At 41.3% G+C, this 57,671-nt stretch carries 29 protein-coding genes and 1 pseudogene (2 of these 30 cut by a window edge); 10 read left to right on the top strand and 20 right to left on the bottom strand.

Going from position 1 to position 57,671, the window contains the following annotated elements:
- Together V7K60_RS03250 and V7K60_RS03245 are read left to right on the top strand one after the other, a co-directional pair.
- A protein-coding gene (locus tag V7K60_RS03250) for a peptidase domain-containing ABC transporter (RefSeq protein ID WP_334922898.1) crosses the window boundary here: on the top strand, positions 1–2,109 show its 3' portion. Its footprint begins 834 nt before the window's first position; the window shows 2,109 of its 2,943 coding nt (coding positions 835–2,943); its start codon lies beyond the left edge, outside the window; it ends in the stop codon at positions 2,107–2,109.
- A 404-nt stretch (positions 2,110–2,513) separates the two neighbouring features.
- Positions 2,514–4,016, top strand: coding sequence for an HlyD family efflux transporter periplasmic adaptor subunit (locus V7K60_RS03245; RefSeq protein WP_334922896.1), 1,503 nt, complete (start codon positions 2,514–2,516; stop codon positions 4,014–4,016).
- Positions 4,017–4,082: 66 nt separating this feature from the next.
- Here the strand turns inward: V7K60_RS03245 and V7K60_RS03240 are convergent, their stop codons facing one another.
- Together V7K60_RS03240 and V7K60_RS03235 are read right to left on the bottom strand one after the other, a co-directional pair.
- The gene (locus tag V7K60_RS03240) at positions 4,083–4,679 is read right to left on the bottom strand and encodes a Uma2 family endonuclease (RefSeq protein ID WP_334922894.1); all 597 of its coding nucleotides are present in this window, start codon (positions 4,677–4,679) and stop codon (positions 4,083–4,085) included.
- Positions 4,680–4,900: 221 nt separating this feature from the next.
- Complete coding sequence (locus V7K60_RS03235) at positions 4,901–5,713, bottom strand: class I SAM-dependent methyltransferase (protein ID WP_334922891.1); 813 nt, start codon at positions 5,711–5,713, stop codon at positions 4,901–4,903.
- A gap of 671 nt (positions 5,714–6,384) precedes the next feature.
- Here V7K60_RS03235 and V7K60_RS03230 point away from each other — a divergent pair.
- Both V7K60_RS03230 and V7K60_RS03225 read left to right on the top strand, forming a co-directional pair.
- Positions 6,385–7,824 (top strand): AAA-like domain-containing protein, encoded by a 1,440-nt coding sequence (locus V7K60_RS03230; protein ID WP_334922890.1) that lies wholly within the window; start codon positions 6,385–6,387, stop codon positions 7,822–7,824.
- A gap of 5 nt (positions 7,825–7,829) precedes the next feature.
- Positions 7,830–9,404, top strand: coding sequence for an AAA-like domain-containing protein (locus V7K60_RS03225; RefSeq protein ID WP_334922888.1), 1,575 nt, complete (start codon positions 7,830–7,832; stop codon positions 9,402–9,404).
- Between the two features lie 225 nt (positions 9,405–9,629).
- Here V7K60_RS03225 and V7K60_RS03220 read toward each other — a convergent pair whose 3' ends face one another.
- From V7K60_RS03220 to V7K60_RS03190, 7 genes are all read right to left on the bottom strand, one after another.
- The gene (locus V7K60_RS03220) at positions 9,630–10,298 is read right to left on the bottom strand and encodes a sigma-70 family RNA polymerase sigma factor (protein WP_334923033.1); all 669 of its coding nucleotides are present in this window, start codon (positions 10,296–10,298) and stop codon (positions 9,630–9,632) included.
- A gap of 766 nt (positions 10,299–11,064) precedes the next feature.
- Positions 11,065–11,877, bottom strand: coding sequence for a response regulator (locus V7K60_RS03215; protein WP_334922886.1), 813 nt, complete (start codon positions 11,875–11,877; stop codon positions 11,065–11,067).
- Between the two features lie 255 nt (positions 11,878–12,132).
- Positions 12,133–14,625 (bottom strand): hybrid sensor histidine kinase/response regulator, encoded by a 2,493-nt coding sequence (locus V7K60_RS03210; protein ID WP_334922884.1) that lies wholly within the window; start codon positions 14,623–14,625, stop codon positions 12,133–12,135.
- A 94-nt stretch (positions 14,626–14,719) separates the two neighbouring features.
- On the bottom strand, positions 14,720–16,171 hold the full coding sequence (locus V7K60_RS03205) for an ABC transporter substrate-binding protein (protein WP_334922882.1): 1,452 nt from the start codon (positions 16,169–16,171) through the stop codon (positions 14,720–14,722).
- Positions 16,172–16,183: 12 nt separating this feature from the next.
- Positions 16,184–17,668, bottom strand: a complete 1,485-nt coding sequence (locus V7K60_RS03200) for an ABC transporter substrate-binding protein (protein ID WP_334922880.1) — start codon at positions 17,666–17,668, stop codon at positions 16,184–16,186.
- A gap of 273 nt (positions 17,669–17,941) precedes the next feature.
- On the bottom strand, positions 17,942–20,752 hold the full coding sequence (locus tag V7K60_RS03195) for a beta strand repeat-containing protein (protein ID WP_334922878.1): 2,811 nt from the start codon (positions 20,750–20,752) through the stop codon (positions 17,942–17,944).
- A 1,794-nt stretch (positions 20,753–22,546) separates the two neighbouring features.
- The gene (locus tag V7K60_RS03190; RefSeq protein ID WP_334922876.1) at positions 22,547–27,958 is read right to left on the bottom strand and encodes a trifunctional serine/threonine-protein kinase/ATP-binding protein/sensor histidine kinase; all 5,412 of its coding nucleotides are present in this window, start codon (positions 27,956–27,958) and stop codon (positions 22,547–22,549) included.
- A gap of 304 nt (positions 27,959–28,262) precedes the next feature.
- Between V7K60_RS03190 and V7K60_RS03185 the strand changes: the two genes are divergently transcribed.
- A complete protein-coding gene (locus tag V7K60_RS03185) occupies positions 28,263–29,678 on the top strand; it encodes a folate/biopterin family MFS transporter (RefSeq protein ID WP_334922874.1) in 1,416 nt (471 codons plus the stop codon).
- Positions 29,679–29,775: 97 nt separating this feature from the next.
- On the opposite strand, the gene V7K60_RS03180 is transcribed toward V7K60_RS03185, so the two are convergent.
- The 6 genes and pseudogenes from V7K60_RS03180 to V7K60_RS03155 form a co-directional block, all read right to left on the bottom strand.
- Complete coding sequence (locus V7K60_RS03180) at positions 29,776–30,960, bottom strand: universal stress protein (protein ID WP_334922872.1); 1,185 nt, start codon at positions 30,958–30,960, stop codon at positions 29,776–29,778.
- 109 nt (positions 30,961–31,069) lie between these two features.
- Positions 31,070–31,672: a K(+)-transporting ATPase subunit C gene (gene kdpC / locus V7K60_RS03175; protein WP_334922870.1), complete on the bottom strand. Its 603-nt coding sequence runs from the start codon at positions 31,670–31,672 to the stop codon at positions 31,070–31,072.
- 327 nt (positions 31,673–31,999) lie between these two features.
- Positions 32,000–34,105 (bottom strand): potassium-transporting ATPase subunit KdpB, encoded by a 2,106-nt coding sequence (kdpB, locus tag V7K60_RS03170; protein ID WP_334922868.1) that lies wholly within the window; start codon positions 34,103–34,105, stop codon positions 32,000–32,002.
- Between the two features lie 434 nt (positions 34,106–34,539).
- Positions 34,540–36,225: a potassium-transporting ATPase subunit KdpA gene (kdpA, locus tag V7K60_RS03165; protein ID WP_334922867.1), complete on the bottom strand. Its 1,686-nt coding sequence runs from the start codon at positions 36,223–36,225 to the stop codon at positions 34,540–34,542.
- A 207-nt stretch (positions 36,226–36,432) separates the two neighbouring features.
- Positions 36,433–36,624, bottom strand: a pseudogene (locus V7K60_RS03160) (tyrosine-type recombinase/integrase); the annotation flags it as partial.
- A 390-nt stretch (positions 36,625–37,014) separates the two neighbouring features.
- Entirely contained in the window at positions 37,015–41,715 is a 4,701-nt protein-coding gene (locus V7K60_RS03155; RefSeq protein ID WP_334922865.1) for a beta strand repeat-containing protein, read from the bottom strand.
- A 916-nt stretch (positions 41,716–42,631) separates the two neighbouring features.
- Between V7K60_RS03155 and V7K60_RS03150 the strand changes: the two genes are divergently transcribed.
- The gene (locus tag V7K60_RS03150; protein WP_334922863.1) at positions 42,632–43,708 is read left to right on the top strand and encodes a sensor histidine kinase; all 1,077 of its coding nucleotides are present in this window, start codon (positions 42,632–42,634) and stop codon (positions 43,706–43,708) included.
- Between the two features lie 77 nt (positions 43,709–43,785).
- Complete coding sequence (locus V7K60_RS03145) at positions 43,786–44,460, top strand: response regulator transcription factor (protein ID WP_334922861.1); 675 nt, start codon at positions 43,786–43,788, stop codon at positions 44,458–44,460.
- 2 nt (positions 44,461–44,462) lie between these two features.
- Here the strand turns inward: V7K60_RS03145 and V7K60_RS03140 are convergent, their stop codons facing one another.
- From V7K60_RS03140 to lepB, 5 genes are all read right to left on the bottom strand, one after another.
- On the bottom strand, positions 44,463–45,842 hold the full coding sequence (locus tag V7K60_RS03140) for a hybrid sensor histidine kinase/response regulator (protein ID WP_334922859.1): 1,380 nt from the start codon (positions 45,840–45,842) through the stop codon (positions 44,463–44,465).
- Positions 45,843–46,110: 268 nt separating this feature from the next.
- Positions 46,111–47,946 carry a GGDEF/EAL domain-containing response regulator gene (locus V7K60_RS03135; RefSeq protein ID WP_334922857.1) on the bottom strand — a complete coding sequence of 612 codons (1,836 nt, stop codon included), beginning with the start codon at positions 47,944–47,946 and terminating at the stop codon, positions 46,111–46,113.
- Positions 47,943–51,617 (bottom strand): response regulator, encoded by a 3,675-nt coding sequence (locus V7K60_RS03130; protein ID WP_334922856.1) that lies wholly within the window; start codon positions 51,615–51,617, stop codon positions 47,943–47,945. Before V7K60_RS03130 ends, V7K60_RS03135 begins: the two co-directional genes overlap by 4 nt.
- Positions 51,618–52,141: 524 nt before the next feature.
- Entirely contained in the window at positions 52,142–52,936 is a 795-nt protein-coding gene (locus V7K60_RS03125; protein WP_334923032.1) for an MOSC domain-containing protein, read from the bottom strand.
- Between the two features lie 166 nt (positions 52,937–53,102).
- Complete coding sequence (gene lepB / locus V7K60_RS03120; protein ID WP_334922854.1) at positions 53,103–53,744, bottom strand: signal peptidase I; 642 nt, start codon at positions 53,742–53,744, stop codon at positions 53,103–53,105.
- Between the two features lie 382 nt (positions 53,745–54,126).
- Between lepB and V7K60_RS03115 the strand changes: the two genes are divergently transcribed.
- The 3 genes from V7K60_RS03115 to V7K60_RS03105 form a co-directional block, all read left to right on the top strand.
- Positions 54,127–55,446: a dihydroorotase gene (locus V7K60_RS03115; RefSeq protein WP_334922852.1), complete on the top strand. Its 1,320-nt coding sequence runs from the start codon at positions 54,127–54,129 to the stop codon at positions 55,444–55,446.
- Between the two features lie 526 nt (positions 55,447–55,972).
- The gene (locus tag V7K60_RS03110; RefSeq protein ID WP_334922850.1) at positions 55,973–57,148 is read left to right on the top strand and encodes a patatin-like phospholipase family protein; all 1,176 of its coding nucleotides are present in this window, start codon (positions 55,973–55,975) and stop codon (positions 57,146–57,148) included.
- A gap of 436 nt (positions 57,149–57,584) precedes the next feature.
- On the top strand, positions 57,585–57,671 hold the 5' end (the start) of the coding sequence (locus V7K60_RS03105) for a nitrate transporter (RefSeq protein WP_334815703.1). It continues 474 nt past the right edge of the window; the window shows 87 of its 561 coding nt (coding positions 1–87); the start codon lies at positions 57,585–57,587; the stop codon falls past the right edge of the window.

The raw sequence follows: 57,671 nt of genomic DNA, 5'->3' as shown, positions 1-57,671 counted from the left end.
GCAACACTAGCTTGCTTCCAGATGTTGAGCCAATACTTTAACATCTCCTGGCGTCGAGATACGTTACTGCGGGTGTTGACAAAGCAGCACGAACAGAAAGGCATGATATCTCTGCAATTTTGCGCTGCTGCTGCTGAGTTGATGGGGTTGACAACACAGATGGTAAAAGTTCCCGCTACCGCAGTCGGACGCTTGCAACTACCAGTAATGATTTCTTGGCAAGATAGTTTTGCAATTATTTACAAAAATAGCAATCAAGAGTTACTCATTGCCGTTCCAGAGATGGGACTACTACGCTACAAATTACGAGACTTTGCTGAAAACTGGGGGGCTGAAGGAGAAGTCTTGCTGCTACAAACCACCAAAAATACTCCCAAAGCGCGGTTTAGTTTGAGTTGGTTTGTACCCTCACTGCGGCGCTATCGCAAGGTGTTAATTGAAGTACTAATCGCTTCCATTGTTATTCAACTGTTTGGGCTGGTAAATCCTCTCGCCACACAGGTGATTATTGACAAAGTACTGGTTGGCAATAGTCCTGATACTTTGGAAGTTTTCGGCATCTTTTTGCTGGTAGTAGCAGTCATCGAAGCAATACTCACCAGTGTCCGCACTCATTTATTTACAGATACCACTAACCGAATTGACCTCGCCCTTGGTTCTGAGGTGATTAATCATCTGTTGCGTTTGCCATTATCTTACTTTGAACGCCGTCCTGTGGGAGAATTGGCAACGCGAATTCACGAGTTGGAAAACATTCGTTCTTTCTTGACTGGTACAGCCTTGACTGTGGTGATGGATGCTGTGTTTTCGGTGGTCTACATTTTAGTGATGGCGATTTACAGCCCAGTGTTGACATTAGTTGCTTTGGCAATAGTGCCGTTGTTTGGTTTGCTCAACTTGTTGGTATCACCTGTGATGCGGCGACAATTGCAAGAAAAAGCTGAGTGCAATGCCGAAACGCAATCTTATTTAGTGGAAGTGATGGGGGGAATGCAGACAGTCAAGGCGCAAAATTTAGAAATGCGATCGCGTTGGCAATGGCAAGAACGCTACGCTCGTTATATTAGCGCAGGTTTCAAAACAGTCTCTACCCAAACTACCGCCAGTTCTGTTAGCAACTTTCTCAATAAGTTTTCCAGTATGTTAGTGCTGTGGGTGGGAGCTTTTCTAGTCCTCAATCAGCACCTAACCTTGGGACAACTCATCGCTTTCCGCATCTTGGCTGGTTATGTCACTAGTCCTTTGTTACGCCTAATGCAACTTTGGCAGAACTTTCAAGAAACTGCTCTATCTCTGCAACGCCTTGCTGATATTTTAGACACTCCCCAAGAAGTAGAAATCGGTAACTGTCAAAATATCCTCATGCCCAGTATTCAAGGTAGTGTCCGCTTTGAAAATCTCAGCTTCAGTTTCTCGGAACATGGGCCATTGCAACTGTCCAATATTAACTTAGATTTTCCTGCTGGCTCCTTTGTGGGAATTGTTGGGCAGAGTGGTTCCGGTAAAAGCACACTGCTAAAATTATTACCCAGACTTTACGAACCCAAGTCCGGCAAAATCTTGATTGATGGCTATGATATCAGCAAAGTAGAACTTTATTCTTTACGCCGTCAAATTGGTATGGTGTTACAAGATACCTTATTATTCAATGGCACAATCCGCGAAAACATTGCCTTGGGATATCCTGATGCTAGCGATGAAGAAATTATTACTGCTGCCAAGGTAGCTTATGCTCACGACTTTATTATGTCTTTGGCCAGTGGTTATAACACCCGTGTGGGCGAACGAGGTTCGGGATTGTCTGGAGGACAACGCCAACGAGTAGCGATCGCTCGTACTGTCCTGCAAAACCCGCAATTACTGATTTTGGATGAAGCTACCAGCGCCTTAGATTACAATGCCGAAGCCCAAGTTTGCCGTAATTTAGCGACAGCTTTCCAAGATAAAACAGTGTTTTTCATTACTCACCGCCTCAGCACAATTCGCAATGCTGATGTCATTCTAATGATGGATCAAGGTGCTGTAGTAGAACAGGGAACTCATAAAGAATTGATGGCGCTCAAAGGTTATTACTACTGTCTTTACCAGCAACAAGAAGCGAAAGTGTAGTCATTAATCATTTGTCATTAGTCATTTGTCATTTGTCAGCAGTAAATACTATTGCTTCAACTTTAAATAATGAAACTTCAAGCTTAAAACTCGACACTTCAGCCCCAGAACTCGGAAATTGAACTTTATTGCTCGAACGTTGAGCCTTTGAACTTGGAAGTTGCACCTTTTTGCTCGACACTTCAGCCCCAAAACTCGGAAGTTGAGCTTTATTGCTCGAACGTTGAGCCTTTGAACTCGAAAGTTGCACCTTTTTGCTCGAACGTTGAGCTTTTGAACTCGAAAGTTGCACCTTTTTGCTTGAACGTTAAGCTTTTGAACTCGGAACTTTAACTTTAACACTCCTAATTCAGCACTCAACAGTCAACACTCCCCAATGCCCCATTCCCCATTCCTCATTTATTATGAATATTCAATATAAATTCGATCAACCAGTACTTTTACAACAGACCCCTACTTGGTCACGAGCGATCGCCTGGACTATTGTTGGAGTTAGCACCTTCACAGTAATTTGGGCCTCAGTCTTCCAAATTGATGAATCAATTCATGCCACTGGCAAGTTAGAACCACAGGGTGCAGTCAAAGAAATTCAGGCTCCGATTCATGGTGTTGTCAACGAGATTCTAGTCAAAGATGGTCAGCGAGTCAAAAAAGGTGAAACACTCGTTACCCTAGAAAAAACTACTTCTGAGGCGGAGTTAACTTCATTAAAGCAAAGTCGGGTTGCTCAATTGCTGGCGAAACAGGCGCTAGAGCAAGAAAATGATTTTTATCGCCGTCAGCTTCAAGGGAGCATATCACTACAGGAAGTAGCACAGCAAACTGCTCTGTTGAAAATTAAACCAGAATTAGCCTTTTTGACCAAAAGCCGAGCCGCGATTATTGCCGAAAACCAGTTGTACCGGACACAGTTAAATGGTGCGACTACTGGAAATATTCTCACAAGAGAGCAACAGTTACGTTTGCGAAATCGCCAAATAGAATTAGAATCACGGTTAGCCACAGCTAATTTAGAAACAGGACAGACGCAACAGCAATTTTTCCAGACTCAGGCGGAGTTAACAAGCGCTAAAGAGTTACTGACAATTAATCAACAAATTCTCCACAAGTTTGAACCTCTAGCGCAGCAGGGGGCGATCTCCCAGGTGCAATACTTGAAACAGCAGCAGGATGTCAGCAGCAAACAATCTGAAGTAATCCGATTGAATAGAGAACAGCAGCGATTACAATTAGCGATCGCACAGTCAAATCAAAAATTTCGCAATACTGCGGCTGTGTCTCAAGAAGACTTACTCGCCAAAATTACAGATAACGACAAAAACATTGCCGAAATTGACAGCCAATTAACCAAGGTAATTGTAGATAATCAAAAACGCATCTATGAAATTAATAGTCAGATTGGAGAGATTGATAGTAAGTGGGTTCAGGCAGAACAAACCCTGAAATATCAGAAAATTACAGCACCCGTTGATGGAACTGTCTTTGAACTCAAAGCCAAAACAGCAGGATTTGTAGTTAATTCCAGCGAACCCCTGCTGAAACTCGTTCCTAGTGATAACTTGATTGCTAACGTATACATTACCAACCGCGATATCGGCTTTGTCCAAGAAGGGCAACAAGTAGATGTGAGAATTGATTCCTTTCCCTTCCAAGAGTATGGTGATATCAAAGGCGAACTAATTGAGATTGGCTCTGATGCCTTACCTCCAGACCAAGTTTATAATTTCTGGCGTTTTTCCGCAAAAGTCCGCCTACATGGGCAGAAGTTACTAATTAATCAGCGTCAAATTCCATTGCAATCGGGGATGTCCATTAATGCTAATGTGAAATTGCGTCAGCGCACGATTATGAGTATCTTCACTGATTTCTTAGTGCAAAAGACTGAGAGCTTAAAGTCTCTGCGCTGAACAAAATCGTTTTTCACAGGAGTTTTCAAGCGTGAAACCCAGCATCCCATAAGTATGTGCGATCGCTTATTTCTGAAGGGCCTGTTGAAAAGTCTTGATCGCCTCTACATGATTCACCATATTCATGCAACGTAACAACAAATCTAGATCGATTCCTTTCACCTCTTCACTACTAGAAACCTTTTCATAGTGAAGTGTATTCCCTTCTCCCCGCAGATGATAGACTTCTAACACACCATCTTCCCAAAACCACACTTCCTTGATTTTCAACCGCTTGTATGCGTCCAGTTTGTTGATGCCGCCACTGGAAAACACCACCTCGATCGCCAGATCGGGTAGCATCCGACCAGGAGAAAGTTTATAAGATTTATCTGCCTCTCGCTTGACGGCGACTGTTTCACTTTCTAGAGTCATTGAGCCAGTTGGAGTAAAGTCGAACCCTGTCATAAGCAGATAAAGCTCTAACAAAGCACCGATCCTTTCTTTAACGGTTTCGTGGGGTTCTCCAGGCATTCGTCGTATTTCCAGAATTCCATTCAGAAAAGAAAGCCGATATCCTGGACGGTCTAACAATTGTTCAACTGCTTTAAACTCTCTCCAGGTCATTCCCTCAAACAGAAGGGGTGATTCTTTTTTTGGTGTTGCTATCGTTGCTGGGGTCATTTGAGTCTCCAGTTTGTTTCCAGATTAGAAATAAATAATCAGGTTTGGAGGGCGATCGTTTGATTATTCTACTTGCATTGAGATATATGATCGCGATCAAAAGTGCTTGTTTTGATCGCCGTAGTCACATAGGTTAGCACAATGTTGATCGCTTAAAGCCTTGACAAAACTGGGTTTTTACTCAGCACTCAGCACTCAGCACTCAGCACTTTGCTATATCCTCACATTTCTAGCTTCCGGCCAACCATATACCACAAACCCACGGCATAGCGGATGTAATTGAGTTCTGTAAAACCTGCTTTCGCAAACTCGTACTCGAAGTTGAAATGAATAAAGTCATCCAACCACGGTTCTTGAAAAGAAGCGCTCAGGGCGTATTCACCCCGATAGGTGTCAGCGTATAGTACCCAACCTCCAGGTTTGGTAATCCGGTACATCTCTTTAAGAATCTTAGGCGTCCACTCTTTAGGCGTCTCGTGGAAGAGTAGTGATGACGTGACAAGATCAAAGAAGTTGTCAGGGTAGCCAGTGTTACGGGCGTCCACCTGCTCAAAAGAAGCTCGCTCACTAAATCCAGCCTTGTTAAACTTGTGCTGACTAATCACCAGCATGTAAGGTGAAACATCAGTAACGCGAAAAGTAGCCTGTGGAAACCGCTGTGCCAAGGCTAATGCTCCACCCGCCGTACCTGCACCAAGCTCTAGCACCGTCTCAATTTGAGCCTCTTGAGGAATTAGTTCAGCCATTTTCTCGCGCAACTGCTGACAACTAACATTGTGGCTCATGGGAATAATGGCATCCATAGCAGCATCCCAACCTAAGCACAACTGAGGGTTGGTATAGGAATCAGTTGACCCATGAATGGGAGCGTGGATGTAGTCAGGGTAATATTCATGCTCAGTATGGTAGCCTTTGAGTTCCTCCGCCCAATTAATTGAGGCATATTCCTGCATTACTGAGGGCATGGCTGCGGTAATGCGTTGAATTACCTCGGTTCGATACGCTTGTTTTTTTTCTGCGTTCCATCTCGGCATAAATCATCTCCTGCTTACATTCGTTACTTGGTGTTCCTAGACTCCAATCTGGGAACGAGAAATAAACTGCAAATACAATAGAGCAATACTCCAGACAGTTTTTAATTCAGCCAATCCACAAGAAAGCTATCGATCCTTTAGGGTGATGATTAGAACAAACAAGCACCGGAACGATAGCTATATGTAAATTGTACAGAGTGTGCTAGAAAAAATGGGCGGTTTGGGCAAACCACAGATGAAGGCGTTAACAAAAGAATATTGTCATCTTTAGCAATGTACCAACGCGCCAAGACAGTTTACTCTATGCAAGGTATCAGGAATTGAATAACACTAGGTTTGTAAGCCACTCTAGCTAGGGAGTGAACGGTGCTACTAGTGTATTTACTTTATAAATCAACTCTCATGCCCATTAGTCTGCCTAAGTAATGGGGATTGTGACATTCCCTAATATTTAAGAGTGGCAGGTGTAAATAAAGCCAATACGAATTTGGGAAAAGAATACAACAGATACCTTACTAGGGGTACGCAGATAGCTGTGCGCCCTTACAAGTAATCCATCTGTCGCAAAGATTATTTAAATTGGTATAACTGTTTAAATTTAAGTAAATACTGAAAAAAGTCTGAAAAATTCCGCTAAAGTCTTATTTAAAACAAACTTTATTTTTTTACAAATGAATATTGAAGAAGCATTAGTAATTTTAGATACATTTCTTGAACATAGCTTAAGTGATGTTCAGGAAATAGTATTTCGTCAAGCTTGGGAAGGACAAACTTATCCAGATATCGCCGAAAGCTGTGGTTATGATGCCAATTATATAAAAGATGTTGGTTCTAAGTTATGGAAGCTACTTTCACAAGCTTTCGGGGAAGAGGTGACAAAAAGTAATTTTCGCTCAGTATTGAGACGGCGATGCCCCCGGCAGGCTTTGCCTACGCAAAATAGCGTTTTGTCAGAAAAACTACAACCTGTGCCAGCAGTCTTGAGACAGTCTCAGCCAACAAGCAGAGCCAAAGATGGAATATCAACGTCTTCGGTAATCGAAAAGCAAGACGAGAGAAAAACCCCAGTCTCTAATCCCGACTTTTTAGAAAATCCTGGTGGCTCAGTGCCCCTAAATTCCTTTTTTTACATAGAACGTCCGCCAATTGAAGAACGCACATATACTGAAATCAACAAACCTGGAAGCCTAATCAGAATTAAAGCCCCCAGCAAAATGGGAAAAACATCCCTAATGCACAGAATTCTTAATCATGCCAAACAAACTGGGGTACACACTGTACAAATCGGTTTACAGAGGGCAGATAGTCAAGTTTTCACTAGCTTAGAAAAATTCTTACGCTGGTTTTGTGCTAACGTCAGTCGGCAGTTGAACCTAGAGATCAGATTAGATGATTATTGGGATGAGGATATTGGTAGCAAAGTTAGCTGCACATTGTATTTACAGGAGTATTTGCTGGAGAAAATTGATGCTCCGGTAGTCTTAGCTTTGGATGAAGTGAATCGAATTTTCGAGTATCCAGAAATCTCTAGGGATTTTCTGCCGCTACTGCGTTCTTGGTATGAAGATGCTTCCGAATTAGAAATCTGGCAAAAACTCCGACTAATAGTAGTTCATGCTACTGAAGCTTATATCCCGTTAGATATTAATCAATCTCCTTTCAATGTGGGGCTACCGATTAAGTTATCAGAATTTAGTTTAGAGCAGATACAAGAATTGGCAGTGCGTCATGGACTGGATTGGACCAAAGGTGAGAAAGGATTGCAAAAGCTGGCTCCTCTACGAGCAATGATTGGTGGTCATCCCTATTTAGCTCGTCTGGCTCTTTATAACCTGGGACATCAAACAGTGACCCTAGAGCAGCTACTAAAAGAGGCTCCCACAATTGCTGGCATCTATAGCAACTATTTACGGCATCATCTAGCAAATCTCCAAGAACATCCAGAACTCGCGATCGCACTCAAACGGGTAGTTACCTCTCCAACAAGTGTGCAATTAGAAGCGATCGCTGCTTATAAATTAGAAAGTATGGGTCTGGTAAAACTTGAAGGAAATCAGGCAATGCCTAGCTGTGAGTTGTATCAGCTATATTTCCGAGAGCAATTAACTTAAACGCTATGAATAAATACGAATATCAAATTGGTGGCAGTCTCAAAGTCGATGCTCCTAGCTATGTAGAACGGCAGGCTGACTTTGAACTTTATAATGCTTTAATTCAAGGCGAATTTTGTTATGTATTTAGTTCCCGACAAATGGGGAAATCTAGCTTGCGGTTACAAACAAGGCATAGATTAGAACAAGCAGGCTACAGTTGTGCTTCTATCGATATGACTCGCATCGGCAACGGCAATATTACTCCTGCTCAATGGTATAAGGGCATAGTGGTTGACTTATTAAGGAGCTTTAATCTCTTTAGCAAAGTTAATATAAAAGCCTGGTGGTCGGAGCGTGAAGATTTACCTGCATTACAGCGATTGAGCCAGTTTGTTGAAGACATTTTATTAGTTGAACTAAAAACTGAAAAAATATTTATTTTTATTGATGAAATTGATAGTGTTTTAGGTTTAAATTTCCCTGTAGTCGATTTTTTTACCCTAATTCGCTCATGCTACAATCAACGAGCCGAAAATCCAGAATATAACCGCCTAACTTGGGCACTATTTGGAGTTGCAACACCTTCAGATTTGATTGCCGATCGCAACTGTACCCCATTTAATATTGGTAAATCTATTGAACTGCACGGCTTTAACTTATCGGAAATTCAGCCATTAGCAGCAGGTTTAGAAAGTAAAGTAGCTAATCCGATAGCAGTTCTCAAAGAAATTGTAGCTTGGACAAATGGTCAGCCATTTCTGACTCAAAAGCTCTGTCAGATAGTAGTGCAAGAGAGAACCAGTGGAAGCAAAAATGTTGAAGAACAGAGAAGCTTAGAAGTTGATGAGCGTTATAAATTAGATAACCATTTACCGATTATTAATCAACATTTGATAAGCTTCTATTATCAATTTCCCTTGTTAATTTTAGAAAAACTAGTGCAAACCCATATTATTGAGAAATGGGAAGCAAAAGACGATCCAGAGCATTTGAAAACAATCCGCGATCGCCTGCTGATAAATGAGCAGCGTGCTGGAGGTTTGCTAGGACTGTATCAGCAAATTTTACAAGGAATTCAGATAGCTTGTGATGATGGAGAAGAACAAATAGAACTCCTGTTGTCGGGGTTAGTAACCAAGCAGCAAGGGCAACTAATAGTAAAGAACCGGATTTATCAAGAGGTTTTTAACCAAACTTGGGTAGAAAAACAATTAGCAAAATTACGACCCTACTCCCAAGCATTCAACGCTTGGGTAGCCTCAGATCGCTGTGATAATTCCCGACTATTACGCGGGACAGCCTTACATGAAGCTCTAGCTTGGTCGCAAGGCAAAAGCTTGAGCGATTTGGATTATCAGTTTTTAGCAGCTAGCCAAGAATGCGATCGGCGAGAAGTTGAGACATGGTTAGAAGCAGAACGAACTAAAGAAGTTAAAGCTCGACTAGTTCAAGAGCAAAAAGCAGCTAGATTTCAAAGATTATTTTTTCTAGGTGCGTTCGGTTGGGCATTAATAGTTGTTTTAGGATTGGCGATGGTGACTTTTGAGTATAAAAAGCACTGTTCAGTGACCTCAAAGCAATTACTACATTACCCATGAGTAGGACAACGATTGTATCTGCAACTAAAAGAAAATTACAAATTTTTAGTTATCAGAAATAATGCACTATTTACTCAGCACACATTGTTCAGAGGTGTTTCGGGAAATAGGTAAAACCTAAATCGATATTTCTCCTAGACTGCACTCTAAGCTATCTGCTGAAATATTGCTTTGCTGCCAGTAGCTGGAATTTTGTGAGCCACCTTCCTGTAGTGAAAGTCTAGTTTAAAATAAATCCTCTATCTCAGCATATTTCCGCAAGCGTGGTAGACACTGACGTTGATAGAAACTACTTAATGTCGCAATTGACACCCCAAAGTCTTTAGATAATTCTTTCCAGCTAACTTCCGGGGGTAAGCGTTTGAGAATTAATACCTGACAATTTACGTCTGGACGCCCTTTAATGTGAGTACTACGTAGTTCCATATCCGAGTCTGTCTCCACCCATATCTCCAGGTTTTCCAAAATGGGAGGCGCTTGGGGAGTAGCTGGTATATTATCTATCGGGTCAATAGTTTCACCAATCTCACCCGACTTAGACTGATGAACCCTAAAGGTTACTGTTGTAGCTTTTTCCCGGTTTTGGTTGAGATAAAAATCTTGTAGTCTGCGTTTTAGGTAAGCATCTAACCAATTAATCACACTACCTTGAGTGGAGTCATAAACTTGACCTGTCAGACCATCACAAACATTGCGGCAGAAATACAACCAAGTTTGTTGCAGTGCGTCTTGATAGTAGGGAGTATTTTCCTTCCAGAGTTTACCTTGTGTCAAACGAATGATTTGTGTGAGCAGCTTCTGACGTTGAGGGCTTCTAGGTGGATGTCTACGGGCTTGGGCAACTAAGGATGCTAGCTGTTCATTTAGATCCTCCTTAACTGAGGTGCTAAACAACAGATGCCTGACTTCCTGGTTTACTGGTAGTGAATGACTCTGAATGTCTAAATCAGTAGTAACATCTTCTACAGTCAAAGAGTTGTTGCTCACTTCATCAGTTTTAACAGCAATGCTATCCATATTTCCTTGCTCAGATACCTGAATACAGCGATGAATTGCTTCTTCAGGCGGGATAAAATCTTGGTTTATAGTATTTTTTCGCATTTTATTTTCTTTCCTGAAGTTTCTTTTTTGGGCATACTTTGCAGGCTTGATGTAGTAGCCAAGCATCTCTTTGCTTGATTTTTGATGCTGTCATTATCTGTCAGATATTAGAGGTAATAACAGCATGGTTGCAATGGGCAATACCCTTTTGCTCACCGACTCAATTCAATCCACATCCTCAATTCAGTAGGAGGACATAATAAAATGTAAAATGCAAATCAGAAGAACCTGTTACTGTTGGGATTTTCCCTTCTGCTTCTACTTATTAGACGTTCTTGAGGTTTTGGATTGAAGTTTACTTTGACCATACCTTTAATTTAAGTGAATCACTCACTTTTAACAGCATGAAAAAGTCATAAATTGTCAGGAATTTTGCCGTCAAACTTTTATTAATTTATGTAAAAAATGTCACTAACGTCAGAAAAAATCTCTTTTAACACCTGTGTTAGCAGTTTTGGATTAGAAGTCTTGACTAAAGGTATTTTCCAGCAATCTCAGACTACCTATTCATTTACAGAATTTTTGATCTAAAACACTTTAGCGGCTTGCTGGAATGGTGTTAGTAGGAGGTGATATCGCGGACACTAGCACAATGGTATTCCTGTCCGTTTAACTCCAGATAATTGACAGTTATTTCCACAGCTATGTCCTGACCATCTTGGGTTCGTTGAGTAGACTCAAAAGTGAGAGAGGCTTTGTGTCTAACTTCTTCCCAATGCGATCGCCAAGCAACCGTCGAAAAATTCGGATCTATATCATAAACAGTCATGGTCAACAATTGTGCGCGGGAGTAGCCAAGATGACGACAGGCGGCTTCATTCACGTAAACTAGCTGGGCATCCGAATTTACAAAAAAGATAGAATCCTTAAATTTATCTAGATAAAACTGACTGAGGCGCAGTGCTGACTCGGCTTTTTGGCGATCGCTAATTTCCTGTTGCAAAAGTATATTTTGCTCGGTCAGTTGTTTTTGCAACCTTCGGATAGTCAAGTTATTTTCTACACGGGCAAAAACTTCTTCTTCACTAAAAGGTTTGGTAATATAATCTACTCCCCCGACTGCAAAAGCTTTAACTTTGTCAAAAACTTCATCCAAGGCGCTAATAAAAATCACCGGAATGTCGCGGGTTTTTTCCGAGGCTTTCAAGTGTTGACAGACTTCATAGCCATTCATTTCTGGCATCATAATATCAAGCAGTATTAAATCGGGCGGTGCAGCTTGTGCTGTTTTCAAAGCTGTTTGTCCGTTAATCACTCTCCGAATTTCATACCCAACCTGAGTTAACATAGCGGATAAAAGTCGCAGATTGTCGGGTGTATCATCAACAACAAGAATATTTGCTTTTGGTAGCTGAACTTGATGGTTATCCATATTTATTAGAATTAATTTTTTAAAAAAGAATTCAGGAGTCAGAAATCAGAATGGGCTAAACGCCCCGCTACCGCTAACAGAATTTAATTGGAGTCAGACTGGTAAATGAATCAGTTTAAGATCCCCACTAAATCTTCTAGTGCATTCGCTACACAAAGATTTAGTAGTCTTTAATTAGTGGCAGGTTTCAATCCCCTACTTCCTTGTTCTGACTCCTGAATTCTGACTTCTGAATTCTGATTCAAAAATCATTTCTTACACTTGTGTTAAATCAATAACTTTATCAATGCGAAAGTTATTAACCCAATCAGACAGAGTGTTTGTCAAAAGAGCAGATTCTTCAGGAATTTGCTCAAGCAAGCTAAAAATCAGCTTTTCATCAGTACACAGTGCCGCTTGGTGTAACTGTGTCACCCACTCAGTTGGCATCTGAGCCAGCATCTGAGCCAGCATCTCTTCTAATGATAAAAGTTTAAGGTCGGAATTTTCTGTAAGTTCGTCTTTTTGAAGGGGTTTCTCTTCATATATATAACGCACCCCTAAATATTTAGACATCATATTCAAGATTACTTCCTCTCGGAACGGCTTACGCACAAAATCGTTGCAGCCAGCCGATAAAACCACAAAGCGCTCCTCATCAAAAGCACTAGCAGTTAGGGCAATAATGACAGTAGCTTGACCCTTTAAAGTAGCTCTAATTTGTTTAGTAGCTTCATACCCATCCATTACAGGCATCCGCATATCCATCCAAATCAGTTGTGGTTCCCAAATTTCCCAAAGAGTTACCCCTTCTTGACCATTTTCAGCGTGACGTACCTCGAATCCAAGGGATACTAGCATCTTGACTAGGAGTTCACGATTTTCCCATTTATCTTCAACTACTAAGATTCGGTATTTTGGTTGATTAGGCTCTAAACCAATTACTCGTCGTTTTAGCTGTCGAATTGGAGCTTCAGCTACTTCTGCTAGACTAATTTGGAGATCAAAAGAAAAAATCGTTCCTTGGCCCAAAGTACTGCTAACAGTAATACTTCCTCCCATTAGATGCACAAATTGTTGGCTAATAGTTAAACCCAAACCTGTTCCTTGCTGAGATTTTTGACCTGCTTCTGTTTGAACAAAGGGCTTAAATAACTTTTCAATTTCAGCAGGTGGAATCCCTGGTCCAGTGTCTTCGACTTCAAAATAAAGCCAGAAGAATGAGGGATGGGAGTTTTTTCTTACTTGTGCCCCTTCTTGTTGCTGTAGTTTACTTTCTTCCTTGATCCTAACTCGCAAACTAACACCACCTTCTTGAGTAAATTTGATAGCATTACCAAGGAGATTAATCAATATTTGACGCAATTTACTTTCATCTGTATGCACATATCTAGGAACTTCAAGTCTACGTTCAAACATCAACTGTAAACTTTTGGATTCCGCTTTAATTTGAAACATCTCTTCAAGTGAATCAAGTAGAGTGTACAAGTCAAAGCTATTGTTATTCAGTGTCGTTAAACCCGCCTCAATTTTGGACATTGACAACACATCATTAATCAAGGTAAGTAAATGTTCTCCACTGCGACTGATAATTTCTAAATGTTCTAACTGAGAAGTATTGATAGAAGAATCGCGGGTCATTAGCTGAGTAAAGCCAAGGATGCTGTTAAGAGGAGTACGAAGTTCGTGACTCATGTTTGCGAGAAATTCGCTTTTGGCACGGTTAGCAGTTTCGGCTTCTTTGGCTTTTAGTTCTAATCTATGGCTGTAATTCTCTAATTGTTCGCCAGAGATTTTTAACTGCCGCGTTAGCCAAGATACTCCAATCAATAGAAATCCCATTGATAAGAATCCCACTAGCATCATCGTCCCTGCTAATCGACGAGCCGGCGCAAAGGCTTCTTCCTGGTTCATCTCCACCATTAAGGCTAGGTCTTGGTCATTGAGCCAGTGATATACCCCAATTACTAACACTCCGGCATAGTTTGGATAAAGTCCTTGACCACTAATTCCACCCATTGCTGCATCAATACCTTGGCTGCTAACTCCTTGAGAAAAGTCCGGTGTTTTATCTTTATCTTTAGAAATAAAAGCGTTTTTAGTTACTAAAGAACCAACCAAATAAGTTTCTCCACTCTTACCTAAGCCTGTACGTTCCCGCACAATCTGATCTATTCTGTCTAAATTCAAATCAGCTAAAAGAACACCTTGACGTACCTTGGCTGCATCACGTAGAGGGGTTGCAAAAGTAACTGATGGCTTACCAGTAATAGGTGAGGCATAGAAGATGGGGGCAAAAGAGTCTCCTGGCTGAATCTGTTCAATATAGGTGATGTTAGCTGAAATTTCATATTGACCTTCACGCTGCTTGTTAGTAGATAAAATAATCCGATTGCTCCGGTCAAGAATAGAAATTTCTCCAAGACTTGGCTTAATTTTCGCCATATTTGCGAGGTAATCTGAGAGAACTTTGTAAGCTTGACGATAATTTGCATCGGCGGCTTTGGAATTTAAAAGGATTTGAAAATTATTTTGGACGTCTGGAAACTGAGTTACTAAAAGAAAGTCTCGTTCTTGGTCTTCAAACCAACGGGTAATTTCTTCCTCTTTCAGGCTGGCAGCAGCACTGAGTCGTTCAAAAGCAGCTTGCTTCAAAGCTTCCCTCGCATTGAGAAAAGCGAATCCTCCTACTACACCTACAGTCACCAAGGATAGAAATAAGAAGGAACTGGCAACTTTTATAGTTAGGTGCTGATTCCAAAAGTTCATATATTTACAAGTTGTTTCTTATTTTAAAGATACTTATCTTTTTTCTTATTCATGTAGATAGGTTATTCCTTTAGTTAATATAGATAATTATTGATTACCATTGAGTAAAAATTTGTTTAATCTGCTTAATTGCCTCATCAGTTGCTTGCTCTGAAGAAATTTTATCTACAATTATTCGATTAAGAGTTTTTCCCCAGATATTCTTCTCTAACACTACGCTGTATGCCGGGTTTTGGACATAATAAAATAACCGCGTTGAACCTTCCGTCACCGTCTTGACCGCAGTTGAAACGTGTGGGTCAGCTGGGTTTTTCCAAAATTGGTCTTGCCAAAGTGTCTTGATGACAGGTAAATTACAGCCTCCAGCAGCTTTCAAATACTTACCTATCACCTGTGATTGGGTGAGATATGCAAGAAAATCCAAAGCTTTTTTCTGTTGCTGGGAATCAGCGAACAAAACTGCTTGCCGAAGTGTGAGTAGATAGCGCATTGGCTTGCCGTTGGGTTTGTTGGGAAATTTTAAGATGCCAAGCTTATGACGATAGGTGTCGGGATCTTGGCGCACAGAGCAAGGAATTGAGAGGGTGTTGTTAGGAGTCATCATAACCACACGGTTGAGCAAGCTGCGATTATTATCTGGATTTAACCAATTGAGTGCATCTGGTGGCACATAACCTTGTTGGTAAAATTTGGTATACCAATCTAATGCCTGGACAATTTTTTGTCTGACCTTTGGATCATCGATCAGGAGTTTACCTTCTGAGTCGAGAATTTGCACATCGTATGCTTCTAAAATATGCTCAAAAAAGATGTAGGTATCTGAAGCTCCAGTAGAAAAAGGAAAACCTAACCCATAAATATCCTGTTTTTGCTGTTTTGCCCGCACATGGTTTTGTACTTGTTTCCAAAACTCCCAAAAACCATCCCAATCTTTGGGGATATCCCTTTCGCTACGACCTATTTGCTCTAGCAAGTCTCGCCAGTAGAAAATATGAACCGTTGCCTGATTGATTGGAACTGCATAGTAGCTTCGCTTTTTTGCAGCATTATTATAATAATTAACAGCTTGCAGGGCATATTCAGGATAAAGATTTTTGACTGGTTCAATTACATCCGTTACATCCGCCAGCTTACCTTCCCAAGCCAAATGCGGATTCAACGCTCTCTCAGCGCCGTAACTCATCATGATATCGGGTGGATTACCCGCGTGAATGGCCCTACGCGCTTTCTGCGGTAACTCATCGCCGATATAGAAGGAAAGCTTGACTTGATTACCAGTTTGTTTTTCCCAGTTGCTCACCAACTGCTGGATTGCTTCATCCTCATCGACAGTAAAACCTTTATCCCACCAAATCTTTAAAACTGTGTTGTCAGTAGGCGAATGCGTGACTGAAGATTGTTTTAATTGAGAAGTATTAGTGTTAGTACAAGCAATAATTATCAAACTGAGTGTCAATACGATGAACACATATCTGCGATAATGGTGATATTGTGCCCGATTCTGAGAGTCTCTAGCAATTTGACTAGCTTTTCTTTTAAATGTCATCTTTGTAAAAGCTTACTGCCATTGGTCAAAAATTTGCTTAATCCGAGCGATCGCTTCATCAGCTGCTTGCTCTGAAGAAATTTTATCTACAACAATTCGATTGAGAGCCTTACCCCAAACATTATCTTTCAAAACCAAGCTATAAGCTGGGTTTTGGACAAAATAAAATGGGCGAGTTTCTCTGTTGAGAAATATATTAATGGCAGTCGAAAGATAAGGATCTTTTGGATCTTTCCAAAAAGGATCTTGCCACGCCGATGTTAAGACTGGTAAATGACGACCTCCAGAAGCCTTGAGATAATTTTCCATCACTTTTGGTTGTATTAAGTATGCAAGAAACTCCTTAGCTAGTTTCTGTTTCTTAGACTCGGCAAATAAAAACACTTGTTTAACCGTAATTAAGTAGCGCATTGGCAAGCCATTGGGTTTATTTGGAAACTCTAAGATACCAAGCTTTTGATAATACGTATCAGGGTTTTGCCGTACAGCAGCAGGAATTGAAAGCGAGTTGTTAGGAGTCATAACCACGCTTTGATTAAGTAGATTACGATTATTGTCTGGATTCAACCAATTTACAGCATCTGGTGGTACGTAGCCTTGCTGATAAAAATTTGTGTACCATTTTAAGCTGTTAATAATACCTTGACGCACTTTCGGATCGTCAAGAAGGAGTTGATCCATAGAATCTAAAATTTGCACATCGTATGCTTCTAAAATCTGCTCAAAAAAGTAGTATGTATCAGCAGAACTAATGCCGAAAGTAAACCCTAACCCATAAATATTCTGCTTTTTATCTGGTATTTGTTTTGTCCGCAAGTCATTCTGTATTTGTTTCCAAAACTCCCAAAAAGCATCCCAATCTTTTGGTATATCGCTTTCTTTACGACCTATTTGCTTTAGCAAATGTCGCCAGTAGAAAATATGAATAGTTGCTTGGCTCATTGGCAAGGCATAGTAGCTTCGCTTTTGAGTAATATTGTTATAAAACTGAACAGTTTTGAGGACTTTTTCCGGATATAAACTTTTAAGTGGCTCAATTACATCTGATACATCTGCTAGTTTGTCTTCCCAACTTAAACGGGGAATAATTTCTCGATCGGCAGTATAACTGGTAACAATATCAGGTAGGTTGCCAGCCTGAATTTCTCTTTGAATCTTCCGTGTTAGCTCATCTGTGGAATATAAAGAAAGCTTGATTTTGTTGCCAGTTTGTTTTTCCCACTCGCTAACTAGTTGCTTGAGAGCTTCATCCTCTTCCTGAGTAAAACCTTTATCCCACCAAATCCTTAAATCTGTAGTTTCACTGGATAACTTATTAAGTGGGAAAGGGGAGGATTGATATGTGTTAGTGCAAGCAACAATTATCAAGCAGAGGATTAATGCTATGAGTGCGTAGCGACGGTTGATTAGTCTTGGTACTACGCTAAAAGCTTCCTTAGCTCTCTGCTGATTCTTCAGGACTTGAGTAATCTGACTGGCTTTTTTTCTGGATACCACACTTCTAGAGCTTATATTTGAACTAAATAGATATATTTAATTTAAGGCTTTTTGTTGGTCTCTCAATAATTTACAAGCGATCGCTCTTAAAACAGATGGGCAATTGCTTGCTCTTTGTGGGGAACGAAGCACATTATATCGCCTCGCTATTTGCACTGATTGGAGTAATTATTCTACCGCGTGGTTTAATGATTCCATTAATGAATCGAATGCGAGATGCCTAATACAGCACCTCGCATTCTGAAGATTTTTATTTGACTGTGGCGTTGAGAATTAAACAACTAGAAAGTTGTTTTGGCTTAGTGACACTCCACCAGATAGTTGTGCAAATTGTACCTGAGTAAATCCACCCGCACTGCCATCTTGGTCAAAATATAGCGCACCTGTAGTGTTGTTATAGATAAATCGCTGATTGCTTGTTGTTGCAGATGTTCCAAGGGTAAAAGAGTTAGCTGAGAGTAAACCTGATGATAACGCGCCACCAAAACCAGCAGCCGATACCCGAATCAGTTCATTAATCGCGTTGAAGTTATAAATACTATCAACGCCTTCATTGAAACTATTGAAAACAAAGGTATCATTACCAGCTCCTCCATAAAGGTTATCATTACCTTTGCCACCTTTGAAGGTGTTTTTACCAGAGGCACCAGAGGCTGTGAGAGTATCATTACCATCGCCTCCATCCAGTAGATTATTGCCTGATGAATAGTCAACAATCAAGCGATCGTCATTAGCACCACCATTGAGCGTGTTATTGCCAGAGACAGTATAAGCTCCGTATGAGGAATATAAGGAGGCTGAACCAGCAGCTGTGAGAGTATCATTGCCATCGTCCCCATTCAGTAGGTTATTGCCTGATGAGTAGTTAGTAACTAAGTTATCATCACCAGCGCCACCATTGAGGGTGTTTTTACCAGAGATAGCATCAAGAGAAAAATCGCCTCGGTAGTCGTCGTAGGAGCCAGAGACGTTAAGAGAATCATTATCATCACCACCAGAGAGCGAATTATTACCATTTGAATAGTCAGCACTCAAGTAATCCTTACCCGCACCGCCGAGAATTGTGTTATTTCCAAGTCCCCCAGCGAGGGTATCATTGCCATTGCTCCCCACAATCAAATCATCGTAGTTTGTACCTGAGATATTTAATTGTTCGATATTCTTATAGCTAACCTGATTCGGGCCTGCTGTAATCGAACCAGTGTTAGTAGCAGCATTGAATGTCGTTGTGATTCCCTGGGCGATAGAATAGTTATAGAAGGACAACAAATCGTCACCTTTGCCTCCATCTATGGTATCTTTGCCGCGATCGCCTCCGGTGAGTGTATCGTTGCCATTGCCCCCCACAATCAAATCATTGTAGGCTGTACCTGAGATATTTAATCGTTCAATATTTTTGTAGCTAACCTGATTCGCGCCTGATGTAATGGAGCCAGTGTTAGTAACAGCATTGAATGTCGAAGTGATTCCCTCACCTCCGCTAGAATTACTGTAATAATTGGCTTCCAATAAATCATCACCTCTTCCCCCATCGATAGTATCATTGCCACTACTACTTCCATAGAGCGAGATGGTATCGTTGCCATTACTCCCCACAATCAAGTCATTGTAGGCTGTACCAGAGATATGTAATTTTTCGATATTCTTGTAGTTAATCAGATCCGTGCCCGCCCTAATCGAGCCAGTGTTAGTAGCAGCATTGAATGTTGAAGTGATTCCCCCACTAGGATAGGTATACGAAACGCTCAACAAATTGCCACCGATTCCCCCATCTACTGTTTGAGTCGTTAAGGAAGGTGGGGAACTATATAAGACGAAAGAGAAGGAATCATTACCATTCCCTCCATTGAAAATGTTATTACCAAATGTGCCATAGGCTTTTTTGTTGTCGTAGTAGCCAGAGGCAAAGAAAGAATCATTGCCATCTTCTCCATTGAGGATGTTATCGCCTGTTGAATAGTTAACACTCAATTCATCGTCACCAGCACCACCATTGAGAGTATTATTACCGGAGGTAAAAGAGGCGGAATAATCGTAGTCGCGAGAGGCACTAAGAGTATCATTGCCATCTCCTCCATTAAGGATGTTATCGCCTGTTGAATAGTTAGCATTTAATTGATCGTCACCAGCACCACCGTTGAGGGTGTTATTGCCATCCGTTTTAGAGGCACTAAGATTATCATTGCCATCTTCTCCATTGAGGATGTTATCCCCTGTTGAAGAGGTAGCACTGAATTGATCGTTACCAACACCACCGTTAAGGATGTTATCGCTTGTTGAATAATCAACATTCAAATGATCGTTACCTTCTCCACCAAAAATCGTATCATTGCCATAATTTAAATCATTGCCACTACTGCCTCCAAAGAGTAAATCGTTGCCATTGCTCCCGACAATAAAGTCAGCGTAGGTTGTACCTCTAATTTCTAATTGTTCGATATTGTTGTAGTTAATCTGATTTGTGCCAGCCTTAATTGAGCCAGTGTTAGTAGCAGCATCGAAACTCGAAGTGATTCCTTTAGTAGCACTGGTGTAATATACAGACAAGTAATCCTCACCAGTTTCTCCATTTACGCTTTGAGTTGTTAAGGAAGAAGGGGCTGTTTTGGAGGCGGACAAATAGAAGGTGTCATTACCAGCGCCTCCATTTAGAGTGTTTCTACCCTGGACTTCATTTGCGTAAAGGGAATCATCGCCGTCTTTGCCTAAAACCGTATTGTTGCCAACAGAATAGCTAATATCAAGGTAGTCATCCCCTGCATCTCCACTGAGGATGTTATTTCCAGAAGAATAGGAAGCATCAAGGGTATCATTTCCCTCATCACCCCGCAGCAGGTTACTACCAGTACCACCACGGAGGGAGTCGTTATCTGTACCACCACGAAGGAAGTCGTTATCTGTACCACCAAAGAGAGTATCATTCCCTGCACCACCAATGAGGGTATCATTTCCGGCATCACCGCTTAGAAGGTCGTTGCCATTTTTGCCATCGATGATATCATCACCTACTTTAGCGTTAATTGTATCTGCGCCCTGACTACCCAGTAGAGTATCTTTACCGTTGGTTCCAATGATATTTACCATAACTTTTATCTTCCTGAATCGATTTTTTAAGTAACTTCAGCTATTAACTTGTTGTTAATGTTGTTTAAAGACACACAGAAATCGCCGAGAATTAATGCTTTCGACATACTTTTATGTCACCCTTGAGGGCTAGCAATTTTCTCGAAGATTTACCCTATTGATAAGCTTATAAGTAGGACTTATTTGACTGACTTAAAAAAGGCAGGAGGTGAGGCAGCCCCCGTCTTGGCGGTTCCCGTCGATAGCACAGCGTTAGCGAGTCTTCTCCCAAGGGGAGACGCTAAGAGCGAACGAGCGTCTGGGGGACTGCCGAACCCGTTCGCGTAGCGTCTCCGACAGGAGAAGGGCAGGAGGTTCAAAGTTAAATTCTTTACCTATTCCCTATTCCCTTTTTCATCCGTTATTTATGTACGCGTTAATAATGCTAGTTACGACTATCTAAGTCTTAAGCACTGTACATATTTATGAGCGTGTATTTAGGAAAACACATGGTTTCACGCTTTTTTATCATCCTTGATCCGCAGATCAACCCAGCCATCACTGACAAAGTGTCAAAAAATCAAGCTTGAATGCCTAAAACCCACACTTCATATTTTTTATCAAAGCGTAAGCCCTACTGTCGTAAATATAGAGAATAATTCACTTCCGATAGGGAAATAATTTTTATGCAGTCGTTGTGGGCTATTGCCCGTGGGTGTGTAGCTTAAAAATAGGGAACATCTAAATAACACTTTGATAACCATATCTGAATATTTACTGACATGTCCACACTTAAAGACATATCTTTGCATACTCTTCATATTATTTGCTAACCAGTATAATGTCAGTAGTTATCTTTATGTATTCTTCATATCTTAATAGCCACTAACGAGTCAAATGCAGCAGCTAAACAGCAGCTAGACAGTTGTTTGATCTGCTCGTGTAGCGTGTCGTCCCCCTAATAGACAAGCAAGCTGTAAAAGTTTTTCAAACCTGGGGTTATAGTGCGAGGTTCTGACGACGAGTTACAGGAGTTGAAAGCGATGCCTACGGCAACCCGTTCGCGTAGCGTCTCCGACAGGAGAAGCGGGAATGCACTGGAGCATTGGCACGTTATTAAGAGCTACTTAGGGATAACTATCTCCTCAAAACATACTCCCGTGGCGTAAGTTTAGCCCGTCGTAGACATCGCCCAGAAACTACTGAGGACAGTGTATCTGAAACTGGATTATATTGGTAGATTTTGAACAAAAATAGATTTTTATTCAAAAAAATAGTCGCCAGGGAATGAAGGCGTATTAAATAATGGATTTCTTTGACCATGCCAATTTGAAAAAAGAATGCAATATCAATATATAGATAAAACTCCTCCTCAAGATATCAGGGAGAGTGCACGTTATGGTTAGCAAAATTTTTTTAAATTGGCATCAGTATAGTATTCATAGAGGTGGTAGTAGAGGTCAACTAGTAATTGTAGATATGGAAATTTATTGTCCTTCACTTAATTAATTCTTCATGATGTGGTAGAACCGATCCGTCGTTCACGGCTGGGTGCATTGCGAATCCCCATTGTCAAAGGTAGTGGTGGATCTCTGCACGCGATCTGTTGAAGATCGTTATTGGCGTAATACACGAACTCTGATTATTTCAAGGCTCGTGCGATCGCAAGCTAAGAGCTCGACTGCACATCACTGCCAATGCAAGGATTCTTCTAGGTTAACCACCTTGTATGGTAATTTCTGAGATTGCTAAATAGAAGCAGTAGCGAATTCTATTCGCCCAATACTTTTAAAACATCCTCTTAGCTAGGTAGAGTTAAAATACTGGAATCTCAATCACAAATTCTGTTCCTTCGCCAAGTACAGAACTGCAACTCAAGCTTCCATCATGGGTTTCCTCAACAATTTGACGAGCGATCGCTAATCCTAATCCTGTTCCTTTGCCAACCTCTTTCGTTGTAAACAAGTGGTCAAAGATCCGCGATCTAATCTCCTCTGGCATCCCCTGACCGTTATCTTTAATGCGAATTATTACCGTTTGTTCGTCAATGGATACTTCAGTTTTAATCAGTATTTGCTGATGTTCTGCTTGCACTTGGGCAAAAGAACGCCCCTCAATGGATGCATCTAAGGTATCAATTGCATTTGCAAGGATATTCATAAATACTTGATTTAGCTGTCCTAAAAAGCACTTGACATCTGGTAATTTTTCGTATTCAGTGATGACTTCGATTGCTGGACGTTTTTCGTTAGCTTTGAGGCGATACTTCAAAATTAACAGGGTACTCTCAATCCCTTCATGGAGGTTACAAGCAACTTTTTCAGCTGTATCGGCTCTGGAGAAGGTGCGGAGACTGATACTAATATCTTTAATCCGTTCTGAAGCCACCTTCATCGAACTTACTAGCTTTGGTAAATCTTCAATCAAGAATTCTAGGTCAATTTCTTTGCCATGCTCAATGACTGCGATCGCAGGAGTGGGATAATGTTGTTTAAACAATTGGATATGGGCGAGTAAGTCTTGAGTATACTCTTCGGCATTGTAGAGGCTACCTTCAAGAAATCCAATGGGATTATTGATTTCATGTGCCACACCTGCAACCAAATTGCCCAAGGTTGCCATTTTTTCGTTTTGCACCATTTGTAATTGGGCTTGCTCAAGTTCTTGCAGCGATCGCTCTAGTTGATGAGCATAATTTTGGTATTCTTGATAAAGATGGGCATTCTCTAGAGAGATGGCGGCTTGAGCGCATAGCAGTTGGATAACTTCGGTGCGATCGCGAGTAAATGCAGCAATTGTCAGCAGATTTTCTAGATATAGCAGCCCGATGATTTTCCCCTGATTTAATATTGGCGTACACAACACACTCTTAGGTTTTTGCTGCATGAAATATGGGTCAGCGATAAAATCAGTTTGTGCTGTTGCATCATCCAGTACAACAGTTTTTAAGCTGTGTTTGACAAAGTTCACCAGTGTAATCGGAATGTCTTCACTGGTTGACAATGGTACAGATAATAGGGTGACTCCTTCATTAATAGTGGCTATGGCTTCAACCACTAAATTTTCCTGTTGGAGCATCAGCAGTGCCACTTTTTGTGCCCCAGCATTTTCCATCACCACTTGCAACAGAGTAGTGAGTAATTGCTCTAATTTAATTTCACTGGAGAGAGCTTGTGAAGCTTTCAAAATAGTGGACAAATCGAGGGCTTCCGAAATACTGCTGCTAGAAAGGTTTGTGTGGATGGTTTTATTTGGGAATGATAATGTATCGATAGTTGAACTCAGTTTAAAGTGATTAAGTTGCCCTTGTAAAATGGGAGTAAGCAGTTGAGGATAGCGTTTTTCTAAGTCTTCAGTTTTGGCTTTAGCGCCCCAACGGGCATAACAGTAATAAGCTTCTTGCATATAAACTTGGGCAATTTTTTCTTTGCCCCAGTCGAGGTAGAACTTGGCAGCTAATTCATTGCTCAAGGCTTCTTCTTGAATATATTCATTTTCTTTAGCAAGAGAAATGGCGCGATCGTAGAATTCCATTGCTTTGTTTTTTTGCAGCAAAATCCGCTGCCGTTCTGCTTCGACTAAATAAAATTTGTGTTGATGATTCATTGGGGCATGATGCGCCCATTTTTTCAGCTTTTTCTGATGGGATGTGACTTTTTTAAGAATCTGTTTTTGCTCGTTAGCCGTTGCTGTTGAATAGAGAATCAGTTGGGTTAGCGCCTGATAAAAATAAACTATTGGTACAACTGCTGCCGATGTTACCCCATCTAAATAGGTTATTGCATTAATTGCTGCCTCAGCTGCTCTGGCATAATTTTCAAACAGATAGCAAAGTATCAGTTCATTGGCATAGCTAAAGTTTAATCCAGTGCGATCACCTGCTTGCTTTTGTAATGGACGAATAGTTTGGGCATCATAAACAGCACCTGATAAGTAACTGGGATCAGTAGATTGTCCTAACAAATTCAAGATGGTTTGACGAAATGAATTAATATATGTCTGAGGTTTTTCTTGTCTAAAATTGCTGTAAACTTCAGCATAGTCACCCATCTGTTTTTCTAACTCAGCCAATTCCTGCCCGATAAAGTATCCATGAAAACTACGGACATAGCTAGCCCAAGCCGCATATTCAATATCTCCAGTTTCTAAACCCACTTGATAAGCTTCGATTAACGGTGCAATTGTGTCTTTAAGGGGTTGATGCCAGTGATTAATAAATGTTTGAACAATGAAGAAAGTTCTAGCTTTGAATTCTTTACTATGGAATTTTTCGAGAACTTGTAATGCTAATTGGCCAAATTTATAACCTGTCTGAATATTTCCCAGAATGCCACACTCAATCAATCCATACCAAGCATAGCCAAATGCAGATGCTGCTGCATTGCCGTACTGCATCGATAAATTGACTTCGCTCAAGATTATTGGTGGCAGTAAATCTGGACGAGCAATATAAGCCGTTGAATTCGTACTAGCCAAAATTCGGATTGCTGCTAGTTGTTTGTCCCCCGTCATATTAGGTGAATCAATCAAACTTAAAGGGGATTTACCTAAAAATCGTAATTTTGTTTGGGCTAGACTGAGTAATGTTTGTGTTTTATTCGCTTGGTGAGATAGTTTAACACCTAAGAGATTTAGCAGTGCGATCGCAGTCCGAATCGAATCATCAAAACGACTCTGAGCTAAATAAGATTGGATTTGAATCTCAATCGATTTCACCCGATCTATTAAGACTTTAGCATTTTGTTGTACTTGCTCAACAAACTCTTCTACCCAGTCAAACTGACCCATAAGATAAGCAGCTGAAGCAGCTTCTTCATACAAGGCTAATGTGAGTGAATACTGTTGTTGCCAGCTATCTGCTCTCAATAGCTGAATACCGCAACTGATATATTCTATTGCATTCGTATAGGCAGTGGATAGTTTGGCTTTTTGCCCAGCCAGCAAATTTAACTCTGCTAATTGATCTCGGTCAGATTGTCGATTGATTAGCTTTACACCAATATTTAACTGATTAACAATCTCAAAAATTCTCTCTTCCTGCTTTTTAATTGGTATTTTACCTAATAGCAATTGGCCAATTTGCAGATGGATGGATTGTTTTTTTGACTCTGGGATCAACGTATAAGCTGCTTGTTGAATGCGATCGTGTAAAAATTTATAGTTTACAGTTAGCGCATTTTGTACTAAATCCTGTGTTTCCCGCCCAACATAGAATTTGTAAACTTCACTTTGAGGCAAGATTAATCCCTCTTGTAATGCTTTCCAGAGAAATGTTGCTGTTTCGGTTTCAGAATTTTCAGAAACAATTGCCAATGTTGCCAAATCAAATTGATTACCAATACAAGCTGCTAATTTCAAAACATTTTGCGTTGATTCTGGTAATTTTCGCAACTGTAACACCATAAAATCAACCACATCATCTGTCAGTGCTAACGCCTTGATTTGGGCAATATTACACTGCCAGCTTCCGCTATTTAAATCAAATTTAATTAGCTGGTCTTGATGCAGTGCTTTGAAAAATTGCGTGCTAAAAAATGGATTACCTTTGGTTTTATGATATACTAACTGTGTTAATATTTCTGTAGTTTCTAGCGAACAGTTTAGAGTATCGGCAACCAGTTGATTTAAACTGGCTTCACTCAGCGTTGCTAATGTAATTTTGTTAATAGTAGCATTAACTTTGGCAATTTCATCTAATGTCAACATCAATGGATGGGCAGCAGAAACTTCATTATCCCGATAAGCTCCAATTAATAATAAATATCTTGAGTTTGACTCATTCATTAGTAACTGGATTAACTTCATTGATGCTGAATCTGCCCACTGCATGTCATCTAAAAAAATGACTAGGGGATGTTCTTTGGTAGTGAATACTTGAATAAACCTTTGTAATAATAAATTAAACCGATTCTGGGCTGCGTTTGGTGAAAGTTCTGTTGCAGGTGGTTGTTGACCAATAATTTGTTCTAATTCGGGAATTACCTCAAGAATGACTTGCCCCTGATCCCCCAGCACTTGTAAAATTTTATTTTTCCAAGTTGACAAATGGACATCACTTTCACTCAGCAATTGCCTCATTAAGTCTCGAAACGCCTGTACAAAAGCAAAGAAGGGAATATTACGATTAAATTGGTCAAATTTGCCTTTAATGAAGTAGCCCCGTTGCCGGACAATGGGTTTGTGAATCTCGTTAACAATTGCTGTTTTACCAATACCAGAAAAACCAGCTACCAGCATTAGTTCTGTCTGATTGTTGCTAACGCGTTCAAATGCTTTGAGCAGAGTTTCAACTTCATGTTCACGACCATAGAGTTTTTCTGGGATAATAAAGCGATCGCACACATCCCGTTGAGCAATTGGGAAACTTACAATTTTCCCCGTTGACTTCAGTTGAGCCAAACAATTTTCTAAATCATATTTTAGCCCGAATGCACTCTGATAGCGGTCTTCAGCATTTTTTGCCATCAGTTTCATCACGATGTCACACAGAACTTGAGGAGTCTGTCCCCTGTCCCCCAAAAGTGGTGGAAGTTTGGCAATATGACAATGTACCAATTCCATCGGATCGTGCGACTGAAACGGTAATTCTCCTGATAGCAACTCATAAAAAGTTACACCCAAAGAATAAAAATCAGTACGGTAATCAATCCCCCGATTCATTCGTCCAGTTTGCTCTGGAGACAAATAGCCAAGTGTCCCTTCTAATACATTAGGACTCATCAGGATTTGAGTTTCCCGTGGCAGCAGAGATGCAATACTAAAGTCAATTAACTTAACTTCTTTAGTTTCTGGATTAATTAAAACATTGGCGGGTTTAATATCTTTGTGAATGATCCGATGATGAATTAGAATATCTAATGCATCACACAGAGCGATCACTATTTGTAAAAACTCTTGTAAAGACCTGACATCTAGCGTCTGGTAAGAAGCAAAATAATCTTTGAGACAAATCCCACCAAAATCTTCCATCACCAACGCATAACCATTTTGATACGCCTCCAGACTGTAGGTTTGGACGATCGCAGATGAGTTAAGATTTTTGGCAATTGTGTACTGATTGCGAAACTGCAACAGATCGCTGAAACTGGGATATGAATTTTTTAGCAGTTTAATTACTACAGGTAATGAGTCAGTTTCTCGATACCCCCGATAAACTAGAGTTCTGGAACCATTGTAGATTTCTTTAGTTATGTCGTATCCGGGAATACTGACCATGCTGCTGACCATACTGCTAAACCCTGGTGATTTCTGAATTTATTGTTCCCAAATCAGTAACGCCAGTTTATGTGTGTCTTTTGAGACAACTCACAGGGGCAGATCATCGCAGCAGATATAACTGTATTTGATGTCCCAAATTCAAAGGCGAATAGCCGTTCAGAAACGAGAACATCTTGCTAGAAGAAAGAAAAGTTGTTAGAAAAGCCTTAAATAATACTCAAAGAAGAAACAAAAGGAAAAAGGTGAGAAAAAACCCACCTCCTCAGAATCGATATGATAGAAAAGTAAACAAAATTTAAAAAATATTTATCGAATGGTAGATCAATCATTTGGCTTGTCCAAGGTCAAAGACTCAATAACACAAAAACTCTTCTTGGGTAATGAACCAAATGCGGAGTTAATTGCAATTCTCACCGTTTACTTTGTCCAAGGAATTTTAGGGCTATCGCGTCTAGCCGTTAGCTTTTTTCTCAAAGATGAACTACTCCTGAGTCCAGTCCAGGTATCGGCGCTATTGGGAATTGTCTTCCTACCTTGGATGATCAAGCCTGTGTTTGGTTTTATCTCTGATGGCTTGCCTATATTTGGCTATCGTCGCCGTCCTTACTTGATTTTATCCGGGATATTGGGAACTGCTTCTTGGATCAGTCTGGCCACAATAGTTCATACTAGCTGGGCAGCTACATTAACGATTGCTCTAGGTTCTCTCTCCGTCGCCATGAGTGATGTCATCGTTGACTCGCTGGTTGTGGAACGAGCCAGAGGCGAATCGCAAGCAAAAGCCGGTTCACTACAATCTCTGTGCTGGGGTGCTTCTGCGATCGGAGGTTTAATAACAGCTTACTGTAGCGGTTTGCTGCTCCAATACTTTACTACCCGTACCGTCTTTGGAATTACCGCTTTATTTCCTCTGATCGTTTCAGGGGTAGCTTGGTTAATTGCTGAGTCCCCCGTTAGCCAAGATGCTCAAGATAGTAATCAGACTAACCCTTTACCAATCAAACATCAACTGGGGCAGCTACGCCAAGCCATTAGCCAAAAAACAATTTGGCTACCAACGGTGTTTATCTTCATTTGGCAAGCTACCCCAAATGCTGACTCAGCCTTTTTCTACTTCGCTACCAACGAACTCCACTTTGAACCAGAATTTTTGGGGCGAGTCAACTTGGTGGGAAGTTTCGCTTCTTTGGCAGGTGTTTGGATTTTTCAACGTTTCCTCAAAAGCATCCCTTTTCGCGTGATTTTTGCTTGGAGTACTGTCCTTTCGTCAATTTTGGGGATGACGATGCTGTTGTTGGTGACTCACACAAACAGGCTATTAGGTATAGATGACCACTGGTTTAGTTTGGGTGATAGCCTGATTCTGACTGTGATGGGGAAAATTGCTTTTATGCAAGTGATGGTGCTAACAGCAAGGCTTTGTCCTTCTGGTGTGGAAGCGACATTATTTGCCTTGTTAATGTCAATCTATAATTCAGCCGGAACGGTTTCCCATGCATTCGGGGCATTAATCACGTATTGGCTGGGGATCACCGCAACAAACTTTGAGTCACTTTGGATCTTGGTGGTAATTACTAACCTCAGTACGCTGTTACCCTTACCATTTATCAACTGGCTACCTGCTGCTGATGAGCAAACTGAAACACCCAAAAATGAGGAACAATCATTTTCGCCTGATTTGATGTCTGAGTTGGTACTGAGAGAACCAAAGTCGGAAATATTAGAATAGTGTAATACAGCAGTTTTCAAGTAGATGAGGTACAAAGTGCAGGACTCATGCATCAGACACAAAGAGTTTCACTTCTTTCCTCCTGCCTCCTGCCTCCCTATTTGGATAAAACTATTTTTTCACTGGCAATAATATGCAAATCGATGTTTTTGAGCAAGCGTACCAATTTTTGCGTCAAAGATCCTTTGAGGAGCATTTGCCAGCGCGATCGCTGACTCTCACCAATTACAATTTGGGTAATCCGATGTTTCTCAGCAATTTCAGCGATCGCATTGGCGATATTACTGTTGGTAACACGAAGAAAAGTACCTTCAAATTCTTTACAAAGTTTCTCACAAGTGTGGATGTGTAAGCTTTCCTCTTTGGTGAGGAAGCGTTCTGGATCGGCAACGAACAAGGTATAAAGCGGCGCGTTCATATAGTTAGCCAACCTCGCACCCCGGCGTAACAATTGCACTGAGTTGGGATAAGTGGAAACACATACCAAAACCCGCTCGTGAATATTACAGAATTGTCCGTTGGGAGTAGAGGCGATCGCATTTTCTTCCACGTTGTCTGCCACTTCCCGCAAAGCCAACTCCCGCAAAGCAATCAGGTTACGGCGTTGGAAAAAATTATCGAGGGATTGTTGGATTTTGGGCTGTGCATAAATCTTGCCTTCTAATAACCGTTCTTGCAGCGTTTCCGGTGTGACATCTACTACCACTATTTCATCTGCTTCATCCATAATCCTGTCAGGAACCCGCTCACGGACTACCACACCTGTAATTCTGGCTACTAGATCGTTGAGACTTTCCAAATGTTGCACATTCATTGTGGAGTAGACATCAATCCCGGCTGCCAAAATTACTTCTACATCTTCGTAGCGCTTTTCGCGTGGAGAACCAGGGACATTGGTATGGGCAAGTTCATCGATTAAAACTAATTGGGGCGTAGACGCAAAGCGGCTTGTCGCCAGACATCGCTTTAAAATAGCATCTGTATCCATATCCGTCAGCGTCAACTCACCGCGAGGATATTGCTTACGGGGTATAATTTCCAGTCCCTCTGCCTTTTGGGCTGTCTCCTTACGTCCGTGGGTTTCCAAAAGCCCAACGACAACATCAATTCCTTCCTGTTTGAATGCGTGTCCCTCTTCCAGCATTCGGTAGGTTTTGCCTACTCCAGGAGCCATGCCAATAAAGATTTTATGTTTACCCCGTCGTCGTGCTGGATAAAGCGAGTAACTTGCAGAATCTAAAGGCGCATTCCCAGCCGAACCAATATTAGTATTATCTGACATTTATAGCACTCCTATTGCATAGGAAAACCATCATTGCCAATGCCCCATACTTCGACTTACCTCGGCTCCGCTCGGCACGAGTCGCTCAGTACAAGTGCTCCATGCCCATTTACTGATTTTGCTGACGATTAATATCTTGCAAATCAAGAGCATAATTCAATCGGAGAACATTGACTCCCGGTTCGCCAAAAATCCATAAAAATCTGCCATCAGTATACTTATTAATTAAACGTAGGATATCCTCTTCTTTTACTCCCCGCGCACCAGCAACCCGTGTCAATTGCTGCCGTGCTGCTTTAAAGGAAATATGCGGGTCTAAACCAGAACCAGAGGTATAAATTATATCAGCTATCGGTTTAAGATTTTCCTCTTGTAATTTATCTGCCTCTTCTAAAATCCGCTTCAGTAGTTCTGGATTGCTGGCAGCGAGATTACTAGCTCCAGATATGCCAGTTGGCTTGGCTTTTTTCCCTTGGCTATATCTAACAGTACTAGGACGAGAATGGAAATATCGCTCAGATGTAAACACCTGACCGATTAAAGCAGAACCAATTGGTTCATTATTTAGATTCCGCATGATACTGCCATTAGCTTGATAGGGCAAAAAAACTTGGCCCACTACAAGAATTACCAGCGGATAGATGATTGCAGTCAACAACCAAAGCATTAGAGTTATAAAAATTGCTCTGATGGTTTCTCGAATAATAGCCATAAAAAGTTTTCCAATTGCGCCTAGAATTTAATTTTTAATTTTTAATTCTTTTGCCCACTTAGCAGGAAATTACAACATGCTTTAGCAACAGCATAAATAACTAAGGCAGTTACCACATTCAAGCACAGCAGAATAAAAATAGCGAGTGGTAGATACTGTTTATGCCATTGCGACTAAACAAAGGATATCGCCAAAGCAGTGCTGAGTGAAAACGATGTTTATTCATATTCTTCTTGTTCCCCCTGTCAACAGGTAAAAGTAAAAATGTTTATTATTTTACTTTGGTCAAGATGCACTCGTTTGCCAGCGTCTCTACTTTTGCTATCCTTAAGCCAAGCCCACAAGTGTAATCAGTACATCGATCAATTTAATTGCAATAAACGGCGCAATCACCCCACCTAATCCGTAAATTAAGATATTGCGTTGGAGTAACTGATTAGCTGTGAGCGGTCTAAACCGCACTCCCTTTAATGCCAAGGGAATCAAAGCGGGAATAATCAAAGCATTATAGATCAGCGCTGAGAGTACAGCAGATTTAGGGCTAGTCAAATTCATAATATTCATGCTTTGCAGATTAGCAGCGACAAATATCACTGGGATAATTGCAAAGTATTTAGCAATATCATTAGCGATGGAAAATGTCGTCAATGCCCCGCGAGTAATCAACAATTGTTTACCAATACCAATGATATCGAGCAGCTTTGTGGGATCGGAGTCCAAATCGACCATGTTAGCGGCTTCTTTTGCCGCTTGCGTTCCTGTATTCATCGCCACACCGACGTTAGCTTGGGCTAATGCTGGAGCATCGTTAGTTCCATCTCCCGTCATGGCCACCAGTTTACCTGCAGCTTGTTCCTGTTTAATGACACTGATTTTGTCTTCTGGTGTGGCTTCGGCAATAAAGTCATCAACCCCAGCTTCTTTGGCAATCACAGAAGCGGTAATTCGGTTGTCTCCAGTTAGCATGATGGTACGCACTCCCATCCTTCGTAGTTGCTCAAAGCGATCGCGGATACCAGGTTTAACTATATCTTTGAGATAAATAATCCCATAGATTTCGTTATCTAGGCTAACTGCTAGGGGTGTACCTCCCAGGCGAGAAACTCGTTCGTAGGCAGCATCCACTTCTGGTGTATCGCGTCCGTTGCGAGAACGGACAAATCCTTTAATGGCTTCTACCGCTCCCTTTCTGGCCTCATACCCGCCAGGTAAGTTCGTGCCACTCATCCGGGTTTTGGCGGAAAAACTGACTCCTTCTGCCTGACTGGAGTCAAAATCAAACTGCGCGCCCAACTTTTCTGCCAGTCGGACAATGGATTTACCTTCTGGTGTATTGTCAAAGACACTAGCTGCCCAGGCAACATTGGCAATTTCCGACATTGAATGACCGTTGAGGGGAATAAACTCTTCCGCCAGACGGTTGCCGAGGGTAATTGTACCTGTTTTGTCGAGAAGTAAAGTGTTGATATCACCACAGGCTTCAACTGCTCGTCCTGATGTGGCAATTACGTTAAATTGGGCAACTCGATCCATACCAGCAATACCGATAGTACTTAGTAAGCCGCCAATGGTGGTAGGAATTAACGCTACTAATAAGGCAATTAAAATTGGGACGCTAACTGGACTGTTGACATAGTAAGCAAGTGCAGGTAAGGTTACTACGACTAACAAAAATACTAAGCTGAGAACTGCTAACAATACCGTAAGGGCAATTTCATTGGGTGTTTTGCTGCGTTCTGCCCCTTCTACCAAGGCAATCATTCGGTCAATAAAGCCTTTGCCTGGGTCAGTAGTGATACGGATAATTAGTTCATCTGAGATAATCCGCGTCCCACCAGTGACGGAACTGGCAACATCGGAGCCTGATTCTTTTAATATTGGTGCGGATTCCCCAGTAATTGCCGATTCATCCACTGAGGCAACACCCATGATTACTTCGCCATCGGCGGGGATGATATCGCCAGCAACGACGTAGATGGTATCGCCCTGTTTAAGGCTGGTGGATGAAACTTCACTAATTGTGCCATCGGCAGCAAGTTTTTTAGCGATCGCCTCTAACTTTGTTAACCGCAAGGCATCGGCTTGGGCTTTACCCCGTCCTTCTGCCACTGCTTCAGCAAAATTGGCAAACCAAACTGTAAAGAATAAAATCCCCGACAACAAGGCGTTGAAAATTTGCGGGTTCTTTTGCAGGGCTGGGCCAAATAGGTTGGGATCAATCGTTAGCAATAGGATGATGATTGTCCCTACCCAAACTACAAAGATTACTGGATTTTTAATTGCATACTTAGGGTTTAGTTTGACAAAAGCATCTCTAATTGCTCTTAGGTACAGCCACTTATTATTTGCCCTGGTCTTTTTACGTTTTTGGCGGCGATCGCCAGAACGAGAACTTGGGCGTCTAGCTTTAAAGTTAGTTGCCACTTGATTCATAAATAAAGTTAGCAGTGAGAAGTTAGGAGTTATAGGAACTTCTAATAAAAAAATATCCAACCTGTAGGATGCGTTAGTAACGCATCCTACGAAACCGGATAATTTATAAAATAACGGCAGGAGCCAGAAAAAAATAAGTATGAATAAAAACTTTATTTCTAAGTAATTACCCAGGTAAAAATAAGATAATAGTACGAGACACGTAGTGCAAGATATAGCTGAGTGCTGTTAGGGGGGCGTTGAGCCAGTGCTGAGTATAAACCTAGTTGCTTCAAAACTTTGAGCAATCAACACTGTCCTAACATATCTGATTACAGCTATATAACCTTTCTTGCTTGAATCTCACCCTTTTAAGTCTGGGTTACTCCTTCCTCCTGCCTCCTGAATTACTTTTTGATATTTTCTTAATTTCAAACTTATAACTCATAACTTTTCTAACTGCCAGATGCTAGTTTTAAACCCTCAGCTATGGGGCCTAAAGCTAGAACGGGAAAGAAAGTTAATACTCCCAAAACCAGTGTTACTCCAGCCGTGATCCCAGTAAATACCAGAGAATCAGTTCTCAGGGTAGCAGGGGTTTCTTGTACTGGTTGTTTGCGAGACATCCCGTCAGCTAGCAGCAGGATGGCAATCATCGGAATGTAGCGTCCTCCGATTAGGCTAACTAAAGTACTCAAGTTCCACCACAGGGTGTTATCCCTCAAGCCCTCTAAGCCCGAACCATTATTTGCTGCTGCTGAGGCATATTCATAAACTACTTGAGAAATACCGTGATAGCCAGAGTTGCTGATTCCAGATAGGGAGATGGGATAAGCCAAAGCGATCGCACTGGGAATCAAAACTAGAATTGGGTGAATCAACAGCACTACACTAGCGAGGACGATTTCCCTTTTTTCAATTTTGCGTCCTAAAAACTCTGGGGTACGTCCTGCCATTAGTCCAGTTAGGAAGACTGTGAGAATTAAGTAAATAAATAAGTAAGCTGTTCCAGTTCCCTGACCACCCCAGATAACCTGGATAAATAAGTTGAAGAGAGTCGAAAATATTCCTTGCGGCATCAAAGAATCGTGCATCCCGTTCACAGCACCAGACATAGTAGCGGTAGTCATCACTGCCCAAAATGCTGTTTGTGCCCAACCAAATCGAACTTCTTTGCCCTCTAAATTGGGCTGTTCAAATCCAAAGGCGGTATTAACCAGGGGATTACCTTGTAGTTCTCCCACGGCTGTAACTCCCACCAGAATCACAAAAATCACAAACACCATCCAAAAAAGTAGCCAAGCTTGTTTGATGTTATTGGCAAATATACCGTAGGTGTAAATCAAAGCTGCTGGGATAGAAATCATGGCGAGCATTTCTATCAAATTAGAAGCGCCATTGGGATTTTCAAAGGGATGTGCTGAGTTGACGCCAAAAAAGCCACCGCCATTCTCGCCCAAAAGTTTGATCGTTTCAAAGGCTGCCACCGGGCCTCTGGCCAGATATTGCGTCCCGCCTTCTAAGGTTCTCACATCCATAGTCCCAGCTAATGTTTGTGGTACACCTGCTACAAGCAAAGCGATCGCGCCAATAATCGAAATCGGCAACAATATTCGCGTAATTCCACGCACGAGATCGACGTAAAAGTTTCCCAGTCTTTTACCCGTCAACCCGCGAATAAAGGCAATTCCCACGGCTAAACCGGTGGCTGCGGAGGTGAACATCAAAAAGCCTAAAGCCGCTACCTGGCTAAAATAGCTTAAGGTTGTCTCACCAGCATAGTGTTGTTGGTCAGTATTCGTTACAAAGGAAATCGTTGTATGCAGCAATACATCCCAACTGATAGCACCGAAGCCGTTTGGATTCCAGGGTAAGAGTCTCTGAAAATATATCAGAAAATACACTGAAATAGCCATAATCGTGTTGCAAAAGATTACGGACCGGATATACTGCCAACCCGTCATGTCATCTTTTCTGCGAACACCCGCAAGTACGAACATACTTCGCTCTATGGGGTTCATTAAAAAATCAAGCAGTGTTTTTTCTCCCAAAAAGACACGCGCTATGTATTTTCCGAATAATGGAGTGATTGCTATGACAATACACAGCGTTAAGCCAATTTGCAAAAAACCTTGTCCCATATATTTCGCGCTAAATTAAATTTAAGTCCTAGCAAGCTAATTTTTAGAAATAACAGATTTTGAGGAATTTACTATTTTCAGTTATCACTATTTTCCAGATACTTGTTCAAGTTTTTGTTAAGAATATTTAATTTTTACTTTTAATTCATCTGTTTAAACTAATTAGGATTATTTGTTTATACAATACATTTTCCAAGTTTGCAGAACTTACGCACTCAGATCCTCCATTGCATTGCTCCCTGACAACATCGACAACGCCGCTACCGCCCCCAATACCTGATGATCACGCACTTCTAAGTATCTCTCTAACTGCTCTAAATTCCGATGCCCTGAGATTTCCTGAATTACCCACAGTGAGATACCAGCGTTACTCATCTGAGTTAAGGCAGTACGTAGAAAGCCTGCGATCTACAGACTAGAACGATTTGACCCCGATTAGTCAGAATTGCTTGAGTGAGATTAGCGTAGCTTGCCGCCGTAGGCATCGCTCCTATATATCTCGAATCACGGCATTAGGGGCGATCGTGGCATTTTGAGAAAATTGTACCTTAACCGCAAAGGCAATGGTCGCAAAATTGATTTAGAAATTGATTTGATTTTGCTGGTACCGAGTGGGTTAGAAATTAATTAAAAATTCTCTTTCGTATTGACAAGTATACAGTTCATTATATCTCTGCAAGAATGGCGATCGCCGCTCAAAATGACTTGCATTGAGCAATCGAATGCGAGGTGCTGAAAATAACACCTCGCAACACACACTGCTTAGTAATGGTAAAACGCTAATGACGATTAAACAACCACAAAATTGTTTTGGGTTAGTGACAATCCAGCAGTAACTAAAGCAAATTTTACCTGAGTATAATCAGATGCACTACCGTCAAGGTCAAAGAATAATGCACCTGTAATATCGTTGTAGATAAATCGCTGTTCACTAGTGGTTGCAGATGTTCCGATGGTAAACTGACTAGCCAAGAGTGAAGGTGTTGACAACCCGCCACCAAAATTATCAGCTGATACCTGAATCAGGTCATCAGTAGCGTTGAAGTCATAAAGACTATCAACACCTTCGTTGTCACTATTGAAAGCAAAGGTATCATTACCATCTCCTCCATAGAGGGTATCATTCCCATCATTACCTGTCAGGATATCATTGCCAAAACCACCATAAAGGATGTTATTACCATCATAATAGCTACCACTTAACGAGTCGTCACCTGTCCCCCCATCTATGGTATCATTGCCATAACTGCCCCCAGAGAGCGTATCATTGCCATTGCTCCCCACAATCGAGTCATCTTGGGATGTACCAGAAATATCTAATCGTTCGATATTCTTGTAGGTAACCAGATTCGCGCCTGTCGTAATTGATCCAATGTTGGTAGTAGGATCGTAAGTTAAAGTGATTCCCTGGCTATCAGCGTCTAAGCTAAAGACCAACGAATCGTCACCTGTTCCTCCATCTACGGCTTGAGTCACTAAGTTAGAAGAGGCAGTAGATCCGATAGACAACTTCAAGGAATCATTGCCATCGCCCCCAAAAAGCAGGTTATCGCCTGATGAACCGTTAGCACTCAAGGTATCGTCACCAGCACCACCGTTGAGGGTGTTTTTGCCATTGGAGCTAGAGACGTCAAAAGAATCATTGCCATCGCCCCCAGAGAGCAGGTTATCGCCTGATGAACCGTTGGCACTCAAGGTATCATCACCAGCACCACCGTTGAGGGTGTTTTTGCCATTGGAGCTAGAGACGTCAAAAGAATCATTGCCATCGCCCCCAGAAAGCAGGTTATCGCCTGATGAACCGTTAGCACTCAAGGTATCATCATCAGCGCCACCGTTGAGGGTGTTATTCCCTGCACCACCACGTAGATAATCGTTGCCACTCAAGCCCTCAATAATGTCATCACCCCCCTGACCATTGATCACATCATCTGAGTTGTCAAAGCCGTTAACATTATTGTTGAGGTCGTTAAGGAAGGTGACTGTGTTCTTGTTGAAAATAGTGCTTTGAGTGGAGTTGGCATCGAAGACATCAAAACTGTCTGTGATGCTAGTTTGCCCATCAAATAGGATATTGCCCAAGTCTACAGTGGCTCCTGTAGATAAGCTTAGGTTATGTAGGTTTTCCAGGGCAAAGTTTTGCAGGATGACTGTGGGACTATACTGCGCTTCAAAGCTGATTTCCAGATTGTTGCCATTCTGGGTCAGCAGCAGATTTTGGGCAGTCAAGCCATCGCCCGAAAATGTTAGAGTGTCCACTTCAGTAATGACTGCTGCTGTGGGGTTTGTTCCTTTACCTACTCCACCGAAATCGGTGATAGTATCACTGCTGAAGTAGCTGTAGACAAATTTATCCTTGCCACCGCCACCTGTGAGGATATCATCGCCATCACCACCTATGAAGTAGTCATCGCCATTACCACCGTTGAGGGTGTTTTTGCCAGATGAGTTAGAGACGTCAAGAGAATCATTGCCATCACCCCCAGAGAGCAGATTATCGCCTGATGAATCGCTAGCAGTCAAGGTATCATCACCAGCGCCACCGTTGAGGGTGTTATCGCCATCATTAGAGTCAGAGAGGTCAAGAGAATCATTGCCATTGTCCCCAGAGAGCAGATTATCGCCTGATGAATTCCTAGCACTCAAGGTATCATCACCAGCGCCACCGTTAAGGGTGTTTTTGCCTTCTGAGCCAGAGACGTTAAGAGAATCATTGCCATCGCCCCCAGACAGCAGGTTATCGCCTTTTGAACCACTAGCACTCAAGGTATCGTCACCAGTGTTACCGTTGAGGGTGTTTTTGCCAGATGAGTCAGAGATGTCAAAAGAATCATTGCCATCGCCCCCAAAAAGCAGGTTATTGCCTGATGAACTACTAGCATTCAAGGTATCGTCACCAGCACCACCGTTGAGGGTGTTATTTCCTGCACCACCACGTAGCAAGTCGTTGCCACTTTTGCCGTCAATGATGTCATCACCCCCCTGACCATTGATCACATCATCTGAGTTGTCAAAACCGTTAACATTATTGTTGAGGTCGTTAAGGAAGGTGACTGTGTTCTTCTTGAAGATAGTGCTTTGAGTGGAGTTGGCATCGAAGACATCAAAGCTGTCTGTGATGCTAGTTTGCCCATCAAACTCGATATTGCCCAAGTCTACAGTGGCTCCTGTAGATAAGCTTAGGTTATCTAGGTTTTCCAAGGCAAAGTTTTGCAGGATAAGTGGGGCACCATCTACCCCTTCAAAGCCGATTTCCAGATTGTTGTCATTCTGGGTCAGCAGCAGATTTCGGGCAGTCAAGCCATCGCCTGAAAATGTTAGAGTGTCCACTTCGGCAATGACTGCTGCTGTGGGGTTTGTTCCTTTACCTATTCCACCGAAATCGGTGATAGTATCACTGCTGTAGTCGGTGACAAATTTATCCTTGCCACCGCCCCCAGAGAGTAGGTTATTGCCTGATGAACCGCTAGTATTCAAGGTATCGTTACCTGCACCACCGTTGAGGGTATTATTGCCCTCTGACCTAGTGGAAAAGGCTGAGCCGGACTCTTGATCAAAAGAGGAGCTGCCAGAAATGTCTAGATAATCATTGCCATCGCCCCCAAAGAGCAGATTATTGCCTGATGAACCGCTAGCATCCAAGGTATCGTCACCAGTACCACCATCGAGGGTATTATTGCCCTTTGACATCTCGTCATGAGAAGAGCCTGTGTACAGGAAGCTGCCAGAGATGTCTAGAGAATCATTGCCATCTCCCCCAGAGAGCAGATTATTGCCTACTGAAGACTCAGCATTCAAGTTATCGTCACCAGCACCACCATTGAGGGTATTATTGCCCATACGATCAATGAGAGTATCATTCCCCGTACCACCCCTCAAAAAGTCGTTGCCATCTTCCCCAGAGAGCAGATTATTGCCTGATGAAGAGTCAACATTCAAGTTATCGTCACCAACGCCACCATTGAGGGTATTATTGCCCATACCACCAATGAGAGTATCATTCCCTGTACCACCTCTCAAAATGTCGTTGCCACTTAAGCCGTCAATGATGTCATCACCCCCCTGACCATTTATGACATCATCTGAGTTGTCAAAGCCGTTAACATTATTGTTGAGGTCATTAAGGAAGGTGACTGTGTTTTTGTTGAAGATAGTGCTTTGGGTGGAGTTGGCATTGAAGACATCAAAGCTGTCTGTGATGCTAGTTTGCCCATCAAACTCGATATTGCCTAAGTCTACAGTGGCTCCTGTAGACAAACTTAGGTTATGTAGGTTTTCCAAGGCAAAGTTTTGCAGGATAACTGGGGCATAATCTACCCCTTGAAAGCTGATTTCCAGATTGTTGCCATTCTGGTTCAGCAGCAGATTTTGGGCAGTCAAGCCATCACCCGAAAATGTTAGGGTGTCCACTTCGGCAATGACTGCTGCTGTGGGGTTTGTTCCTTCACCTACTCCACCGAAATCAGTGATAGTATCACCCTTGTAGCGATAGTCAAAGTAGTAAACAAATTTATCCTTGCCACTGCCACCTGTGAGGATATTGTCATTACCACTTGTGAGGATATCGTCACCAGCACCACCGTTGAGGGTGTTTTTGCCATCGGAACTAGAGACGTCAAGAGAATCATTGCCATCGCCCCCAGAGAGTAGATTATCGCCTGATGAATTCCTAGCACTCAAGCTATCGTCACCAGCGCCACCGTTGAGGGTGTTTTTGCCATCGGAACTAGAGACGTCAAGAGAATCATTGCCATCGCCCCCAGAGAGTAGATTGTCGCCTGATGAATTCCTAGCACTCAAGCTATCGTCACCAGCGCCACCGTTGAGGGTGTTATTCCCTGCACCACCACGTAGATAATCATTGCCACTTAAGCCGTCAATGATGTCATCACCCCCCTGACCATTTATGACATCATCTGAGTTGTCAAAGCCGTTAACATTATTGTTGAGGTCATTAAGGAAGGTGACTGTGTTTTTGTTGAAGATAGTGCTTTGGGTGGAGTTGGCATTGAAGACATCAAAGCTGTCTGTGATGCTAGTTTGCCCATAAAACTCGATATTGCCCAAGTCTACAGTGGCTCCTGTAGACAAACTTAGGTTATCTAGGTTTTCCAAGGCAAAGTTTTGCAGGATAACTGGGGCACCATCTACCCCTTCAAAGCCGATTTCCAGATTGTTGTCATTCTGGGTCAGCTGTAGATTTCGGGCAGTAAAGCGATCATCGCCTGAAAATGTTAGGGTGTCCACTTCGGCAATGACTGCTGCTGTGGGGTTTGTTCCTTTACCTACTCCACCGAAATCGGTGATATCACTGCTGCCGTAGTAATCTAAGGAGTTGTAAACAAATTTATCCTTGCCGTCTCCACCAGTCAAGGTATCGTAGCCAGAGGGATTTGTGATGGTATCGTTGCCTGCTTTACCATTAATAGTATCGTAGTCGTCGCTGCCGACTAGAGAATCATTACCGTTGGTTCCAATGATATCTGCCATAATTTTTATCTACCTAAATCGATTTTTTCAGAAACTTCAGTTGTCAATTTGCAATTTGTGTTGTTTTACAGCTATTTTCAGGTAAATAGACCACGCGGTAGGGGCGCAAGGCCTTGCGCCCCTACGACAGATGTGCTTCAAATACATGAAAACTGCTGTAAGGCACAAATAACTTGATTCAAAATTGATATTTTCGGCAAACTTCATTCGTTACCCTTAAGGAAGAGTAATATTTCTCGAAGATTCACCTTTGGACTGATTTGTGCGTAGCACAGAATTTAACTTGTTAATATTTCTGTGATTCGATTACAAAAAGTGCAACCACAAGGTTAAGTGCTGCATATTACAGTCAGACATTACCATTTACTGTGTTCGTGCAAGAACGCCTTTACGACAAATTTATATTTCCTTCATCGGAATGAAATATTTTGATGCAACTCAACAGAGTTCAAATTAATCTCATTAATCCCTATTTATTGATTAGTAGGCGCGATCGCGCTGACGGCAGTATGCCCCAAATATATTTCAGGACTAGCCCTTTCAAGGTGGTGAAATTTAGAACGAAGGTTGGTTATTTCAACTTTCAAAAAGCCCAAAATCTGAGCGGAGGATTCAAGATGGTTGCGCTGAAATAACGTATGTTCATTTGTCACCTTGAAAGGGCTAGTACCGCAAGGCGGAAGTCAAAAGTCAAAAGTCAAAAGATTTTAATTTTGGGCTTTCTGGCTGTTTTGAATGGTATGTTTATTTCCGCCGACCTGTACTAATACAGCACGGCGCAAGTAAACCACCCATTCCAAATCAATAAAATGCTTATACTGTATTAATTTTGAATTTTGAATTCCGCTTTGCGGTACCAATCCTATAGTTATGCATTTAGTAAATCATAAATGACATATTAAATCGATTATTGATTATGAAAGAAGCGATAAATGAGTGTGGAAAGACCTATGGGCTAATAGCGATCGCCTTTGCGATCGTGATAATACTAGAATATTTGACACCCCCTGAATACGTATTTGGCTATCTCTACACAGGGACGATTTTATTAGCAGATTCACGATTGAATCGGGGTGCTGTATTGGGGATCACTGTTGCAGCAACAGGATTAACATTATTGAATTTGTTTATTCCTGGAGGAGAAATGATTAATTCTCCAACGTTGGCAAATAGGTTGATTGCAGTATTGGCGTTGCTGGTAACGGGTTGGTTAAGTGACCGCAACCACCGTAATGAAGAAGCGATCGCTTATACTCAAGCACAATTACGCTCCCAAGAACAACTAGCTATCATGCGTGAAGATTTTGTTTCCACCCTAACGCATGATTTGAAAACACCCCTATTAGGAGCAATTGAAACACTGAAATATTTTCAAAATGAGCAATTTGGTGAAATCACGCCCATGCAAGCAAAAGTCTTACAAACAATGGCTCGTAGTCATGGCAGTACACTGCAACTAGTCCAAACACTTTTAGATGTGTACCGCAATGATACTGAAGGACTGAAACTACACATATCACCAGTTAACTTGGTGACAGTAGCGGAGGAGATCGTCGCTACACTGACTGAACTAGCAAAAACACGTCAGGTTTATATTTCTCTGCACTATGGCGAATCAGATTTTCGGAGCTTTCTCTGGGTAAATGGCGATTCTTTACAACTTGGGCGAGTTTTTAGCAATCTCCTGAGTAATGGCATTAACCATACCCCTCGTGGCGGTAAAGTGGAAGTAGTATTTGAAGGTTATTCTAGCGATCAAGTGGTAAAAATACTCGATACTGGTTCCGGCATTACCGAAAAAGAGTTACCTCACTTATTTGAGAGATTTTATCAAGGAAATAGCGATCGCCACGTCTCCGGTTCTGGGCTAGGACTTTATTTGACCAGGCAAATTATTACTGCTCATGGGGGTACAATTTGGGCAGAGAATCGCTCACCACGCGGCGCACTGTTTGGTTTCCGACTCCCAGCTTGCCCATCACCGGGGAGATGAGAAGCAGGGGAGCAGGGAGCAGGGAGCAGGGGAGGATAATTAATGACAAATGACCAATGACCAATGACAAATGACAAATGACAAAAATCTTACTAGTTGAAGATGATGAATTATTTCGGCTTGGTCTGCGGATGCGGTTGCAACAAGAAACCAGTTTGGAGATTGTTGCAGAAGCAGAAGATGGGGAACAAGCTGTAGAATTAGCAAATCACTATCCTCTGGATTTGGTCTTGCTGGATATAGGTTTACCGGGAATTGGTGGGATTGAGGCTTGTCGCCAAATCAAGCAGAAGCACCCAAATTTACCAATTCTTGTTTTAACGTCTCGTTCTGAAAAACCCCTGATTTCGCGGTTAATTGCTGCGGGGGCGCAAGGTTACTGCCTTAAAGGTATTCCGGCTGAGTCTTTGATATTGGCAGTGCGATCGGTTGCAGCGGGCGCTTCTTGGTGGGATCAAACAGCAACAACTGAAATTAGAGCCGCTTTTGAGGGCAATTCGATGGCGGTGCAGGGAGCAAAAACTGAGGAATCTTTAGAAAATCCTTTAACAAAGCGGGAGCAAGAAATTTTGGCACTAGTAGCAGCTGGCAAAAGCAATCAAGAAATTGCTGAAATTCTCTACATTGCCCCTGGTACAGTGCGGGTTCATGTCCATGCTATTTTACAGAAACTAGAAGTACGCGATCGCACTCAAGCCGCAGTCTTAGCTATCCAAAAAGGATTGGTAGCACCAGAATTGTTGATTAATTAGATTCATGATTTTGAAAATTGTGATGAGATATCAGGCTGCTTTATAGGAATTTCGATCACAAACTCTGCTCCTTTGCCAACAGATGAGTTACAGCTAATATTTCCTCGGTGTTTTTGGACGATAATCTGATAGCTAATAGATAATCCTAGCCCACTACCTTTACCCACAGGTTTTGTGGTAAAAAATGGGTCAAATAAGCGCGATCGCAACGACTCTTCAATACCAAGACCATTATCAGCGATCGCAATTTTGACTATGTTCAAGTCTGTCACTTCTGTATGAATCCGAATTTGGGGAGTAGGGAGTAGAGAGTAGGAAGTAGAAGATTGATTTGTCACTCCCCATTGCCCCCGATCCCCAGAGTAAGGCCCAAGTTCCCCACTCTCCACTCCCTCTTCTATTGCATCAATAGCATTATTCAACAAATGCATAAATACTTGATTTAGTTCACTCGCATAACAAGTGACTAGGGGCAAGTTACCATAATCTTTCACTACAACAATTGCCGGACGATCGGCTCCTTCCCTGAGCCGATGTTGTAACATCACTAAAGTATTTTCGATGTCTTCATGGATATTTACCCGTTTCATCTCTGCTTCATCATGCCGAGAAAAATGTTGTAGCGCCAGTACAATTTCCCGAATGCGATCGGAGCCTCTATACATTGCACCTATCAGATTTTGTAGATCCTTAATGATAAAATTCAGGTCTACATCTTTGGCTATTTGCTGAATTTTTGGTGTGGGTTTGGGATATTCCTGTTGATATACCTCAATTATATTTACTAGGTCTTCCACATATTGACCAGCATATTGGAGATTTCCATAAATAAAACTGATCGGATTATTAATCTCATGAGCCAGCCCAGCCACTAACTGTCCCAGTGCCACCATCTTTTCGTTCTGAATTTGTTGAACTTGAGAGGCTTTCAAGTTGTCAAGAGCCTGTTGGAGTAAAAAGTTTTTTTCTTGCAGTTTAACTTGGAGTAAGCGTAAATTAATCTGATTTTCAATTCGCAACACCACTTCTGCACCATGAAAAGGTTTTGCAATATAATCTACACCACCAACATCAAATGCCTTTACCTTATCTACAACATCATCCAGAGCGCTAATAAAAATTACTGGGACTTCAGAAGTTTTATCGTCAGCTTTCAGTTGTTGACAAACTTGGTAGCCATCCATACCTGGCATATTGATATCTAGCAAAATCACATCGGGCAAAACCATTTGACATGCAGTCAGTGCCATTTTACCGTTTAAGGCTTTGCGAACTTCAAAACCTTGTGCAGTCAACATCGCCGATAAAAGCCGCAAATTATCTGGGGTATCATCGACCACCAAAATATTTCTTTTCTGATGGTTAGTTTGATTAAAATGCATTATTTATCAAAAGTTATGCGTATAATTATTGATGATAGTAAATCCTTTTTCGAAATCACCCTAAAAATTGTTGACCGATTTCACCGAAATACTTATATTTATAGTTTAACTCTCACGTGGCTGGAGAGTTTTGCAGATTATCGAAGCTATTGGCCAGTTATCACCTTTGGCAACCTGAGAAACTGCTGTAATGATTATAGTAGATAGCACTCACAGATTATCTAGCCAAGGATAAACAATTAAATTTTTCCCAGGTGCTAGTTGATAGTTACCATTCAGGTGCTGAGGTGAGCAACTCAAGAGCTAGTTGTTGTTGTATGGGTTTAGAAAATAAATATCCTTGAGCAAAATTACAGTTTAAACTTCTCAATTGGGCTAACTGTTCTTGTGTTTCGACACCTTCAGCGATCGCACTCATCCCCATTGAGTTGGCAATGCCAATCATTGCTGGTACTAACCCCATATTCTCTTTGTTCTCCTGCATCCGTTTGACGAAGGATTTATCAATTTTGAGTGCATTTAAAGGAAAGCTGTGCAGGTAACTTAAAGAGGAAAATCCTGTACCAAAGTCATCCATAATCAACTTGATTTTTCGCTGCTTTAGTTGTTGAAGAATTATTTTTATCGCATCTGTATTTTCCATAATTACACTTTCAGTAATTTCTAATTCTAAATATGCCGGATTTATTTTATTTTCATAAATTATTCGGTCAATTTGTTCTACAAAATTCGGCTGTAAAAATAATCTTGCACTTAAATTGACACTCATAGTTAGAGGTTCTGGTGTCACTGGATAATGTTGCCAGATGCTTAATTGATGACAAGCTGACTGTAATACCCAAGTATTGATGGCATTAATTAAACCTGTTTCTTCGGCCACAGGAATAAATTCTATAGGAGAAACCAAACCACGAATCGGATGTTGCCAGCGCACCAAGGCTTCAAATCCAGAAATTCTGCCTGTAGCCAGGGAAATAATTGGCTGATAGTAAACGAGGAATTCTCGCCTTTCAACAGCTCTCCGCAGGTCATTTTCTAACTCTAAAAGCTGAATAGCTTCCTGATGCATCACTGGATTAAAAACGTGATATTTGGCTCTTCCTTGAGCCTTAGCTCGATACATTGCCGTATCAGCATCCCGCAGCAAATACTCTGGGCGATCATAATCTTTATTGCCCCAACTAATACCAATACTGGCATTCATAAATACTTCATATCTTGACAATTGAAAAGCAAGTGATAACTGTTGCAAAATCCTTTCTGCAACTTGGATTGCTATATTGATATCTGTGATATTTTCTAAGAGAATTCCAAATTCGTCCCCGCCCAATCGTGCTAAAGTATCAACAGGTATGATACATGCTTGTAAGCGTTGAGCAATGGCTATCAGCAATTCATCTCCTACTGGATGACCAAGAGAATCATTGATTACTTTAAAGCGATCGCAGTCCAAAAAAAGTACCGCAAACTGATAACTAGATTCTTGCTTGGCGCGATTGAGAGCATTTTCTAGTTGCCTAATAAACAAAACTCGGTTTGATAATCCGGTCAGGGAATCATGCAGTGCTATATCTAGCAACTGACTTTGCAATTGCTGGCGGGAATCGATTTCTTGCTGGAGTTTTTGGAGAGCTTTTTCTAGCTCCCCAGTCCGCTGTTTTACCCGATCTTCAAGTTCAACATTTAATTTCAATATTTCTAACCGCGCTGATCTCAATGCCAGTTGATTTTGCACACGCACTAAAACTTCTTGAAACTCAAAAGGTTTGGTGATGTAGTCTACACCACCCACTTTAAAGGCTTTAACTTTGTCAAAAACATCATCTAAAGCACTAATAAAAATCACTGGAATATCAGCTGTTAGTTCCCAAGCTTTAAAGGTCTGGCAAATTTCATAGCCATCTACTTCTGGCATCATGATATCGAGTAGAATCAAATCAGGTAATAATGTTTGAGTTGCTGTCAATGCCATTTGCCAGTTCAAAGCTTTACGAACGTTATACCCTTCCCTTGTCAATATGGAGGATAAAACCCGAAGGTTATCCGCCATATCATCAATGATCAAAATATCTTTTTTCTTAGGGTCTAAATGCTCGTAATTCATTCTAAGTTTGTTGTAGTCAATTCCATGATTTTCTCAAACTGGTAGTTATTTGCTAAATCCCTGAGAACTTGGAAAACTTGAGCATTATCTGATGGAATTTGCTTGAGTAACTCTAAAATCAGTTCATCGCTACAGCTGGCTGCGGCATAGTGAATCTGTTGGAGCCACTCAGGTGACATTTGTGATAAATGCCCCAGGAGTTCGGCAACACTGACGAAAATCTGTGTAGCTTGATCGACAACTACTGTGTTTGTGGTTTCTACTTGATTGGTATATTTTAAACCCAGATGTTTGCTCAGTTTTTCCAATAATACTTCCTGTTTGAATGGCTTGCGAATAAAATCATCACAGCCAATGGACAAAATTTTCTGGCGTTCTTCTTCAAAGGCGCTAGCAGTTAAGGCAATAATGATTGTATTTGTATTAGAGCTATCCGGCATTGTTCTAGAGAAGTCGTAAGGGGGAGCCAAGGCTGTTGGCATCCGTGATCGCAAAGTGGACGCATCAGAAGCATCATTTTCTATAACACCAGTTGTTTCTGGTGTGGAAGACTCTTTACGTACAACTTTCAGAACCTCATCCTCGCCTGAATTGGTTAACTCTTCTGCAAGGTACTGGCTCCTCGATGACACCAGTTGTTTCAATTTTGGGAACCTCCGCGACGTATTGGCTGTCCCATGCCCGATTTGTCTAGCTTTAATAATTCTTGTAGCTTCGTAACCATCCATGACTGGCATTCGCATATCCATAAAAATCAGGTGTGGTTGCCAAGATTCCCAATTAGTGAGCGCTTCACTACCATCTGTAGCTTCGTTAACTTCAAAGCCTAGAGATGTGAGAATTTTAACTAGCAACATACGGCTTTCTTTGGAGTCGTCAACTACTAGGATACGGTATACTTTTTCACTAGGTGCTAAAGCTCTAATTTGTGATTTAATTTGGTTTATCGGGATTTCTCTGGGGCAAGTTAGAGCAATCTGAACATCAAAGGCAAATGTACTACCGATACCAGGCATCGTGCTAACAGTAATATCTCCTCCCATCAGTTGCACGTATTTACGGCTAATCGCTAAACCCAGTCCCGTCCCTTGTTGGAATTTTCTGCCAATTTCGGTTTGTTCAAAAGCCTCAAACAGCAATTTAAGTTCTTGTGGGGCAATACCACAGCCAGTATCTTGTACCTCGAAAAAAAGAAGAGAGGGATAAGAAAGATTTTGCTCGCCCTGCTCCCCTGTTCCCCGGTCACTGAGCGTAGCCGTACCACTTTGTGGAAGCAAGCTACGCGCAGCGTCTCGTAGAGAAGTGCTGCTCTCCTGCTCACCAGCCTCCAGTCTCACCCGTAGCGTCACCCTCCCTTGATCGGTAAATTTGATCGCATTTCCCAAGAGGTTGAGCAATACTTGACACAGTTTATTTTCGTCTGTTTCTATATATTTAGGAATATCTGGCGGATATTCAAACAGTAATTCTAAATTTTTAGATGCAGCACGCAAGTGCAACATCTCTTCTAAGTTCTTCAACAAATGAATTAAGTCAAAGCTGCTGCAATTTAATGTGATTTTGCCAGCTTCGATTTTAGACATTTCTAGAATGTCGTTAATTAATTTGAGTAGATGTTCGCCAGCACGATTAATTATTGCCAAGTTTTCTTGATGTTCGCTAGATAGCGAATAATCTTGACTCATGACTTGGGTGAAACCAAGAATGGCATTGAGTGGGGTACGCAGTTCGTGGCTCATGTTAGCAAGAAATTCGCTTTTGGCGAGGTTGGCGGCAGCACTTCGCGCCGCTTCCCGAACGGCTGCTTGTTGTTCCTGTGCAGCGATTTTTTGTGATTGAATCAGTTCTTCTTGGGTGGTTTGCAGTTGCTCGATAACTTGCTGGAACTCTTCAGTACGTTTTTTTACTTGAGCCTCTAAGGTGCGATTGTATTCTGCTAATAACTTTTCTGTTTGTTTGCGTTGGGTAATATCAAAAAATGTGGCGATCGCAAAAGCTACATTCCCTGATTCATCATAAATTGGCTTTCCTAAAACCTCAATGCAAGTAATATTGCCACAACAGCGAATTTCCATATCATCAACTCTGGTGCTTTCCCCAAGCAATGCTCTCAAAATCGGTAAGCGATCGCTGGGGTAAAGTTGATTTGTGCCGGCAAGGTAAGCTTGATATATCTCTGACAATTCTTCGGTACTAACTTCTGCGATTGCTCCTTGACCGAGAATTTGCTGCCCAATCTGATTTGTATAATAAGGCTCACCTTCAGCATCAATGATAAATACACCTACTGGTATAGCTTCTAAAAATTGAGTTAGCTGACTCTGATTATGAGATAGCGCCTCATTTAAAACTTGCATCTGGGCATTCTTTGCTTCTAAAGCACTAAAGGATGCTTGGAGTTGCTTTGCCATAGTTTCAAATGATTTGGCTAGTTCCCCCAGTTCATCGGAACGCTGAATGTCTGGTGTTTCCTCCCATTCACCTTGAGCAATTTTCTTCGCCGATCTGTTTAATTGTAAAATCGGCTTAATTACCCAACGAGCAGTCAAAATCCCAATTCTTGTGGCCACTAAAAAAGCAACTATGCACAGCAAAATAGTGATGCGGGTGTTGGCATTAATTTGCTCCATAAATTCGCCTTCGGGAATCACCGCCACAATTAGCCAATCTAAACCCAGTTCGTCCTTCCAGCTTTTTATCTGTACAAAATAACGCATTCCATCGGCGGTAAAACTTAGCTGTTGCTTCCCCACAACCAACTTAAGACTGCCAAAGTGTTCGATCAAAGACTGTGTAGTGAGTTTAATTAAAGAATTTTGACTATCTAATGCTGATAGACGTTTTCCTTTACCATTAACGATCGTATATGGTGGCTCGCTAGTAGAAGAAGCCACTATATACCCAGAACGCTCTAAAATAAAAGTTTTACCCGACTCTTTGACCTTTAACTTAGCTAAAAACTTGCCGATTTGTGACAAGAGCAAATCAACACTAATCACCCCAACGAATTTGTGATTTTTATCGTAAACAGGATAGCTGGAAGATATGGATAAAATTTCTGGTTTATCTTCCCATTGATAAATTTGACTCCAAACTCGTTTGCCTATCTTGACTGGATCTGCATACCAAGCTTCTACACGAGGATCGTAATTTTTGACTTCCTGTAAATGGCGGCGATTTCCTTGGTTATCTGTAGGATAAACATAAAGTTTGCCTATACCATGCTTTTCGCTAACTTCATTAATTAAAAGCTGGCCATTATCTAGACGCTCAACACCAATAAATTCACCTTTGGGATTGGCAAAGCTGTTGTAACCAACATTGAAAACCTGCATTTGTTTCCAAAAGTAATTGCCGGTGGTTTGAAAGTCCGAAAGGTTGAGCAAACCTAGCTCAATCGCATCTAAGTTGATTTGATTAATTTGCTTCGGGGTTGTTAAATAGCTATCAAGATGCTGTTCAATGCGATCGCAGATTTCATTTTCTAATTGAGTAGCAAGCTCCCTTACCGCTTTTTGGCCGTTTTGATACGAAAGATAGCCCACAAGTCCCACTGCACCACAAATTTGCAAGATAAAGGGCACAATCAGAACATATCTCAGGGGCATTTTGGCATAAACTTTGCCAACTAAGCGATTAAATGATTTGACGGGCTGAAGTTTGGATAACATTGTAATTTTATTCTTCCCCAGCATCTACTAGGTGCCTTTTGCCGTGATAGCTACATTGTATATAAGTATAATTACGGCATACATTTCTCTTTATGAAAATTTTATATTTTTAGTATAAAATAGTACGAAATACTTATAATTCTTTGACTGGCTGACTTCCTCCAACGCCTAATTTTCAAACTTTGTACAGGAGTAGTCCACTATATAAACCGACTACGCGGGTACGCCATCGCACCTGAATTTGCTCAGTTTTACCTGGCAATATTTCCACAAATTTTCTCAGACGAACTGAAATTTAACCAATAAGCTCCAGTATGCCATTCTAAAATTCAGGTCGCCATTAGCACCCAATCCTAAATTTAATTTTTAATTGCTAATGTCTTGATTTTCTGGTCTAGAAACCCCTAGACTTGTACAAAAACTTATATTTAACTACAATAATTTTAGAATTGTCATGCAAATACACAGCATGAACAAAAAAAATCCCAAAAAATTTACTTTGTATTTTTTATTTTGACGAAATGTTAACTTTGTTGTATAAGTATGTCAACTTCATCGCCGATTTGTAAAATTTTTCCGGCTGATGATGGGGGCAGTTGAGTATTGATACTCAATCTATAAAAATGATTAAAAGGCGATAAAGCAACCCAATTTGGCAGAGTTGCTTGTCGCTGGGTTGTAAAAATTTTTTGAAAGTTTGGGTAAGCTTCCCCTAAGTAAGAATTGCGTGTTGGGACTATACAACGCTGACATGGGTTAACCCCAAAAAAGTCTACATCTCCTACTCGAAAAGAGACTAAATCACCTTGTTCGCTAAATAGCCGATCTTCCCAAAATGCTGGTACACCACCAATCTCGATGTTGGCACGCATCCGACGGCGCATTTCATCTACACTTAAACCAGGAAACCAAGAAGCTACCTCTGCCAATGTGGCCGTACTAATTACCGTTGGGCCAAGTGAGTGTGTATCGTCAGGAAAACCCATCAAAAAGTTTTGTCCCAATGTGACAGCAAACTCAAAATAATCACTCAAAGTTGCTTCTAATGCTTGCCGTTCCTCATCCAGATGAAAAATTTGTTGTAAGTTGTCATCAGGGATTTGCAACGAGATAGTTCTATTTAAGAGTGCAAATTGCGCTCTTAGTAAATGGATTTTAGCATGACGCTTGCCATTGACAAATCTACCTTGTTCGTCAAAAATGGCAAACTCGCGGTCATACTGTAGTGCGCCACTGGCAAGAACTCTAGCGTTCTCAACTTCAACACCATTCAGTGATTTAACTGGATACAGTAAAATCTTAGCTAGGTAAGGCGTCATAGCAATATTTGGATTTGAGATTTGGCGAAAAGTCGCAGCATCTCGCAAAGAGCGAACTGAACTTTTCAAGACGGATTTTGGATTTTAGATTGGTGATTTAGTAGTCCCCAATCTAAAATCTAAAATTCTTTTGTTAATGAGCTATTTGAGTAATATTGTTTGTTAATTATGGATATACTGGCGATTTATCGATTCCGCCAACATGATTTAAAGGCCAGAAGCGAACTACAGCACGTCCAATAATATTCTGGCGGGGGACAACACCCCAGCAACGGCTGTCATAACTACTGTTACGATTATCACCCAGTACTAAATATGAATCAGCGGGTATAGTCTGGGGTTTGGCCAAAAAAGGTGGCTGTGGTCCTGATTGGCAAACATCAATAACTGTGGTCTGTCCAGAACTGAGGTAATTGGCTTCTGGTAGAGGTTTGTCGTTAATATAGACTTTGCCATCCTTAAGTTGTATTTTTTCTCCAGGTAAGGCAATTATACGTTTAATAAAAGCATCTTGATATTGTTCTTTTTGTAGTTCTTTCGTCGGTGAAAATACTACTATATCTCCCCGTTCCGGGTTAGCAAATTTATACTTCAACTTATCGACAATAATTTTATCTGCCTCCCACTGGTTTGGCGTACCATGCAGAGTCGGTTCCATTGAACCAGAAGGAATCCAGCGTGCTTCAGCAACAAAGGTACGAATTCCCAGAGCTAGAACAATGCTCAATACAATTGTTCTACCTAGCTCTGCGATCCAAGAATTATCGGGTTGTTGACTAGAGTTGTTATCAGACACTTGATTATGCATGAAATTACTTAACTTAACGAAAGATGTAGGTAATTAACTCGCCTAGTGAGACTTTATCTGTTAATCTTAACGGGAAAATTTTAATTTCCTAGTTATGTTTGCATCTTGACTACCAATTTTAGATTGTGGATTGGGAAAGGGGCAGGAGGTTTGAATTTAGATGAGGCTTCTATATGAGATGCTCTCGCGTTCAACCCTATCTAATTGCAGTCCACCAAATCTCCGATTTGGTGGGGGACTTAAACCCTGGCTGCCTCTGTTGTTAAAAATAAACTTTTTTTTAATGCGTGGCAAAAATTGATTACTCCGATCGCGAATAAGTTTAACCTAAAAGCATGGTTCTCTGTAATACATAGCTCCCTGTCTAAACTTGGTTATCTCTATGTCATCTCCAAAAATGTTACTGATTCGCCGCGTTCGCATAATCTTACCCGATGGTGAACTGATGGTTGGGGACGTGTTGACGCGCGATCGCCAAATAGTCGAAGTTGCGCCAGAAATCTCCCAAACAGCACTAGCCACTGAAGTTGACGCAGAAGGCTTAACTTTGTTGCCAGGAGTTATCGATCCACAGGTGCATTTCCGGGAACCTGGACTAGAACACAAGGAAGATTTATTCACCGCCAGTTGTGCCTGTGCTAAAGGGGGAGTCACTTCTTTTTTAGAAATGCCCAATACGCGCCCCCTAACTACAACACAACAGGCTTTAGACGACAAGCTAGAACGGGCCTCACACAAGTCCTTAGTTAATTATGGCTTTTTTATTGGGGCAACAGCAGAAAATTTACCAGATTTGCTTTTAGCAAAGCCAACACCAGGAATTAAGATTTTCATGGGGTCGATGCATGGTCAGTTGTTGGTAGATGGCGAAACAGCATTGGAGGCGATATTTGCTAAAGGCAATCGCTTAATTGCCGTTCATGCCGAAGACCAAGCTAGAATCAACCAACGCCGCCAAGAATTTGCCAATATTCACGATCCAGCTGTTCACTCGCAAATTCAAGACGATCAAGCGGCTTTGCTTGCAACCCAACTAGCATTAAAACTTTCTCAAAAATATCAACGTCGGTTGCATATTCTCCATCTGTCAACAGCGCTGGAAGCAGATTTGCTGCGTCAGGAGAAACCGAGTTGGGTGACAGCAGAGGTGACGCCACAGCATTTGTTATTAAATACTAGTGCATATAAAACAATTGGCACATTAGCACAGATGAATCCACCTTTGCGATCGCCCCACGATAACGAAGTTCTCTGGCAAGCTTTGCGCGATGGTGTGATTGATTTCATCGCTACAGATCACGCGCCGCACACCTTAGAAGAAAAAGCTCAAGAATACCCCAATAGTCCTTCAGGAATGCCTGGGGTGGAAACTTCCCTCGCTTTGATGTTAACTGCGGCAATGCAAGGAAAGTGTACCGTTGCTCAAGTTGTGAACTGGATGTCTAAAGCTGTAGCTGTGGCTTATGGTATTCCCAATAAGGGAGCGATCGCACCTGGTTACGATGCCGATTTGGTGCTTGTAGATTTAAACACATACCGCCCAGTCCGGCGCGAGGAACTTTTAACCAAATGTCATTGGAGTCCCTTTGAAGGCTGGAACCTCACTGGCTGGGCTAAAACCACCATTGTCGGCGGTGAAATAGTTTATGACAAAGGCCAGGTAAATACGCAAGTGCGGGGTCAAGCTTTAACTTTCTTGTAGCAAATATTTATTTAACCTTACTAAAACCCTGAATTTACAGCAACTACATAAGATATTATTCCTCCCCAACCTTCACGCCAGATTGCGCGGGTGGAGTATTTCTGTAGCTCACAACGTAGAAATTTGCTGTATTTCTAAGTCTTTCAAGTCAAATCATCACAAAGACGCGATAAATCGCCGTCTCTATGAAAGATTGATTATTGTAGAGACGGCGATTCATCGCGTCTCTTGCCTTAACTGAACAGTATTGCGGGAGGCGGAGCCTGGGAACGAGACAATATCTAAAAGCTGGCTCTAGGCTGGCTTTCACGTTCAGTTGACACCAATGCTACGCGTACCCTTCTACGGAGAAGTAAGCTATACGTAGTGTCTCGTAGAGAAGGCGCTTCGTTAAAAAAAACTTAGGTATTCTTCCAGTCGGATAAGTCGGATAAGTCGGATAAGAGTAAACAAGTTAATGGAACCGTATTGTGATTCATCTCATGATGCTTGTCCACAGAAAAATAATCAAAGAGAATTGCTATCTATGTCCTTCAAAATTTTGGCTTTAGACGGTGGTGGTATTCGTGGAATTATAGCAGCACGAATACTTCAACAAGTAGAACAAGAAATTAGAAATCAGGGAAAAGGAGAGTTTTTACACGAATATTTTGACATGGTTGCTGGTACTTCTACTGGTTCGATATTAGCAGCAGGGATTGCTATAGGAAAGGAGAGTGATGAACTCATTAAACTGTATAAAAATAGAGGTAAAGATATATTCCCTCTGGAGATAAAAGAGCGCTACAAAAACTTTCCGTCCATCATCAAACCAATTATTGATGTATTTTCACCATCTAAATATTCTCATGATGGAATTACTAGCGTACTCAAAGATGCCTATAAATTCACAAGAATCAAGGATATCGAAAAACCTATTCTTTTGATTCTTGCTTACGATACGCTATATCGCAACACAACTTTTTTTACAAATTGTCATCCCGATTTAGGAGACAGATGGTACGATGACTGTTATTTATGGGAAATATGTACCGCTTCTGCCTCAGCGCCTACTTTTTTTCCACCATATAAATTAGAACCTGTAGATAAACAAAAATTTGGTGATTGGGAATTCCCACACATTGATGGAGGAGTTTCTGCTAATAACCCTGCTCTTGCAGCTTTGAGTCTAGTTATGAGGATCGGTCAGTCTTCAGTATCTCCAACAATCAAGCAAAAATATAAACTAGATAATCTGCGATTGGAAGATATTTCTATCCTTTCTATTGGTACAGGTCAAACTGGTGAACCATATCAATATAAGCAAATCAGCAAATGGAGAGGCTTAGACTGGATCAAAAATCTTACTAACATCTTTATGGAACCTACATCTGAGATTGATAGTACGATTTGCCGACAAATCATGGGTGGATATGAGTCTAAACGTTACTTACGTCTTCAATTTGACTTAAATGAGACATTTAAACCCAAGCCAAAAGAGACTTATAAAGATCCTCGCATTGTATTACCTCCAGAAGATCGGAAAAATAAATTTACAGGGAAAAAAGTCACTGAAGAAATAGATGATACTAATTCTGAGATTCTTCAGCAGTTAATAGATACTACCTCTGCATTCATTGATCGAGGTCTTACGTACTACACTAGAGACGATTCTGGTTATCCGATAAAAAAGGCGATCGCGTCTTTTATTAAAGATAATTAGCGATCTGTGTCATTATTTACAAGTATCTACAATTGGTTGGGGTTTGAATACCCATCCAATTGATCCCTACACCCTGTTCAAGACTTTTTCTAGCTCGTTCCATCAGCTTAGATAATCAAGGAGCGATTGCACGTAAGCTCTAGCAATAACTGCCTTCTTTGATAAATTCTAGAAATTGTATTTAATTTACTAATTAAAATTTGCTTTTCTGATAAAGTTTATTAAAGTCAAACTTTACCTCTTCTTTGTACTACTACTATCACATCGTAATAATACCTAAGTTTTTTAATTAGTAATTAACGAGGAGAAGATATAAAAAATCTTTTAGCAACAAAATATAATGTGTAATCCAATACATTTTTCTCAGCCCTGTTTTGTGTTGTTGCCGCAGTATTTCCCGAATGTTTTCCATGAGAACTGAGGCAGAGAAAATAATATGTTTTTAGACATTTTAGCTAGCCTGCAACGGTTATTTGTTGGTTATATTCCAGCTGCAGTATTGGGTGGTTTTATCGGATATTTA

Origin of the sequence: Nostoc sp. (assembly GCF_036917555.1) — a bacterium.
GTDB lineage: Bacteria > Cyanobacteriota > Cyanobacteriia > Cyanobacteriales > Nostocaceae > Nostoc.
Note: the sequence above shows the minus strand (reverse complement) of the source record. Positions and strands in the feature narration are given on the sequence as shown.

Excerpts from the sequence above, each read along its gene's own strand:
- V7K60_RS03145 (WP_334922861.1), top strand. The coding sequence starts at position 43,786 with ATGACAAAAATCTTACTAGTTGAAGATGATGAATTATTTCGGCTTGGT.
- V7K60_RS03235 (WP_334922891.1), bottom strand. The coding sequence starts at position 5,713 with ATGCCGAGATGGAACGCAGAAAAAAAACAAGCGTATCGAACCGAGGTA.
- lepB (WP_334922854.1), bottom strand. The coding sequence starts at position 53,744 with ATGCATAATCAAGTGTCTGATAACAACTCTAGTCAACAACCCGATAAT.
- V7K60_RS03150 (WP_334922863.1), top strand. The coding sequence starts at position 42,632 with ATGAAAGAAGCGATAAATGAGTGTGGAAAGACCTATGGGCTAATAGCG.
- V7K60_RS03180 (WP_334922872.1), bottom strand. The coding sequence starts at position 30,960 with ATGTCAGATAATACTAATATTGGTTCGGCTGGGAATGCGCCTTTAGAT.
- V7K60_RS03215 (WP_334922886.1), bottom strand. The coding sequence starts at position 11,877 with ATGGATAACCATCAAGTTCAGCTACCAAAAGCAAATATTCTTGTTGTT.
- kdpC (WP_334922870.1), bottom strand. The coding sequence starts at position 31,672 with ATGGCTATTATTCGAGAAACCATCAGAGCAATTTTTATAACTCTAATG.
- V7K60_RS03195 (WP_334922878.1), bottom strand. The coding sequence starts at position 20,752 with ATGGTAAATATCATTGGAACCAACGGTAAAGATACTCTACTGGGTAGT.
- V7K60_RS03230 (WP_334922890.1), top strand. The coding sequence starts at position 6,385 with ATGAATATTGAAGAAGCATTAGTAATTTTAGATACATTTCTTGAACAT.
- V7K60_RS03125 (WP_334923032.1), bottom strand. The coding sequence starts at position 52,936 with ATGACGCCTTACCTAGCTAAGATTTTACTGTATCCAGTTAAATCACTG.
- V7K60_RS03110 (WP_334922850.1), top strand. The coding sequence starts at position 55,973 with ATGTCCTTCAAAATTTTGGCTTTAGACGGTGGTGGTATTCGTGGAATT.
- V7K60_RS03210 (WP_334922884.1), bottom strand. The coding sequence starts at position 14,625 with ATGAACTTTTGGAATCAGCACCTAACTATAAAAGTTGCCAGTTCCTTC.
- V7K60_RS03225 (WP_334922888.1), top strand. The coding sequence starts at position 7,830 with ATGAATAAATACGAATATCAAATTGGTGGCAGTCTCAAAGTCGATGCT.
- V7K60_RS03205 (WP_334922882.1), bottom strand. The coding sequence starts at position 16,171 with ATGACATTTAAAAGAAAAGCTAGTCAAATTGCTAGAGACTCTCAGAAT.
- V7K60_RS03185 (WP_334922874.1), top strand. The coding sequence starts at position 28,263 with ATGGTAGATCAATCATTTGGCTTGTCCAAGGTCAAAGACTCAATAACA.
- kdpA (WP_334922867.1), bottom strand. The coding sequence starts at position 36,225 with ATGGGACAAGGTTTTTTGCAAATTGGCTTAACGCTGTGTATTGTCATA.
- V7K60_RS03135 (WP_334922857.1), bottom strand. The coding sequence starts at position 47,946 with ATGAATTACGAGCATTTAGACCCTAAGAAAAAAGATATTTTGATCATT.
- V7K60_RS03245 (WP_334922896.1), top strand. The coding sequence starts at position 2,514 with ATGAATATTCAATATAAATTCGATCAACCAGTACTTTTACAACAGACC.
- V7K60_RS03155 (WP_334922865.1), bottom strand. The coding sequence starts at position 41,715 with ATGGCAGATATCATTGGAACCAACGGTAATGATTCTCTAGTCGGCAGC.
- kdpB (WP_334922868.1), bottom strand. The coding sequence starts at position 34,105 with ATGAATCAAGTGGCAACTAACTTTAAAGCTAGACGCCCAAGTTCTCGT.
- V7K60_RS03190 (WP_334922876.1), bottom strand. The coding sequence starts at position 27,958 with ATGGTCAGCAGCATGGTCAGTATTCCCGGATACGACATAACTAAAGAA.
- V7K60_RS03115 (WP_334922852.1), top strand. The coding sequence starts at position 54,127 with ATGTCATCTCCAAAAATGTTACTGATTCGCCGCGTTCGCATAATCTTA.
- V7K60_RS03130 (WP_334922856.1), bottom strand. The coding sequence starts at position 51,617 with ATGTTATCCAAACTTCAGCCCGTCAAATCATTTAATCGCTTAGTTGGC.
- V7K60_RS03140 (WP_334922859.1), bottom strand. The coding sequence starts at position 45,842 with ATGCATTTTAATCAAACTAACCATCAGAAAAGAAATATTTTGGTGGTC.
- V7K60_RS03240 (WP_334922894.1), bottom strand. The coding sequence starts at position 4,679 with ATGACCCCAGCAACGATAGCAACACCAAAAAAAGAATCACCCCTTCTG.